General features: G+C 72.1%; 51 protein-coding genes and 3 tRNA genes (2 of these 54 only partly in view). 46 read left to right on the top strand and 8 right to left on the bottom strand.

The window, feature by feature from the left end; all coding sequences use genetic code 11:
* The 20 genes from mreC to M1P99_RS04095 all read left to right on the top strand — a co-directional run.
* Positions 1 to 695, top strand: partial view of a rod shape-determining protein MreC gene (gene mreC / locus M1P99_RS04190; RefSeq protein ID WP_304451352.1) — the 3' portion only. Its footprint begins 205 nt before the window's first position; the window shows 695 of its 900 coding nt (coding positions 206–900); its start codon lies off the left edge, out of view; the stop codon is at positions 693 to 695.
* On the top strand, positions 692 to 1,252 hold the full coding sequence (gene mreD, locus M1P99_RS04185; RefSeq protein ID WP_304451351.1) for a rod shape-determining protein MreD: 561 nt from the start codon (positions 692 to 694) through the stop codon (positions 1,250 to 1,252). Before mreC ends, mreD begins: the two co-directional genes overlap by 4 nt.
* Before the next feature lie 2 nt (positions 1,253 to 1,254).
* A complete protein-coding gene (gene mrdA / locus M1P99_RS04180; protein ID WP_304451350.1) occupies positions 1,255 to 3,360 on the top strand; it encodes a penicillin-binding protein 2 in 2,106 nt (701 codons plus the stop codon).
* A 3-nt stretch (positions 3,361 to 3,363) separates the two neighbouring features.
* Entirely contained in the window at positions 3,364 to 4,545 is a 1,182-nt protein-coding gene (gene rodA / locus M1P99_RS04175; RefSeq protein WP_304451349.1) for a rod shape-determining protein RodA, read from the top strand.
* A 102-nt stretch (positions 4,546 to 4,647) separates the two neighbouring features.
* Positions 4,648 to 6,585 carry a TIGR03960 family B12-binding radical SAM protein gene (locus tag M1P99_RS04170; RefSeq protein WP_304451348.1) on the top strand — a complete coding sequence of 646 codons (1,938 nt, stop codon included), beginning with the start codon at positions 4,648 to 4,650 and terminating at the stop codon, positions 6,583 to 6,585.
* A 491-nt stretch (positions 6,586 to 7,076) separates the two neighbouring features.
* A complete protein-coding gene (locus tag M1P99_RS04165; RefSeq protein ID WP_304451347.1) occupies positions 7,077 to 7,958 on the top strand; it encodes a TIGR03936 family radical SAM-associated protein in 882 nt (293 codons plus the stop codon).
* Between the two features lie 161 nt (positions 7,959 to 8,119).
* On the top strand, positions 8,120 to 11,299 hold the full coding sequence (locus M1P99_RS04160) for a ribonuclease E/G (RefSeq protein WP_304451346.1): 3,180 nt from the start codon (positions 8,120 to 8,122) through the stop codon (positions 11,297 to 11,299).
* A 393-nt stretch (positions 11,300 to 11,692) separates the two neighbouring features.
* On the top strand, positions 11,693 to 12,004 hold the full coding sequence (rplU, locus tag M1P99_RS04155; protein ID WP_304455572.1) for a 50S ribosomal protein L21: 312 nt from the start codon (positions 11,693 to 11,695) through the stop codon (positions 12,002 to 12,004).
* Positions 12,005 to 12,017: 13 nt separating this feature from the next.
* Positions 12,018 to 12,278, top strand: a complete 261-nt coding sequence (gene rpmA / locus M1P99_RS04150; RefSeq protein ID WP_053618626.1) for a 50S ribosomal protein L27 — start codon at positions 12,018 to 12,020, stop codon at positions 12,276 to 12,278.
* A 132-nt stretch (positions 12,279 to 12,410) separates the two neighbouring features.
* Entirely contained in the window at positions 12,411 to 13,775 is a 1,365-nt protein-coding gene (gene obgE / locus M1P99_RS04145; protein ID WP_304451345.1) for a GTPase ObgE, read from the top strand.
* Between the two features lie 103 nt (positions 13,776 to 13,878).
* On the top strand, positions 13,879 to 15,036 hold the full coding sequence (gene proB / locus M1P99_RS04140; RefSeq protein ID WP_304451344.1) for a glutamate 5-kinase: 1,158 nt from the start codon (positions 13,879 to 13,881) through the stop codon (positions 15,034 to 15,036).
* A gap of 136 nt (positions 15,037 to 15,172) precedes the next feature.
* Positions 15,173 to 15,982 carry an endo alpha-1,4 polygalactosaminidase gene (locus M1P99_RS04135; RefSeq protein WP_304451343.1) on the top strand — a complete coding sequence of 270 codons (810 nt, stop codon included), beginning with the start codon at positions 15,173 to 15,175 and terminating at the stop codon, positions 15,980 to 15,982.
* A gap of 37 nt (positions 15,983 to 16,019) precedes the next feature.
* Positions 16,020 to 17,096, top strand: a complete 1,077-nt coding sequence (locus tag M1P99_RS04130) for a suppressor of fused domain protein (protein WP_304451342.1) — start codon at positions 16,020 to 16,022, stop codon at positions 17,094 to 17,096.
* 136 nt (positions 17,097 to 17,232) lie between these two features.
* Positions 17,233 to 18,117 (top strand): alpha/beta hydrolase fold domain-containing protein, encoded by an 885-nt coding sequence (locus tag M1P99_RS04125; protein ID WP_304451341.1) that lies wholly within the window; start codon positions 17,233 to 17,235, stop codon positions 18,115 to 18,117.
* Positions 18,118 to 18,185: 68 nt separating this feature from the next.
* Entirely contained in the window at positions 18,186 to 18,632 is a 447-nt protein-coding gene (locus M1P99_RS04120) for a type II toxin-antitoxin system PemK/MazF family toxin (protein ID WP_304451340.1), read from the top strand.
* 275 nt (positions 18,633 to 18,907) lie between these two features.
* Positions 18,908 to 20,182 (top strand): glutamate-5-semialdehyde dehydrogenase, encoded by a 1,275-nt coding sequence (locus tag M1P99_RS04115; RefSeq protein ID WP_304451339.1) that lies wholly within the window; start codon positions 18,908 to 18,910, stop codon positions 20,180 to 20,182.
* 303 nt (positions 20,183 to 20,485) lie between these two features.
* A complete protein-coding gene (locus tag M1P99_RS04110) occupies positions 20,486 to 21,457 on the top strand; it encodes a hypothetical protein (RefSeq protein ID WP_304451338.1) in 972 nt (323 codons plus the stop codon).
* Positions 21,458 to 21,647: 190 nt separating this feature from the next.
* Positions 21,648 to 22,412, top strand: coding sequence for an SDR family NAD(P)-dependent oxidoreductase (locus M1P99_RS04105; RefSeq protein ID WP_304451337.1), 765 nt, complete (start codon positions 21,648 to 21,650; stop codon positions 22,410 to 22,412).
* A complete protein-coding gene (locus tag M1P99_RS04100; protein WP_304451336.1) occupies positions 22,409 to 23,236 on the top strand; it encodes an enoyl-CoA hydratase family protein in 828 nt (275 codons plus the stop codon). Before M1P99_RS04105 ends, M1P99_RS04100 begins: the two co-directional genes overlap by 4 nt.
* Positions 23,236 to 23,697, top strand: a complete 462-nt coding sequence (locus M1P99_RS04095) for a RidA family protein (RefSeq protein ID WP_304451335.1) — start codon at positions 23,236 to 23,238, stop codon at positions 23,695 to 23,697. Before M1P99_RS04100 ends, M1P99_RS04095 begins: the two co-directional genes overlap by 1 nt.
* Here the strand turns inward: M1P99_RS04095 and M1P99_RS04090 are convergent.
* A complete protein-coding gene (locus M1P99_RS04090; RefSeq protein ID WP_304451334.1) occupies positions 23,684 to 24,580 on the bottom strand; it encodes a PaaX family transcriptional regulator C-terminal domain-containing protein in 897 nt (298 codons plus the stop codon). The genes M1P99_RS04095 and M1P99_RS04090 overlap by 14 nt on opposite strands.
* A 162-nt stretch (positions 24,581 to 24,742) precedes the next feature.
* Here M1P99_RS04090 and M1P99_RS04085 point away from each other — a divergent pair, with 162 nt between their 5' ends.
* The 4 genes from M1P99_RS04085 to M1P99_RS04070 all read left to right on the top strand — a co-directional run bounded on the left by M1P99_RS04085 (position 24,743) and on the right by M1P99_RS04070 (position 30,935).
* Positions 24,743 to 25,924: an acyl-CoA dehydrogenase family protein gene (locus M1P99_RS04085; protein WP_304451333.1), complete on the top strand. Its 1,182-nt coding sequence runs from the start codon at positions 24,743 to 24,745 to the stop codon at positions 25,922 to 25,924.
* Positions 25,925 to 25,954: 30 nt separating this feature from the next.
* Positions 25,955 to 27,601 carry an AMP-binding protein gene (locus tag M1P99_RS04080; protein ID WP_304451332.1) on the top strand — a complete coding sequence of 549 codons (1,647 nt, stop codon included), beginning with the start codon at positions 25,955 to 25,957 and terminating at the stop codon, positions 27,599 to 27,601.
* 57 nt (positions 27,602 to 27,658) lie between these two features.
* Positions 27,659 to 30,058 carry a bifunctional salicylyl-CoA 5-hydroxylase/oxidoreductase gene (locus M1P99_RS04075; protein ID WP_304451331.1) on the top strand — a complete coding sequence of 800 codons (2,400 nt, stop codon included), beginning with the start codon at positions 27,659 to 27,661 and terminating at the stop codon, positions 30,056 to 30,058.
* Positions 30,059 to 30,200: 142 nt separating this feature from the next.
* Positions 30,201 to 30,935 carry an alpha/beta hydrolase gene (locus M1P99_RS04070; protein WP_304451330.1) on the top strand — a complete coding sequence of 245 codons (735 nt, stop codon included), beginning with the start codon at positions 30,201 to 30,203 and terminating at the stop codon, positions 30,933 to 30,935.
* Positions 30,936 to 31,046: 111 nt separating this feature from the next.
* Here the strand turns inward: M1P99_RS04070 and M1P99_RS04065 are convergent, their stop codons facing one another.
* Positions 31,047 to 32,099 (bottom strand): M48 family metallopeptidase, encoded by a 1,053-nt coding sequence (locus tag M1P99_RS04065; RefSeq protein WP_304451329.1) that lies wholly within the window; start codon positions 32,097 to 32,099, stop codon positions 31,047 to 31,049.
* Between the two features lie 178 nt (positions 32,100 to 32,277).
* Here M1P99_RS04065 and nadD point away from each other — a divergent pair, with 178 nt between their 5' ends.
* The 6 genes from nadD (at position 32,278) to M1P99_RS04035 (ending at position 37,080) form a co-directional block, all read left to right on the top strand.
* Complete coding sequence (gene nadD / locus M1P99_RS04060; protein ID WP_304455571.1) at positions 32,278 to 32,973, top strand: nicotinate-nucleotide adenylyltransferase; 696 nt, start codon at positions 32,278 to 32,280, stop codon at positions 32,971 to 32,973.
* A 17-nt stretch (positions 32,974 to 32,990) separates the two neighbouring features.
* Positions 32,991 to 33,389, top strand: a complete 399-nt coding sequence (gene rsfS / locus M1P99_RS04055; RefSeq protein ID WP_304451328.1) for a ribosome silencing factor — start codon at positions 32,991 to 32,993, stop codon at positions 33,387 to 33,389.
* Between the two features lie 20 nt (positions 33,390 to 33,409).
* Positions 33,410 to 34,033, top strand: coding sequence for a histidine phosphatase family protein (locus M1P99_RS04050; RefSeq protein WP_304451327.1), 624 nt, complete (start codon positions 33,410 to 33,412; stop codon positions 34,031 to 34,033).
* Between the two features lie 79 nt (positions 34,034 to 34,112).
* Positions 34,113 to 34,185 (top strand) — tRNA-Ala (locus M1P99_RS04045).
* Positions 34,186 to 34,666: 481 nt separating this feature from the next.
* A complete protein-coding gene (locus tag M1P99_RS04040) occupies positions 34,667 to 36,151 on the top strand; it encodes a polysaccharide lyase family 1 protein (RefSeq protein ID WP_304455570.1) in 1,485 nt (494 codons plus the stop codon).
* A gap of 272 nt (positions 36,152 to 36,423) precedes the next feature.
* On the top strand, positions 36,424 to 37,080 hold the full coding sequence (locus M1P99_RS04035) for a dihydrofolate reductase family protein (protein WP_304451326.1): 657 nt from the start codon (positions 36,424 to 36,426) through the stop codon (positions 37,078 to 37,080).
* 17 nt (positions 37,081 to 37,097) lie between these two features.
* Here the strand turns inward: M1P99_RS04035 and M1P99_RS04030 are convergent, their stop codons facing one another.
* From M1P99_RS04030 to M1P99_RS04020, 3 genes are all read right to left on the bottom strand, one after another.
* Positions 37,098 to 37,643, bottom strand: a complete 546-nt coding sequence (locus tag M1P99_RS04030) for a hypothetical protein (RefSeq protein WP_304451325.1) — start codon at positions 37,641 to 37,643, stop codon at positions 37,098 to 37,100.
* Positions 37,644 to 37,709: 66 nt separating this feature from the next.
* Positions 37,710 to 38,879: an alpha-hydroxy-acid oxidizing protein gene (locus M1P99_RS04025; protein ID WP_304451324.1), complete on the bottom strand. Its 1,170-nt coding sequence runs from the start codon at positions 38,877 to 38,879 to the stop codon at positions 37,710 to 37,712.
* Between the two features lie 437 nt (positions 38,880 to 39,316).
* Positions 39,317 to 39,610, bottom strand: coding sequence for a co-chaperone GroES (locus tag M1P99_RS04020; RefSeq protein ID WP_304455569.1), 294 nt, complete (start codon positions 39,608 to 39,610; stop codon positions 39,317 to 39,319).
* A 144-nt stretch (positions 39,611 to 39,754) separates the two neighbouring features.
* Here M1P99_RS04020 and M1P99_RS04015 point away from each other — a divergent pair.
* The 10 genes from M1P99_RS04015 to M1P99_RS03970 all read left to right on the top strand — a co-directional run bounded on the left by M1P99_RS04015 (position 39,755) and on the right by M1P99_RS03970 (position 47,977).
* Positions 39,755 to 39,827, top strand: a tRNA-Ala gene (locus tag M1P99_RS04015).
* Between the two features lie 483 nt (positions 39,828 to 40,310).
* On the top strand, positions 40,311 to 40,730 hold the full coding sequence (locus M1P99_RS04010) for a CBS domain-containing protein (RefSeq protein ID WP_304451323.1): 420 nt from the start codon (positions 40,311 to 40,313) through the stop codon (positions 40,728 to 40,730).
* A gap of 164 nt (positions 40,731 to 40,894) precedes the next feature.
* A tRNA-Ala gene (locus tag M1P99_RS04005) sits at positions 40,895 to 40,967 on the top strand.
* Between the two features lie 548 nt (positions 40,968 to 41,515).
* Positions 41,516 to 42,298, top strand: coding sequence for a hypothetical protein (locus M1P99_RS04000; protein ID WP_304451322.1), 783 nt, complete (start codon positions 41,516 to 41,518; stop codon positions 42,296 to 42,298).
* 398 nt (positions 42,299 to 42,696) lie between these two features.
* Positions 42,697 to 43,260, top strand: coding sequence for a dihydrofolate reductase family protein (locus M1P99_RS03995; protein ID WP_304451321.1), 564 nt, complete (start codon positions 42,697 to 42,699; stop codon positions 43,258 to 43,260).
* 149 nt (positions 43,261 to 43,409) lie between these two features.
* Positions 43,410 to 43,859, top strand: a complete 450-nt coding sequence (locus M1P99_RS03990) for a hypothetical protein (protein ID WP_304451320.1) — start codon at positions 43,410 to 43,412, stop codon at positions 43,857 to 43,859.
* Positions 43,860 to 43,997: 138 nt separating this feature from the next.
* Positions 43,998 to 44,837 carry a class I SAM-dependent methyltransferase gene (locus tag M1P99_RS03985; RefSeq protein WP_304451319.1) on the top strand — a complete coding sequence of 280 codons (840 nt, stop codon included), beginning with the start codon at positions 43,998 to 44,000 and terminating at the stop codon, positions 44,835 to 44,837.
* Positions 44,838 to 45,006: 169 nt separating this feature from the next.
* A complete protein-coding gene (locus M1P99_RS03980) occupies positions 45,007 to 45,357 on the top strand; it encodes a metalloregulator ArsR/SmtB family transcription factor (RefSeq protein ID WP_304451318.1) in 351 nt (116 codons plus the stop codon).
* Complete coding sequence (locus M1P99_RS03975) at positions 45,350 to 45,823, top strand: SRPBCC family protein (RefSeq protein ID WP_304451317.1); 474 nt, start codon at positions 45,350 to 45,352, stop codon at positions 45,821 to 45,823. Before M1P99_RS03980 ends, M1P99_RS03975 begins: the two co-directional genes overlap by 8 nt.
* A 75-nt stretch (positions 45,824 to 45,898) precedes the next feature.
* Complete coding sequence (locus tag M1P99_RS03970) at positions 45,899 to 47,977, top strand: ATP-dependent DNA helicase (protein ID WP_304451316.1); 2,079 nt, start codon at positions 45,899 to 45,901, stop codon at positions 47,975 to 47,977.
* A gap of 88 nt (positions 47,978 to 48,065) precedes the next feature.
* Here M1P99_RS03970 and M1P99_RS03965 read toward each other — a convergent pair whose 3' ends face one another.
* Positions 48,066 to 48,593 carry a DUF6315 family protein gene (locus tag M1P99_RS03965; RefSeq protein WP_304451315.1) on the bottom strand — a complete coding sequence of 176 codons (528 nt, stop codon included), beginning with the start codon at positions 48,591 to 48,593 and terminating at the stop codon, positions 48,066 to 48,068.
* Between the two features lie 155 nt (positions 48,594 to 48,748).
* On the bottom strand, positions 48,749 to 49,096 hold the full coding sequence (locus tag M1P99_RS03960) for a hypothetical protein (protein ID WP_304451314.1): 348 nt from the start codon (positions 49,094 to 49,096) through the stop codon (positions 48,749 to 48,751).
* A 197-nt stretch (positions 49,097 to 49,293) separates the two neighbouring features.
* Between M1P99_RS03960 and M1P99_RS03955 the strand changes: the two genes are divergently transcribed.
* Positions 49,294 to 50,811 carry a hypothetical protein gene (locus M1P99_RS03955; protein WP_304451313.1) on the top strand — a complete coding sequence of 506 codons (1,518 nt, stop codon included), beginning with the start codon at positions 49,294 to 49,296 and terminating at the stop codon, positions 50,809 to 50,811.
* On the opposite strand, the gene M1P99_RS03950 is transcribed toward M1P99_RS03955, so the two are convergent.
* Entirely contained in the window at positions 50,763 to 51,527 is a 765-nt protein-coding gene (locus tag M1P99_RS03950; RefSeq protein WP_304451312.1) for a glutamate racemase, read from the bottom strand. The two genes, M1P99_RS03955 and M1P99_RS03950, sit on opposite strands and share 49 nt — an antisense overlap.
* A gap of 326 nt (positions 51,528 to 51,853) precedes the next feature.
* On the opposite strand from M1P99_RS03950, the gene M1P99_RS03945 reads away from it, so the two are divergent.
* The 5 genes from M1P99_RS03945 to M1P99_RS03925 all read left to right on the top strand — a co-directional run.
* Positions 51,854 to 53,308 (top strand): FAD-binding oxidoreductase, encoded by a 1,455-nt coding sequence (locus M1P99_RS03945; protein ID WP_304451311.1) that lies wholly within the window; start codon positions 51,854 to 51,856, stop codon positions 53,306 to 53,308.
* Between the two features lie 214 nt (positions 53,309 to 53,522).
* Positions 53,523 to 54,821, top strand: coding sequence for a cyclopropane-fatty-acyl-phospholipid synthase family protein (locus M1P99_RS03940; RefSeq protein ID WP_304451310.1), 1,299 nt, complete (start codon positions 53,523 to 53,525; stop codon positions 54,819 to 54,821).
* Between the two features lie 165 nt (positions 54,822 to 54,986).
* The gene (locus M1P99_RS03935) at positions 54,987 to 55,478 is read left to right on the top strand and encodes a hypothetical protein (RefSeq protein ID WP_304451309.1); all 492 of its coding nucleotides are present in this window, start codon (positions 54,987 to 54,989) and stop codon (positions 55,476 to 55,478) included.
* Between the two features lie 153 nt (positions 55,479 to 55,631).
* On the top strand, positions 55,632 to 56,906 hold the full coding sequence (locus M1P99_RS03930; protein ID WP_304451308.1) for a sugar ABC transporter substrate-binding protein: 1,275 nt from the start codon (positions 55,632 to 55,634) through the stop codon (positions 56,904 to 56,906).
* Positions 56,907 to 57,010: 104 nt separating this feature from the next.
* Positions 57,011 to 57,128 carry the start of a carbohydrate ABC transporter permease gene (locus tag M1P99_RS03925; RefSeq protein ID WP_304455568.1) on the top strand. 782 nt of this gene lie beyond the right edge of the window, so 118 of the gene's 900 nt are visible here — the first part of the coding sequence; it begins with the start codon at positions 57,011 to 57,013; the stop codon falls past the right edge of the window.

Raw genomic sequence — 57,128 nt, 5'->3', positions numbered from 1 at the left:
ACGGGCCCGAGGCCGTCGAGCGCGTCGCCGAACTGGAGGCGGCCAACGCCGAACTGGAGTCCGAGCTCCAGGCCGCCCGCCTCGACGAGGCCCGCGCCGACCAGCTGGACGACCTGCTCCACCTGTCCGGGCTCGGCGGCTACGAGATCGTCCCGGCCCAGGCCGTCACCCGCACGACGTCCCGGGGGTACGCGCACGCGGTCACCCTCGACGTCGGCACCAGCTCCGGGGTGCGCACCGACATGACCGTCGTCAACGGCGACGGGCTCGTCGGACGGGTGGTGGAGGCCGGTCCGCGCACCAGCACCGTCCTGCTCGCCACGGACGCCACCTCGGCCGTGGGCGCCCGGCTGGCCGAGACCCGCAAGATCGGCGTGGTCAACGGCGGCTCCGTGCCCGGCGGCGCCGAGTCCGACCTCTCGCTGGAGCTCTTCGACATGGAGGCGCCCGTGGAGTCCGGGGACCGGGTGGTCACGCTCGGATCCCACGAGGGCGCGCCCTTCGTTCCGGGCGTGCCCGTCGGCACCGTCCAGGACGTCCAGGTCTCGCCCGGGGCGCTCAGCCGCATCGCGCGCATCACGCCCGCCGTGGACTTCGCGGCCCTGGACGTGGTGGGCGTGGTCGTCGCCGGACCGGCCGAGGACCCGCGCGACTCCGTCCTGCCACCCGAACCCGACTCCGAGGAGGACCGATGAGGGTCGCAGCCACCGTCGCACTCGTGGCGGTCGCGGTACTGCTGCAGGCCGTCGTGGTCCAGCGCCTGCCGCTGCCCTGGGGCCCCGGCCCCGACCTGGTCGTGGCGGCGGTGGCCGCGGTGGCCCTGACCGGCAGGCCCGCGGTCGCGGCCGGATACGGGTTCGCCGCCGGTCTGGCCATGGACCTGCTGCCGCCCGCCGAGCACGCCGTCGGACGCTATGCCCTGGTGCTGTGCCTGGCCGCCTACGCCGCGGCCCTGCTGCGCACCAACACCGGAGCCCAGGGCGCCGTCGGCCTGCGCACCGGGCTTCCGGCCGTGGTCGGCGCCACCGCGCTGACCGCGCTGGGCACCGGTCTGGGCTACGCGGCGGTCGGCTTCGTCATGGGCGACCCGCGCCTGACCCTGGCCTCCGTGGCCGTCAACGCCGGAGCGGGCGCACTGCTGACCGCGCTCGTGGCGCCCGTGGTGACACTGCCGTTGGTGCGCCTGCGCGACGCACTGGCCGACAGCGACTTCGCCACCGTCCAGGGCCCGACGTCCCCGGTGGGGTGGTGACCATGCGCCGTCCGCCCGTCGACCCGACGCTGCCCGGCCGCAGGCTCGGCCGCGTGGGGCTCATCCTCGTCCAGCTGATGGTCGTGCTGCTCTTCGCCGTCCTGGGCGTGCGCCTGTGGTACCTGCAGGTGCCGATGTCCGACCACTACCGCGACCTGGCGGTCTCCAACCACCACCAGCGCCTCGTGGTCCCCGCGACCCGCGGCCAGATCCTCGACGCGGCGGGGCGGCCCCTGGTGAGCAACCGGACCGAGCTGGTCGTCTCCGCCGACTACCACGAGCTCCAGGGCATGGACGACGGCGGCGAGGCGGTCCTCGGCCGTCTCGCCGAGGTCCTGGACGTCCCGTCGGAGGACCTGCGGCAGCGCATGCGCCTGTGCGGTCCCACGGTGGAGCGCCCGTGCTGGCCCGGCTCGCCCTACCAGCCCGTCACCCTCGCCGACGACGTCGAACCCTCCGTGGCGCTGCAGATCATGGAGAGCGCCGACGACTACCCGGGCATCACCGCCCAGGCCCACGCCATCCGCGAGTACCCGCAGGGCGACCACGCGGGCCAGCTCCTCGGCTACCTGCAGCCCGTCACACAGGAGGAGCTCGACGCCCGCGAAGAGCTGCGGACCCAGTTCACCGGTATCGACCAGGTGGGCCGGGACGGCCTGGAACGGGTCTACGACGCCGAGCTGCGCGGTACCGCGGGCCTGCGGACCCTGGGGGTCAACAACCACGGCGAGATCATGGACGTCATCTCCGACGAGCCGCCCGTGGCGGGGATGCACCTGATCACCCATCTGGACCTGGGGGTGCAGAAGATCGCGGAGAGGGCGCTGGCCGACGGCATCGCCGCCCGGCCGGGCGCCGACTCCGGGGCCGCCGTCGTGCTGGACGTGACCAACGGCGGTGTCGTGGCGATGGCGAGCCTGCCCACCTACGACCCGAGCGTGTGGCAGGGCGGCATCGACCAGGAGACCTTCGACGAGATGCTCAGCGAGGAGGCCGGCGAACCACTGGTCTCCCGCGCCTACCAGGGGCACTACCCGCCCGGTTCGACGTTCAAGGTGTCGTCGCTGTCGGCGGCGGCGGAGAACGGCTACTCGCTGCGCAGCACCTACGCGTGCCCCGGCTCGGTCAACCTCGCCGGGCAGAGCTACTCCAACTACGCCGGACAGGGCCACGGGTCGCTGTCGCTGCACCGGGCGATCGTCGTCTCCTGCAACACCATCTTCTACAACTTCGGCTACCAGATGTGGCGGAGCGACGGCGGACTCCACCCCGACGGCGAGCCCGAGGAGGCGATGGCGAAGATGGCGAAGGGTTTCGGCTTCGGCTCCCCGACGGGGATCGACCTGCCCTTCGAGAGCGGGGGCCGCATCCCCGACCGCGAGTGGAAGCGCACCTTCTGGGAGGAGACCCGGGAGGTCAACTGCCGACGCGCCGAGGAGGGTTACCCGAAGGTCGCCGAGACCAACCCCGGCCACGCCTCCTACCTCAAACGCCTGGCCCACGAGCACTGCGTCCAGGGCTTCGAGTGGCGAGCGGGGGAGGCGGTCAACTTCGCGATCGGCCAGGGCGACGTCCTCGTCAGCCCGCTGCAGTTGGCCAGGGCCTACGCGGCCATCGCCAACGGCGGCACGCTGTACGAGCCCCGCGTGGGCCGGGCCCTGGCCTCCGCCGACGGCAAGATCGTGCGGGAGATCGAGCCGACCGTGGCCGGTGAGCTCCCGGTGAGCGACGAGACCCTGCGGTACCTGCAGGGCGCGCTCACCGCCGTGCCCAAGGAGGGCACCGCCCGGGGCGCCTTCGGCGACTTCCCGCAGGACGAGGTGTCGGTGGCGGGCAAGACCGGTAGTGCCGACCAGCAGGCCAAGGAGACCTCGGCCTGGTTCGCCTCCTACGCGCCCGCCGACGACCCGCAGTTCGCGATCGCGGTGTTCGTGCACCAGGGCGGTACCGGAGGTGCGGCCGCGGCGCCCATCGCCCGCGAGATCTACGAGGGCATCTACGGCTTCTCCGGCAAGGACGGGTCGAAGCCGGCACTGCCCGGCGGGAAGCCCCGTGACGAGCTGCCTGTCGTGCGCTCGGACGGTTCCATCGACGTGCTGGAGCGGTAGGGCATGAGTACACACATGGGCGGTGCCCCGAGCAGGGGCGCCGGACTGCTCCGGAGCGCCTCCGAGGCCGCGGGGCTGGCCCGGCGGCTGGACTGGACGCTCATCCTCGCGGCTGCGGCGCTGTGCGCGGTCGGGTCGCTCCTGGTGTGGTCGGCCACGCTGCCCGGCGACGGGGGGAGTCCGTGGGACTCCACCGACCACCTCCGGCGCCACCTGGCGCACACGGCGGTGGCCTGGGCGGTGTGCCTGGTCGTGGCCTCGGTGGACTACAGGACCGTGCGCGCCTACGCGCCCCTGGTCTATCTGGCGACCGTCGTCGCCCTGCTGCTGGTGCTCACCCCGCTGGGCGCGGTGATCAACGGCTCGCGCGGGTGGATCGTCGTCGGCGGCTTCCAGTTCCAGCCGAGCGAACTGGCCAAGGTCGGCCTGCTCCTGATGCTGGCCTCGATCCTGGGGGAGCCGCGCGACGGCGAGACCAAGCCGATGACCAGGGACGTGCTGTTCTGCCTGGCCCTGCTGGCGGCGCCGCTGGTGCTGGTCATGCTCCAGCCCGACCTGGGGACGGGGCTGGTCCTGGGCGCGATCTTCCTGGGCATGCTGACCCTGTCGGGCGCTCCGGTGGTGTGGGTCGCGGGCATGCTCGCCAGCGGCGCGGCCGCCGCCTTCTGCGTGTGGTGGTTCGACATGCTGGAGCCCTACCAGCTGGACCGGATCACCACCCTCATCGACCCGTCCGCGGATCCGCAGGGAGCGGGGTACAACTCCGCCCAGGCGCTCATCGCCGTGGGGTCGGGCGGATTCGACGGCACCGGGCTCTTCCAGGGCGAGCAGACACACGGCCGGTTCGTGCCCGAGCAGCACACGGACTTCATCTTCACCGTGGCGGGGGAGGAGCTCGGGTTCGTGGGCGCCGGGGCGATCCTGGTGCTCTTCACCCTGGTCGTGTGGCGGATCCTGCGCATCGCCCAGGGCTGCGACCAGCCCTATCCGCGCCTGGTGTGCGTGGGCGTGGCCGCCTGGTTCGCCTTCCAGGCCTTCATCAACATCGGGATGGGGCTGGGCATCATGCCGGTGACCGGGCTGCCGCTGCCGTTCGTGTCCTACGGCGGTACGGCGATCGTGGCCAACCTGCTCGCCCTGGGCCTGGTGCTCGGCGTCAACTCCCGGGACCGCGGCTTCGAGTAGCGTCGGCGCGGCGGGGCGCCGCGCCCCGCCGCGCTCCCGGACCGAGCGCGGAGTCGAATAGCCTGGTGGCAGCCACGTCGCCGACGACCGAAGGTGCACACCATGCCCGTCGAAAGCCTCTTCCCGCGACTGGAGCCGCTGCTCTCGCAGGTGGGCAAGCCCATCCAGTATGTCGGGGGCGAACTGAACTCCGTCGTCAAGGACTGGGACACGGCACAGGTGCGCTGGGCACTCATGTACCCGGACGCCTACGAGGTCGGTGTGCCCAACCAGGGCGTCCAGATCCTGTACGAGGTCCTCAACGAGCGCGAGGGCGTGCTGGCCGAGCGCTGCTACGCGGTGTGGCCGGACATGGAGAAGCTCATGCGCGAGCACGGGGTGCCGCACTTCACCGTGGACGCGCACCGCCCGCTCGCCGCCTTCGACGTGCTCGGGCTGAGCTTCGCCAGCGAGATGGGCTACACGAACATGCTCACGGCGCTGGACCTGGCGGGCATCCCGCTGCGCTCGGCCGACCGCACGGACGAGCACCCGATCGTGCTGGCCGGCGGGCACTCGGCCTTCAACCCCGAGCCGATCGCCGACTTCCTGGACGCGGTCGTGCTGGGCGACGGCGAGGAGATCACCCTCGCGATCACCGAGATCATCCGCGAGTTCAAGGACGAGGGCGAGCCCGGCGGCCGCGACGGGCTGCTCCTGCGCCTGGCCGCGACCGGCGGGGTCTACGTGCCCCGCTTCTTCGACGTGGACTACCACGAGGACGGCCGGATCGCCGCCTACCGGCCCAACCGGCCCGGAGTGCCCCCGGTGGTGCAGAAGCACACCGTGATGGACCTCGACCAGTGGCCCTATCCCAAGAAGCCGATCGTGCCCACCGCCGAGTCGGTGCACGAGCGCTACAGCGTGGAGATCTTCCGCGGGTGCACCCGCGGCTGCCGGTTCTGCCAGGCGGGCATGATCACGCGGCCGGTGCGCGAGCGCAACCAGGAGACCGTCACCAGGATGGTCGAGGAGGGCGTCAAGGCCTCGGGGTTCCAGGAGGTGGGGCTGCTCTCGCTCTCCAGCGCCGACCACAGCGAGATCGGCGACATCGCCAAGGGCCTCGCCGACCGCTACGAGGGCACCAACACGGGCCTGTCGCTGCCCTCCACCCGTGTGGACGCCTTCAACATCGACCTGGCCAACGAGCTGACCCGCAACGGGCGCCGATCCGGGCTGACCTTCGCGCCCGAGGGCGGCAGCGAGCGGATGCGGCGCGTGATCAACAAGATGGTCACCGAGGAGGACCTCATCCGCACCGTCACCGCCGCCTACGCGGCCGGGTGGCGCCAGGTGAAGCTGTACTTCATGTGCGGGCTGCCCACCGAGGAGGACGAGGACGTCCTGGCCATCGCCGACCTGGCCACGGAGGTCATCCGGACCGGACGCGAGGTGACCGGGCGCAAGGACATCCGGTGCACCGTGTCCATCGGCGGGTTCGTGCCCAAGCCGCAGACACCGTTCCAGTGGGCGGGGCAGACCTCGCACGAGGACGTCGACGCCCGCCTGCGCAAGCTCCGCGACCGACTGCGGGGGGACCGCAAGTACGGCAAGTCCATCGGTCTGCGCTACCACGAGGGGCGGCCCTCGATCATCGAGGGCCTGCTGTCCCGCGGGGACCGCAGGGTCGGCCGGGTCGTGGAGGAGGCCTGGCGCGCCGGCGGCCGCTTCGACGGCTGGAGTGAGCACTTCTCCTACGACCGCTGGGCCGGGGCCGCCGAGGCCGCTCTGGGCGAGACGGCCGTGGACCTGGACTGGTACACCACACGCGACCGGGACGAGGACGAGGTCCTGCCCTGGGACCACCTCGACGCCGGGCTCGACCGCTCGTGGCTGTGGCAGGACTGGCAGGACTCGCTGCACGGCGAGGAGTCGCTGGAGGTCGACGACTGCCGGTGGAACCCCTGCTACGACTGCGGCGTGTGCCCGAGCATGGGCACCGAGATCCAGATCAACGCCCCGGCCGAGGGCCGACCGAGCCTGCCCCTGACCGTGCTGTGATCTCGAGGGGAGGGCGCGGCGCGCCCTCCCGCTCCCGGTCCGTCCGCAACCTGCGTGGCCGCGGCGGCGTCCGGGTGGACGGCACGGACCCGCTTCGAGGGCGGTGGCGATAGGATGCGCGGCCTCGGGTGCTCCGCGCCGGGTGTCTCGACCCGGTCCCGCTCGACCCTGTGTGGGGAGCCCGGGGAGGAAAGGTACGGCCCGGCGCCCCGCTCGCGCCGGGCCGTACGTGTAATAGGACTCGTGGGGTTCGCGGGGGGTTGCCATGAGTTCAGGATTTTCTTCGGATTTTTTTCCGGACCCCTCGTGTTCTGGTGGTCGAAGCCGGTGCGGGATCCGTTCGGACTCCTCAAGGACTTTTCGATCGCAGGTCAGTGGGGGAGATACCGGTCAACGTCGCTCTGCTGGCGCATCCGCACCGCAGTGCACCGTACGCTGATCACGACGAGGAACAGCCCCTTCAGGTCGCTCCGCGGCCGCTCACAGGGGGCATGAGGAAAGGAGCTGAGCTGCCCCCCGCATCCGAGGGCACCACCTCACCCTCCACCGCCCGACCCGGACAACGGCTCCGAGTCCGCTACGCCAAGCGCGGACGCATGAGATTCGCCAGCCACCGTGACATCGCCCGGGTGCTGGAACGCGCCCTGCGAAGGGCGGATGTGCCGATGGCGTTCTCCGCGGGCTTCTCACCGCATCCGAAGGTCTCCTACACCGGCGCGGCCCCCACGGGAGTCGCCAGCGAGGCGGAGTACCTGGAACTGACGCTGGCCGAGAGGCGCTCACCCGAGCGGGTCCGAACCGAGATCGACTCCGCCATGCCGGACGGTATCGACATCATCGAGGTCGTCGAGGCGCGCGGGCCGGGACTGGCCGACCGCCTCCAGGCCTCGCAGTGGCTGGTGGAGCTCCCCGGCGTCGGCCACGACGAAGCGGCCGAGGCGGTGGCGGCCTTCCTGGCCGCCGAGAGCGTCGAGGTGGAACGCCTGACGAAGAAGGGCCGTCGCCGGTTCGACGCGCGACAGGCCGTGGTCCGCGCCGACGTGGGTGGCGCGACCGACGGGCGCGCCCCAGGGGAACAACCCGCGACATATGCCATACTTCGATTGGTCGTCCGGCACACGACACCTGCCGTGCGGCCAGACGACGTGCTGACGGGTCTCCGCCACGTGGCTGACCTGGCGCCGCCGTCATCTCCGATGATGACCAGGCTGGCGCAGGGACCACTGGACGAGACGACAGGTGCGATCGCTGACCCGCTCACCGCGGACCGGCCCACGGCTCACATGATGAGCACAGGGTCCGCGGAGAACCACGCTGACGAGCGGAGCGAGAACGCACCACAGCCGTCATCGCCCATGACGGGACCGCACTGATGGGCGGCCCCAAGGCGGGGACCATGGGCGAAACCACAGAACTTCGGCCCGGAGGCGCACACGTGCCCCCGGCGCCGACACAGCGACGACAGTTCTCGTGAGCCGTGCCGCCGACCGAGAGGTCGCGCCGCGCCCGAGAACTCTGACGGGAGACCGCCCGGATGCTCGACCACGAGCCCAACGACGGTGCCGAAGGCACCACGGGTACAACTGAAACAACCGAAACCACGGCGGCGACGCCTCCCCGGGGGGAGGACGGAGTGCGCGTGACCACCGGCGCGCCCGCCAAGGGCGCTCGCCGCGCCGCGGGACCACCCCCCGAACCCGACGACACCCCATCCGCGACCGCCCCCGCCCAGCCCGTCACGACCCTCGCGGGCTCCGGTGAGGTGGGCACGGTCAAGACGTCCGTGAGCACGTCCGCCGCGCGTCGGCGGACCGTGCGCCCCGCGGGCCGACCCGACGAGGCGCCGGCCCCCGCGCCGGCGGCCGCCCGCCCGGTGGAGCCCGAGCCCCAGGAGGCCCCCGCGGCCGAGCGGGCCGAGGAGCGCCCCGCCCGGACCCGTGCCCGTTCCAGGACCCGCGCCAAGGCCGCGGAGGAGACCCGGACCGAGGCGCCGCGGACCGAAGCCCCTCGAACCGAGGCGTCCCGGACCGAGGCGCCGCGCGCCGCGCGCCGCAGCGCCGGGGAGCCCTCCGCCGAGCAGAGCGAGGACCGCGCGGACGAGACCGGTGGCGGTTCGCTCTTCCAGCCGCCCGGCATGCTCTTCCAGCCGCCCGTCGCCTCCCGGACCGCGCCCGCCGTAGAGCCGGTCCAGGACGAGGACGAGACTGACGAGGAGGCCGAGGCCGAGGAGACCGGTGCCGAGCAGGCGGGCACCGAGAACGCCGACTCCGCCGCCGAGGAGCGCTCCAGCCGTCGGCGCCGCCGTCGCGGCGGCCGTGGCCGCGGCCGCTCGCGCGGGGGCGACGAGGGCGAGGACGAGGCACCCGAGCCCGCGTCCTCCGGCGTCGAGCGCAAGCCCAAGGCCCAGGACAAGCAGCCCGCCGAACCCGCCGCCGAGACCGGGGGCGAGGAGGAGCGGTTCGTCGAGGGCGAGTCCGACTCCGAGCGGGGCAGCCGCCGTCGGCGCCGTCGGCGCCGCCGGGCGGGCACCGGTGGCGAGGGCACCCAGGACGACCCGCCGAACACCGTGGTCAAGGTGCGCGAGCCGCGCCAGGAGAAGCCGATCGAGGACGAGGTCCAGGCGGTCCGCGGCTCCACGCGCCTGGAGGCCAAGAAGCAGCGCCGCCGCGAGGGCCGCGAGCAGGGCCGCCGCCGCGCCCCCATCGTCACCGAGTCGGAGTTCCTGGCCCGCCGCGAGGCGGTCAAGCGCGACCTGGTCATCCGCCGCAACGGCGACCGCACCCAGATCGCGGTGCTGGAGGACGACGTCCTCGTCGAGCACTACGTCGACCGCGCCACCCACCGCTCCTACGTCGGCAACGTCTACCTGGGCCGGGTCCAGAACGTCCTGCCGTCGATGGAGGCGGCCTTCGTCGACATCGGCAAGGGCCGCAACGCGGTCCTGTACGCGGGCGAGGTCAACTGGGACTCCTTCGGCCTGGACGGCCAGCCCAAGCGCATCGAGTCCGTGCTCAAGTCCGGCCAGTCGGTCCTGGTGCAGGTCACCAAGGACCCGGTCGGCCACAAGGGCGCCCGTCTGACCAGCCAGGTCAGCCTGCCGGGCCGCTACCTCGTGTACGTGCCCGGCGGTTCCATGACCGGCATCAGCCGCAAGCTCCCCGACAAGGAGCGCGCGCGCCTGAAGCAGATCCTCAAGAAGGTGATGCCCTCCGGTGCCGGCGTGATCGTGCGCACGGCCGCCGAGGGAGCCAGCGAGGAGGAGCTGGAGCGCGACATCACGCGCCTGGCCAAGCAGTGGGACTCCATCAAGCGCAAGTCGAAGTCGGCGAGCGCGCCGTCGCTGCTCAACAGCGAGCCCGACCTGACGGTGCGGGTCGTGCGCGACGTCTTCAACGAGGACTTCTCCAGCCTGGTCGTGGCCGGTGAGGAGGCCTGGACCACCGTTCACGAGTACGTGGACTACGTGGCGCCCAACCTCGCCGAGCGCCTGTCCCACTGGGACGAGGACCGCGACGTCTTCGCCGCTTACCGGATCGACGAGCAGATCAACAAGGCCCTCGAGCGCAAGGTGTGGCTGCCCAGCGGCGGGTCGCTGATCATCGACCGCACCGAGGCGATGACGGTGGTCGACGTCAACACCGGCAAGTTCACCGGTCAGGGCGGCAACCTCGAGGAGACCGTCACCAAGAACAACCTCGAGGCGGCCGAGGAGATCGTGCGCCAGCTCCGGCTGCGCGACATCGGCGGCATCATCGTCATCGACTTCATCGACATGGTGCTGGAGTCCAACCGCGACCTCGTGCTGCGCCGCATGCTGGAGTGCCTCTCCCGCGACCGCACCAAGCACCAGGTGGCGGAGGTCACCTCGCTGGGCCTGGTGCAGATGACCCGCAAGCGGGTCGGCCAGGGTCTGCTGGAGGCCTTCTCCCACAACTGCGACCACTGCAACGGCCGCGGCCTCGTCCTCGATCTGGACGAGGGCAAGAACGGCAACGGCGGCGGCCGCAAGAAGAAGAAGGACAAGGGCGACAAGGGCAAGGCCGAGGTGGAGCAGCAGCCCGCCGAGAAGCCCGAGCAGTCCGAGCCCGTCACCGCCGAGCCCTCGGAGGCCGCCGACCGCCCCGAGAAGTCGGAGAAGTCCGGCCGGGCCGAGAAGGCGGGCAAGGGCTCGCGGCGCGCGGCCAAGGCGGAGGCCGCGGCCGAGAGCACGGAGGAGCCCGACACCCGGTCGGCGACCGCCGAGCCGGCCGCCGAGACCGAGCAGGCCGCGCCCGCCAAGAAGACGCGCAAGCGCGCCTCCCGGTCCCGCAAGAGCGCCGACACGGCGGCCGAGCGGCCCCAGGAGGCCGCGGAGCAGGTCGCGGAGGAGCCCGGCGCCGAGACGGTGGCGGCCGAGTCCGCGCCCGCCACGGAGGCCCCTGAGGCCCCCGCCGAGGCCGCGGAGCAGGCCCCGGCCAAGGACGAGGCCCCGGCCAAGGACGAGGCCCCGGCCAAGCGGACCCGCACCAGGCGTGCCAGCCGTCGGACGGCGACCACGACGGCCGAGGCCGGCGAGGGCGAGTCGGCCCAGGGCGGTGGAGCGGCAGCCGACACGGCCGCCGAGGCTCCCGCGGCCGAGGGCGGCGACGAGGAGGCCGCCGAGCGGCCCAAGCGCCGCCGTACCCGTCGGACCAAGGCCGCGTCGACCCCGCCCACCGCGGTCGACGCCTCCTAGGGCGGGTAGCCGCCGAACAGGCCCCAGCCCCCGGGGCTCCCGGGGGTGAACGGGCGGCAGTCCGGGTCCGGACCAGGTGCCTTCTGGTCCGGACCCGGACACACGTGCCGGTCCGTGGCCGGGCGATGGTAATCTGGTGGACGGTGCGTTGGCGTGCCATGATCGCGCGCCCCGAGACCGAAGTGCTCTCCACGCAGGGTTTGTTTCCCTCAGATCCCCGCGCCCCGCTACAGGCGATCAGTGGATCGTGGAATGAGGCTTCACTCCACCTCGGTGGTGATGATCCTCCCGGCCATGCCTGGTACGGGCACGGCCGGACCTCGGACCCCGCGTACGCGGACAACGGTCCGGTCCCGCATTTTTTCGTTGAGCGAGCAGGAAGAGAGTGACCCGGTGTACGCGATCGTGCGAGCGGGCGGCCGACAGGAGAAGGTGTCTGTCGATGACGTTCTGAACATCGACAAGGTCTCCCAGGAGACCGGTGCCACCATTACTTGGCAGCCCATCCTCGTCGTTGAGGACGGAAACGTCGTCAGCGACGCCGACAAGCTGAGTGGCTACACGGTCACCGCCGAGGTTCTCGGCGAGACCAAGGGCCCCAAGATCAACATCATGAAGTACAAGAACAAGACCGGTTACAAGAAGCGCCAGGGGCACCGCCAGAAGCACACCCAGGTGCGCGTCACCGGCATCGCGGCGAAGTAGGAGGCCTTGGGAAATGGCACACAAGAAGGGCGCTTCGTCCAGCCGTAACGGTCGTGACTCCAACGCCAAGCGCCTCGGCGTGAAGCGCTTCGGCGGTCAGGCCGTGTCGGCCGGCGAGATCCTGATCCGTCAGCGTGGAACCAAGTTCCACCCCGGCGTGAACGTCGGCCGTGGTGGCGACGACACGCTGTTCGCACTGGTCGCGGGCGAGGTCAAGTTCGCCAACCACCGTGGCCGCAAGGCCGTCAACATCGTTCCGGCCGCCGCCGAGTAGGTTCGCGCACGGACGTTGAAGTGTCGAGGCGGGCCAGGGAACACTGGCCCGCCTCTCGCGTTGTCACTGGGTGACACGCGTGTGAGTGCGGGTGCCGCCGTCGGGCGGGGCCCAGAGCAACCGGGGAGAGCTATGCCTGACTTCGTCGACGAGGCGGTCTTGCACGTCAAGGCCGGGAACGGCGGGCATGGCTGCGCCTCCGTGCACCGTGAGAAGTTCAAACCGCTGGGCGGGCCCGACGGCGGCAACGGCGGCCGGGGCGGCGACGTCGTCCTGGAGGTCGACACCCAGACCGCGACGCTGCTGGAGTACCAGCGGCGCCCGCACCGCAGCGCCCCGAACGGCACACCCGGCCAGGGCGGCCACCGCGCCGGTGCCAACGGCCGGGACCTGGTGCTCACCGTGCCCGACGGCACCGTGGTCACGCGTGCCGACGGCGAGGTCGTCGCCGACCTGGTCGGCCACGGCACCCGCCTGGTGCTGGCCCAGGGCGGTCACGGCGGGCTCGGCAACGCCGCACTGGCCTCCAAGAAGCGCAAGGCCCCGGGATTCGCGCTCAAGGGCGAGGAGGGCGAGGCCTTCGACATCCGCCTGGAGATGAAGACCATCGCCGACGTCGGACTCGTCGGCTTCCCCAGCGCGGGCAAGTCCTCGCTCATCGCCGCGATGTCCGCGGCCCGCCCCAAGATCGCCGACTACCCCTTCACGACCCTCGTGCCCAACCTGGGTGTGGTGGAGGCGGGCTCGGTCCAGTACGTCATCGCCGACGTGCCCGGGCTCATCCCCGGCGCCAGCGACGGCAAGGGCCTGGGTCTGGAGTTCCTGCGCCACATCGAGCGCTGCTCCACCCTGCTGCACGTGCTCGACTGCGCCACCTACGAGCCCGGCCGCGACCCGGTCAGCGACCTGGAGGCCCTGGAGGCCGAGCTGGCCGCCTACGGGGAGAAGGCCGGTATCGACCTGTCGGACCGGCCGCGCCTGGTCGCGCTCAACAAGGTGGACGTCCCCGAGGCCCGTGAGCTCGCCGACCTCGTCACCCCCATGCTGACCGAGCGCGGCTACCGTGTGATGGAGGTCTCCGCGGCTTCCCGCGAGGGCCTGCGCGAACTGTCCTTCGCCTTGGGCGAGCAGGTCGCCGCGGCCCGCAGCGCCGCGCCGGTCGCCGAGCCCACGCGGATCGTGATCCGGCCCAAGATGATCGGTGAGACGCCCTTCCAGGTCGTGCCGCTGGGCGGCAACGCCTTCCAGGTGCGCGGCGACAAGCCCGCCCGCTGGGTGAACCAGACCGACTTCTCCAACGACGAGGCCGTGGGCTACCTGGCCGAGCGCCTCAACCGCCTGGGGATCGAGGAGGAGCTGGCCAAGGCCGGCGCCACCCCGGGCGCCGAGGTGCACATCGGAACGGAGGAGGACTCCGTGGTCTTCGACTGGGACCCGTCCACCGACGCCGAGGTCGTCCCGTCCGGCCCGCGCGGAACCGACGCCCGGCTGGGCTGATCCGCGCGGGGACCGAAGCCGCCACCCAGCCGACCCCTCTCTCAGGCACGCGCGCGGCGCCCGACCCCCGGGCGCCGCGCCACTGGACGGAAAGCCGCAGACGGTGCACAGCGCGAAGATCGAACAGCCCGACACACTGGAGACCGCCGGACGGATGGCGGTGGCGGGCGCACGCCGGATCGTGGTCAAGGTCGGATCGTCGTCCCTGACCACCCCCGACGGCCTCATCGACACGGGGCGGATCCGCGACCTGGTCCAGGTCCTGGCGGACCGGCGCGCCCAGGGACAGGAGGTGATCGTCGTCTCCTCCGGCGCGGTCGCCGCCGGGATGACACCCCTGGGCCTGACACGCCGCCCGCGCGACCTGGCCTCCCAACAGGCCGCGGCGAGCGTCGGCCAGGGCCTGCTCCTGGCCGCCTACACCGCAGAGCTGGCCGAGCGGGGGCTGACCGCCGCCCAGGTCCTGCTCACGGTCGAGGACATGATGCGCCGGGTCCAGCACCGCAACGCCCAGCGCACGCTGCGCCGCCTGCTGGACATCGGCGCCGTGCCGATCGTCAACGAGAACGACACCGTCGCCACCCACGAGCTGCGCTTCGGCGACAACGACCGCCTGGCCGCCCTGGTCGCCCACCTGATGCGCGCCGACGCCCTCGTCCTGCTCTCCGACGTCGACGCCCTCTACGACGGCAACCCCGCCGCGCCCGGGACCAGCGTGGTCCACCTGGTGCGCGGGGCATTGGACCTGGACGGCATCGACATCGGCAGCGCGGGCAAGCGCGGGGTCGGCACCGGCGGAATGGTCACCAAGGTGGACTCGGCGCGCATCGCGACGCAGGCCGGGATCCACACCGTGCTCACCTCCGCCGCCAACGCCCGTGCCGCCCTGACCGGGGATCGCGTGGGCACGCTGTTCGCGCCCGCCGGGGGCCGTCGGCCCTCCGCGCGCCAGCTGTGGCTGGCCCACGCCACCGCGGGCCGGGGCAGCCTCGTCCTGGACCCCGGCGCGGTCACCGCGGTGGTCAAGGAGAAGGCCTCGCTGCTTCCCGCCGGGGTGGTGCGGGTGATGGGCGACTTCAGCGCGGGCGACCCCGTCGACCTGCGCGACGAGCAGGGCACCGTGGTGGCGCGCGGCCTGGTCAACTACGACGCCGCCGAGGTGCCCGACCTGATGGGCCGCTCCACGCGCTGGCTGGCCCGCGAGATGGGCCCCTCCTACGAGCGCGAACTCGTCCACCGCGACGACCTGGTCGTCCTGTAGCGGCGGAGGAACCACTCGGCCCTCACGTGCGGGCCGGTCGGCATCGGGGCGTGCCCCGGATCAGTCCGGGTGTTCCCCCGGCGCGGGGCTCCGGGTACACCCGGAGCCCCGCGCCGGGCGGCGATAGGCTCCGGCCATGGTCGACACGACGCGGCGCGCGGCGGCGCTCCTGGCTCTGCTCCTGTGCGCAGGATGCGCCGTCACGCGTGCCGCGGCGGAGCCCGCACCGCCCCCGGACGGGCCGTTCGACTACCAGCTCGGCGGAGCCTACGAGCCGGCGGCGGACGTGGAGACCGTGGTGCGCGACGCCACCGGGGCGCCGGCCGACGGCCGCTACTCCGTCTGCTACGTCAACGGCTTCCAGACGCAGCCGCAGGAGAGCGCGCGATGGCGGGCCGAGCACCCGGACCTGCTTCTGCGCGACGGCGACGGCGAGCCCGTCGCCGACCCCGGGTGGCCGGACGAGCTACTGCTGGACACCTCGACCGCCGAGGCCAGGGCGGAGATCGCCCGGGTGGTGGGGGAGACCGTCGCCGCCTGCGCCGAGCGCGGCTTCGACGCCGTGGAGTTCGACAACCTGGACTCCCACACCCGCTCCCACGGGCGCCTGACGGCCGACGACAACCTGGCGCTGGCGTCCGTACTCGTCGCCGGAGCCCATGACCTGGGTCTGGCCGCCGCCCAGAAGAACGCCGCCGAACTGACCGGGCGGGCACGGGACGAGGCCGGATTCGACTTCGCGGTCGCCGAGGAGTGCGCGGCCTTCGACGAGTGCCCCGCCTACACCGACGCCTACGACACCGTCCTGGTCATCGAGTACCCCGACACCCTGGACGCCCCGTTCGACCAGGTCTGCGCCGACCCGGACACGCCCGCGACCACGATCCTGCGCGACCGGGACCTGGTGGTGCCCGGCGACCCCGGACACCTGCGCGAGAACTGCTGACCGGGAACCGGATCCGGGGCGGGTCCGTTGATCGGCCATGGACAACGACGACATCGGCCGTATCGACGAGGACGACTCCGCTCCCGGTTGGGAGGCGATCGACGGCGCCCTGGCCGACCTGTACCCGGGCGTGGACCCCAGGCACCTGGCGACCATGCTCCCGTGGGCGCTGGGCGGCCAGGACCCGCTCGACGGGATCAGCGCCTACCCGCGCACCGAACCGCTCCCGCACTGGCACATGGTGGGCTACGGCCTGACCGAGCTGTACAGCAAGGAGTCGGACCACGCCGAGGAGTCCGGCTGGGGCTTCGAGCTGACCTTCCGGCCGGTCCGGGACCCGGACGAGGACGCGCCCCCCATGTGGGCGGCCGCGCTGATGCAGAACCTCGCCCGGTACGTGTGCACCTCGGGGAACCGGTTCGAGCCCGGCCACCGGATGAACGCCAACGGCCCCATCGCGGCCGACCGCGAGGACTCGGCGATGCGCGCGCTGGGCTTCGTCCAGGACCCCGAACTCGGCCCGATCGACACCCCGCACGGCCGGGTGAGCTTCCTGCAGGTGGTCGGGCTGGCCGTGGACGAGTACGAGGCCGCCGGGCAGTGGAGCACCACGGGCGTCCTCGACCTCCTGGAGCCGACCGCCCCTCTGTACGTGACCGACGTCGACCGCCCTTCGCGGATGGTCGACCCCGGGTTCGCCGCCGCCGTTCGCGAGGGGGTGGAGCGCGACGGCTCCACCACCGGCGCGCTGTACGTGGGCAGCGTCTCGTGGGAACTCGACGGCGCCGGCGCCCTGGTCCGGGTCGGGGCCCTCCAGGCCCCCGCCGTCGCCCAGACCCTGCGCGGCCGTCTGCCGTTCGGCCACGGGCTGCTGCTGGAAGCGGACGGCGCCAGCGTGGGCTTCTTGCCGGGCGAGGAGTACGCCGTCCACGACGAGGGCGAGGGCGCCCTGACCGTCGTGGTCCCGCGGGTGGCGCTGGACGAGCTCACGGCGGCCCTGCGGCCCGAGCGCGGTGCCGCCTCGTTCCCCGCGATGCCGGGTCTGCGGCTGGAGGTCGTGCCCACGGCCATCCTCGACGAGTACGGCAAGGAGACGGGGGAGGTCGTGGGCTGACCCGGGAGCCGGCCCCGCCCGACCCGCGGCCGGACCCGGCGCGGACGCGCGATCGGGGGTGCCTGGCCCGTCCCGCGCATCGGACGTGAAAAGGTTCCTCTCAGGACGAGTCAGTTCTCAGGGGGAGGAACGACGCATGTCGAGTCTGGCGATGCGGCTGCTCGCGGCGGGGCTGCGCCGGACGCGCAAGCGTCCGGTGGAGAGCGTGGACGGGGCGCGCAAACGCCTCCACGCGCCCAAGGACGACCCCGCGCCGCCCCTCTGGTTCACGCGTCGCCACCGGGTCGAGCGGCGCGGCGTCGGCGGATTCGACAGCTACACCGTGCTGCCCGCGCACGGGGAGCCCGCCCGGTCGGTGCTCTACGTCCACGGCGGCTCCTACGTCTCCGAGATCTCGCCGTGGCACTGGGTCATGGTCGCCCACATCGTCGACGAGGGCTTCCGGGTGGAGGTCCCGATCTACGGGCTGGCGCCGGAGCACACCCACCGCGAGGCGTTCGGGTTCCTGGTGGCGGTGTACCGCGAGCTGCTGGCCTACACCCCGCCCGAGCGCACGGTGTTCGCCGGCGACTCCGCGGGCGCCGGGCTGGTCCTGGCCCTCACGCAGGGCCTGGAGGAGCAGGGCCTGCCCCGGCCCGCCCGGCTCCTCCTGGTCTCCCCGTGGGTGGACCTGACGATGTCCCACCCGGACATCCCGCTGATCGAGGTCCGTGATCCCTGGCTCAGCCCGGTGTGGCTCAGTGAGGCCGCCCGGGCCTGGGCCGGGGGCGACGACCTCGCCCTGCCCTCCCTGAGCCCGATCAACGGGTCCCTGGCGGACCTGCCGCCCGTGGACCTGTACATCGGCACCGCCGACGTGTTCCACCCCGACACCCGGCGCCTGAACGACCTGATCGCCCTGGCGGGCGGGAACTCGGAACTGTACGAGGAGGAGGGCGCGATCCACGTCTTCCCGCTGGTGCCCTCTCCGGAGGGCCGCAAGGCCCGAGCGAGGATCCTGCGTACGCTCCGGACGGTCTGAGGAGCGGACCGCGCCAGAGAAACGCGGTCGCGCTCCGGACGGGCCCGCCCCGGTCTAGGATGCGTGGCGTGAACCGACCTGTGACGAACGCGGCCGACGCCCATCCCCACCGGGGCGCGGTGCGCGAGATCCCCACCGAAAGTAACGCGACCAGGCTCGTCTACGCCCCCGAACGCGACGGCCTCGCCGACGCGGGCGAGGTCGTGTGGACCTGGGTCCCCTTCGAGGAGGACCCGGACCAGGGCAAGGACCGGCCGATGCTGGTGGTCGGCCGCCGCGCCGCCCGGCTGCACGGCCTGATGCTGTCCTCCCAGAGCCCCGACCACCATGAGCGCGAGGACTGGCTCCCGATCGGCTCCGGTCCCTGGGACCGCGAACGGCGCGACTCGTTCGTTCGCGTGGACCGCCTCTTCGAGTTCGACGAGGACGCCATCCGCCGTGAGGCCGCCGTCATGGACGAGGAGCTGTTCTGGCTGGTCGCCGACGTCCTGCGCAGCAGGTACGGCTGGAAGTGAGCCCGGGTCCGCGCCGCCCGGCGGCGACCGGGCGGCGCGGACCACCCGGGGCGGCCAGACGGCGGACACGGCCGACCCCGGCAGCCCGTCCGAGCGCGCGCTCCAGGGCCTGGTGGGCGCCGGTGTCCACACTGTGGACGGCGCCGCCCACTGACCGGCCCGGCCCGATACGCTGGAAGCGACCACCGGAGCGCCAGTGCGAAGAACCCCGGCCTCCGGGCGCCCCGAGCCCCGTCGCGAGCTCACGAGCGCGTAGAAGACACGGAGAGAACGCCATGAGTGACATCGAGCGCGAGGTCCACGCGGTAGCCGCACGTGCCAAGGACGCGGCGGCCGACCTCGCCCCGCTCAGCAGGGCCGTGAAGGACGCCGCACTGCTGGCCGTCGCCGACAACCTGGTCAAGCGCGCCGACGAGATCACGGCCGCCAACGCCGAGGACGTCGAGCGCGCGCGAGCGGACGGCACCACGCCGGCGATGATCGACCGGCTCACCCTCACCCCGCAGCGCGTCGAGGCCATCGCCGACGCCGTGCGCGAGATCGTCGAGCTCCCGGACCCGGTGGGCGAGTCGGTGCGCGGCGGCGTCCTGCCCAACGGCCTGGACCTGCGCCAGATCCGCGTGCCGCTCGGTGTCATCGGCATCATCTACGAGGGCCGCCCCAACGTCACCGTGGACGCCGCGGCCCTGTGCCTCAAGAGCGGCAACGCGGTCCTGCTGCGCGGCTCCTCCTCCGCCTACGCCTCCAACAGCGCGATCGTGGCGGTCCTACGCGAGGCCCTGGAGGGCAGCGGTGTCCCGGTCGACGCCGTCCAGTTGGTGCCCGGCCGCACCCGCGAGTCCGCCACCGCCCTGATGCGGGCCCGCGGGCTGGTCGACGTCCTCATCCCGCGCGGCGGCAAGACGCTCATCCAGTCGGTCGTGCGCGACTCCACCGTCCCGGTCATCGAGACCGGCGAGGGGCTGTGCCACGTCTACGTGGACGCCGACGCCGACCTGGACAAGGCGGTGGCCATCGCCACCAACGCCAAGGCCCAGCGCTGCTCGGTGTGCAACTCCGCCGAGACCCTCCTGGTCCACGCGGACGTCGCCGACGCCTTCCTGCCGCGGGTCCTGGACTCCCTCGCCGAGGCGGGGGTCACGGTGCACGGGGACGACCGCGTCCGGTCGGTCGCCGCCGCCCACGGCTCCCCGGCGACCGTGGTCGAGGCCACCGAGGAGGACTGGGCCACCGAGTACCTGTCCATGGACCTGGCCGTGCGCGTGGTGCCCACCATCGACGACGCGCTCGCCCACATCCGGCGCTACTCCACCCAGCACACCGAGGCCATCGTCACCGACTCCCTGCAGGCGTCCCGGTACTTCGTGTCGCGGGTGGACTCCGCCGCGGTCATGGTCAACGCCTCCACGCGGTTCACCGACGGCGGCGAGTTCGGCTTCGGCGCGGAGATCGGCATCTCCACGCAGAAGCTGCACGCCCGTGGGCCGATGGGACTCACCGAGATGACCTCCACGAAGTACGTGGTCACGGGTGAGGGCCACCTGAAGTAGCCGCACGCGTGCGCGGCCGCCGACGGCAGTGCGCACGACTCTTCCCGAAGGGGACGTCCGGAGTTCCGGGCGGCCCCTTCCGTGCGTTCGGGCCCCCTCCCGCGCCGGTGCGGCCCCGGCGCGCCTTGGCACCCGGCGCATTCTCGAGTTGGAAACCTGGACGGAAGCGGATATTCGTCCAAAGAGGATTCCCAAAGCGACCATGAGTCGGTAGCTTCGCTCAGGTGTCATGGCGCTCTTCCCGCTCTCGGTCCCCGAGGAGCGCCTGTTCCCCCGCAGTCACGACGAGAGGAACCCCCTCGCATGAAGTTCCGGAAGAAGGCCGCGACCGTGGCCGTGGCGGCGCTCGCCGTCGGCGGATCCACTCTGATGGCCTCCCCGGCCCAGGCCGACCTGGTCACCCTGTGCTCGGGACACGGCGGTGCCGTCACCCTGCCCACGGACCTGGCGGTCCCGGCGGGTGAGAGCTGCTTCCTGGACGGCACGGTCGTCCAGGGCGACGTGATCGTCCGACAGGGCGCCAACCTCCACGTCGTCGGCGGTGAGATCGAGGGCGAGGTGATCGTCCGCAAGAACGGCTACTTCGACGCCTCGGAGAGCTCGGTCGGCGACCGAGTCGTCAACCGCGGTTCGTACGGCACCTACCTGGAGGACAGCTCCGCCGGCGCCGCGCTGCGCACGGTCGCCGTCGACGGGGCCGACAACGACGGCTTCGCCTACGTCGTCGACTCCACCGTCCGCAACATCAACGCCTCCACCGGCACGGTCTACGTGACCGGGTCGCGCATCGGCGGTGCGGTCAAGGCCGAAGGGGTGGAGTTCGCCGACGTCTACGACTCCGCCGTGCGCGGCGACCTCACCGTCACCGGCGCCACCAGCGGTGGCATCCTGTGCGACAGCGAGGTGATCGGCGACGCCGCGTTCACCGGCGGCACCGGCCCCATCGCGGTCGGCGCCGGCGAGGTGGAGGACTTCTGCTCCTCGGTCAACTACGTGGACGGTGACCTGACCGTCAGCGACGTCACCGGCGGCGCCTACGTCGACAACAACATCGTCGGCGGCGACCTGGTCACCTCCGGCAACCAGCCGACCGCCCAGGTCGGCGACGCCAACCGCGTGCGCGGCGAGATCCTCACCGAGGAGGTCGCCCTGCGCGCCCTGGCCGCCGCCGTGACCGAGGAGTTCGCCGAGCACGAGGACGGACTGCAGGACGAGGTCGAGGAAGCGCGCGCCGAGACCATCGACGAGGCGATGGAGGCCGGTCCCGCCTTCTAGGGACACGTAGCACTCCCGGTCCCCACAGCCGGGCGGACACGAACATCGATGCAGCGCCGACGGCCCCACACCGTCGGCGCTGTCGTGTGTCCAGCGGCCGTGCGCGTCAGGGGCGCGGACCTGCGGGCGACGCCGATGGTTCTATGTTGGAACCATGACGACGGTCATGGTCGAGTGATACAGTCCCCACATGGCTGACTCCGTGCGGCGTGTCGTGGTCTCGGGAGGATCCGGCGGTATCGGACGGGCGATCGTGGTCGCGCTCGCCTCCGAGGGGTACGAGGTCGTGGCCCTCGGGCGCGACTCCGCGCGCCTGGCCGCCCTGGAACGGGAGGCCGCCGCCTACGGCCTGTCCGTGCGCACCCAGGTGTGCGACCTGCGCGACGAACAGCAGGTGGTCCCCGTCGCCGAGGGGCTCGAACCGGTGTCGGTCCTGGTCAACAATGCCGGGACCGCGCGGACGGCGCCCCTGCGCGGGACCGGTCTGGATCTGTGGGAGGACCAGATCCGCGTCAACGCGACCTCCGCCTTCCTGCTCACCCGCACCCTGCTCACCGGCATGCTCGAACGCGACCACGGGCGGGTGGTGTTCATCGCCTCCACCGCCGCGCTGGTCGGCGCCCGCTACACGGCCGCCTACACCGCCTCCAAACACGCCATGCTCGGGCTGGCCCGCGCCGTGGCGGCCGAGGTGTCCGGTACCGGTGTCACCAGCAACGCCGTGTGCCCCACGTTCGTCCGCAGTCCCATGACCGACCGCTCGGTGGCCCACATCGTCGAACGCACCGGCCGCGACGCCGAACAGGCCGAGGCCGCCCTGGCCGAGGCCTCCCCCCTGGGCCGCCTCGTCGAACCGGAGGAGGTGGCCGCCGCCGTCTCCTACTTCGTGAGCCCGGCGGCGCGCGCGGTCAACGGTCAGACCCTGACCATCGACGGAGGAGGCGTCCACTCGTGAGCCCGTTCCGGGGATCCGTGCCCCTGACCGACCGCTGGGACCACTTCGAGCTCCACCGCGCCGACGGTGTGGCGACGGTGACCCTCGACCGCCCCGACAAACTCAACGCCCTGACCTTCCAGGCCTACGCCGACCTGCGGGACCTGCTGCTCGAACTCCCGCACCGCGGCGACACCAGGGTCCTGGTCCTGCGGGGGAGGGGGCGCGGGTTCTGCTCCGGCGGCGACGTCGACGAGATCATCGGCGCGACCCTGGAGATGGAGCCCGACGACCTCCTCGCCTTCACCCGGATGACCGGCGAGGTGGTCAAGGCCATGCGCGAGTGCCCGGTCCCGGTGATCGCGGGCGTGCACGGTATCGCGGCCGGAGCCGGGTCCGTCCTCGCCCTGGCCGCCGACTTCCGGGTGGTGGCCCGGTCGGCCCGGTTCGCTTTCCTCTTCACCAAGGTGGGGCTCTCCGGCGCCGACATGGGCGCCGCCTACCTGCTGCCGCGCGTGGTCGGGCTCGGCCACGCCACCAGGCTGCTCATGCTCGGCGACACCATCGGCGCCGAGGAGGCCGACCGCTGCGGACTGGTGAGCGAACTCGTCGACGACGACGCGCTGGACTCCGCGGTCGCCGCCCTGGCCGAGCGCCTGTCGGGCGGACCCGCGTTCGGCTACGCCCAGACCAAGGCCCTGCTCTCCCGCGAACTGGACATGAACCTGTCCGGCTCGATCGAGCTGGAGGCCATGACCCAGGCACTGCTGATGAAGAGCGCCGACTACGCCGAGTTCCACGCCGCCTTCACCGGCAAGCGCCGACCCGAATGGAAGGGACGCTGATGGAACAGGAACCGAACACCTTCCCGCCGGACGACCTTCCGCCGAACCCCATGCTGCCGACACCGCACACCCTCATCAACCCGCCCGAACTCGGGCCTCCGGTCGGCTTCTCCCACGCCGTCGTGACGGCGCCGGGGACGACGGTCCACCTGGCCGGTCAGATCGCCTCGGGGGTGGACGGGCGCCTGGACGCGGAAGGGCTCACCGCCCAGTTCGACCTGGCACTGGCCAACGTGGTCACCGCGGTGCGGGCCGCGGGCGCCGCACCCGAGCACCTCGTGAACCTGACCGTCTACACGACCGACGTTCCCGGCTACCGGGCCGCCGCCAGGGAGATCGGCCGGGTCTACCGCCGCCACCTGGGACGGCACTACCCGGCGATGGCCCTGTTCGGGGTCACGGAACTGTACGACCCCGACGCCCTGGTCGAGCTCGTCGGTCTGGCCGTCATCCCCGACTGACCACCGAGCGCACGTGCGCCAGGCCCGGTTCGCGCAGCCGGGCGTGCAGGTCGAAGAACACCCGGGAGGCCCGGCTGCCCGCCCACGGTCCGGGCAGCAGCTCGGGTGGCAGACCCGGGTCGAGGAAGGGCATCCGCCGCCAGGCGTCGACGGTCCGCAGATGGTCGGCGAAGGCCGCCGCGCGCGGGTCGGTCGCCCCGCTGGGGACGGTGCGCCCCGCGGGTCCGGTGCGGCGCCAGGAGCCCAGCACGGGCTCGTGCTCGGACAGGAAATCCTGGTACATCGCCTGGAGGGCGGGCAGGTCCCACCAGCGGGCCACCGCCTCGCTCAGGTCCCGGAAACCCAGGTGGGTGGCCTGGAACAGCTCCGCGTAGCCGTCCAGGCCGAGATCGCGCAGGGCCTGGCGGGCCTGCTCGGTCATGTGCGCGGGCGCGATCCACACCCCGGCGGCGGTCGTGCCGAACCCGAGCCTGGTCAGACGGGCGCGCAGCGCGTGGCGGCGCCGGCGCTCGGACTCGGGGACGGAGAACACCACGAGCACCCAGCCGTCGTCGACCCTGGCCACCCGGTGGCCGAAGATGCGGCTGTCGCCCTCGGCGAGGATGCGCCGCCCCTCGTCGGAGAGCCGGTATCCGGCCACGCCGCCGAGGCGCTCGGGGGCCAGCAGTCCGCGTCGTTTGAGCCGGGAGACGGCCGACCGGACCGAGGGCGCGTCCACGCCGAGTTCGGCCATGAGCGCGATGAGGTCGGCGACGCTGATCCATCCGCCGATGTCGCGGGCGTAGGTGCCGAAGAAGGAGACGATCAGCGAGCGCGGGCGGCGGTTGACTCGCTCGGGGTCCCCGGCCGGGGTCGGGGGTGCCTGTTCGCTGTTTGACGTCACGGGCACACGATAGCGCGGCCTGTCGGCGGTCCCACTGGTACGTCGGGCGCCGGGTCGCGAGGGTGGAGTCGATCGCCATCTCATGTTGCTCTCTTGACGGTCGTCATACTTCCTGTAGATTCGGGAATGTGGGGTGGATCACTACGAGAGTCGAGGTCGCCCATGGGGTTCTCCCTGACCGCCGCTGATCGCGCGTTCGCCGACTGGGTGGACGCGCGCGCCGCCGAGCTCGCGAGCTCCGGAGGCCCGGAAGCGCCGCCGGGGCGGGTCGACCGCGGGCTGCTGCGCCGCCTGGCCGGGGCCGGACTCCTCCCGGCGCTCTTCCCCGGAGTCGACGGCCCCGGTACCGGGGGTGGTGGAGGCGGTGCCGAGGGTGGTACCGACCGGGCCGAGGCCCCTTCGCGGGAGGCACCCGCCACCCGGATCTGCCTGCTCCGCGAACGACTGGCCCGCGTCGACACCCACGTCGAGACCGCGCTGGCCCTCCAGGGCCTGGGCGCCTACCCCGTCCTGCAGTCCGGCACCGACGACCAGCGCCGCCGGTGGATCCCCGCCGCGGCCTCCGGTGCGGCCGTGGCCGCCTTCGCCCTCACCGAGCCGGGCGCAGGATCCGACGCCGCCGCCCTCGCCCTGGCCGCGCGCCCCGACGGTGACGGCTGGCGCCTGCACGGCGAGAAGACGTGGATCTCCAACGCGCCCGACGCCGACTTCTACACGGTCTTCGCCCGCACCACCCCGGGCACCCGGTCCCGTGGCGTGACCGCGTTCCTCGTGCCCGCCGACCGGCCCGGCCTGTCGGGCACGCCACTGGAGATGCTCTCCCCGCACGCGCTGGGCCACCTGGTCCTGGACGGGGTCCCCGTCGGTCCGGAGGACGTCATAGGTACCCCCGACCAGGGCTTTCCCGTCGCCATGCGCACGCTCGACCTCTTCCGCCCCAGCGTCGGCGCGTTCGCCGTGGGCATGGCCGACGCCGCCCTGGCCGCCGCCCGCGCGCACACCCGCGACCGGGAGGCCTTCGGCGGCCCGCTGGACCGGCTCCAGACCGTGGCCCACACCCTGGCGGAGATGGCCACCCGCACCGAGGCGGCCCGCCTGCTCGTCTACTCCGCCGCGCAGGAGTACGACTCCGGCGGCGACGCCGTCACCGTCCGTTCGGCCATGGCCAAGCTCTTCGCCACCGAGACCGCCCAGTACGTCGTCGACGCCGCCGTCCAGCTGCACGGAGCCCGCGCGCTGCAACGCGGCCACCTGCTCGAACACCTCTACCGCGAGGTCCGCGCCCCCCGCGTCTACGAAGGCGCCTCGGAGGTGCAGCGCCAGATCATCGCCCGGCACTCGTAGCCCCGCACCAGGCCCCGACCGGAGGCATCCATGTCGTCCCTGTCACCCACCGGCCACATCGACACCTTCACCCGCGACCACCTCCCGCCGCCGGACCAGTGGCCCGTCCTCTCCTTCGACCGCGAGCCCGCCTACCCCGACCGCCTCAACTGCGCCGAGGACCTCCTGGACGGCACCATCGCCGCCCACGGTGCCGATCGCGCGTGCCTGACCGGCGAGAACGAATCCTGGACCTACGGCGAGCTGCGCGACCGCGTCGACCGGATCGCGCACGTGCTGGCCGAGGAGACCGGCCTGGTCCCCGGACAGCGCGTTCTGCTGCGCGGCCCCAACTCCCCGTGGACCGCCGCCTGCTGGCTCGCCGTCCTCAAGGCCGGGGGCGTGGTGGTCACCGTCCTGCCCGTCCTGCGGGCCGCCGAACTGGCCACCGTCCTGCGCTCCGCCCGCGTCACCCACGCCCTGTGCGACGCCCGCTTCCTCGACGACCTGACCACCGCGTGCGCCGACAGCGCGGCCGACCTGGACGCCGCGCCCGCGGTCCTGGCCTACGGGGGCACGGGCGCCGACGACCTCACGGTGCGCACCCAGCGCCACCCCGGGCCGTTCACCCCCGTCCGCGTCGCCGCGGACGACGCCTGCATGATCGCCTACACCTCCGGCACCACCGGCGCCCCCAAGGGCTGTGTGCACTTCCACCGCGACGTCCTGGCGATCGCCGACACCTACTCCGAGCACGTGCTCCGGCCCACCCCGGACGACGTCTTCACCGGAAGCCCGCCCCTCGGATTCACGTTCGGACTCGGCGGGCTGCTGATCTTCCCCCTGCGGGCGGGCGCCTCCTCGATCCTGTTGGAGCGGCCCCGACCCGAAGCCCTCCTGGACGCGATCTCCGAACGGGGCGCCACGATCGTGTTCACCGCGCCCACGGCCTACCGGGCCATGCTCGCGCGCCTGGACCGCGGCGACCGGGACGGCTACGACCTGTCCGGCCTGCGCCGGTGCGTCTCCGCCGGGGAACACCTGCCCGCCGCCACCTGGCGGGCCTGGTACGAGGCGACCGGCGTGCGCATGCTCGACGGCATCGGGGCCACCGAGATGCTGCACATCTTCGTGTCCTCCTCGGACGACCACCTGCGACCCGGATCCACCGGAGTGCCCGTCCCCGGGTTCACCGCCGCCGTTCTGGACGACGACGGCCGACCCGTGCCCGACGGCGAGCCCGGCCACCTGGCGATCCGGGGCCCGGTCGGCTGCCGGTACCTCGCCGACGAGCGCCAGACCGCCTACGTCCGACACGGCTGGAACTTCACCGGCGACACGTACGTCCGCGACGAGGACGGCTACCTGTGGTACCGGGCGCGCAGCGACGACATGATCGTCTCCGCCGGCTACAACATCTCCCCCTCGGAAGTGGAGGAGGCACTGATCACCGCCCCGGAGGTGGAGGAGACCGCCGTCGTGGGCGTGCCCGACCCCGAGCGCGGCCAGATCGCGCGCGCCTACGTGGTCCTGCGCGAGGGCACCTCACCCGGGGACGACACGGCGGCCCGGCTCAAGGAGCACGTCCGCGAGCGGATCAGCCCCTACAAGACGCCGCGTTCCATCGAGTTCCTGGCCGCGCTGCCGCGCACCGCCACGGGCAAGCTCCAGCGGTTCAAGCTCCGGGAGGCACCCTGAGCCGGCGCGGCCAGGGCACGGGACACGGCCAGGAACCGATTCGGAAAGGCGGGCGGCATGCGCATCGCATGCGTCGGAGGCGGCCCCGGCGGCCTCTACTTCGCTGCACTGACCAAGCGGCTCGACCCCACGCACGAGATCACCGTGTACGAGCGCAACGCGCCCGACGACACGTTCGGGTTCGGGGTCGTGCTGTCCGACGAGACCCTCGGCGGCATCGAGCACGCCGACCCCGACGTGTACGCCGCGCTGGCGGCGGAGTTCGCGCGGTGGGACGACATCGACATCCACTACCGGGACACGGTCGTCACCTCCGGCGGCCACGGGTTCGCGGCCATCGGCCGCCGACGCCTCCTGCAGATCCTGCGCGCCCGCTGCGCCGAACTCGGCGTGGCGGTACGCACCCGGACCGAGGCACCGCCGGCGGCCGACCTGGCCGGCACCCACGACCTCGTCGTGGCGGCGGACGGTGCCCACAGCGCGACCCGGGCCGCGCACGCCGACGCCTTCGGCACCACCCTCGACCGCCGCGGCAACCGGTTCATGTGGCTGGGCACGGACCTGGTCTTCGACGCCTTCACGTTCCACGTGCTGGAGACGCCGCACGGGGTGATGCAGCTGCACTGCTACCCCTACGCCCCGGACACCAGCACGTTCCTGGTGGAGATGCACGAGGAGGTGTGGCGCGCGGCCGGCTTCGCCGACCTCGACCGGGGGCACGACCCTGAGCCGGGGGCGAGTGACACCGCGAGCATCGCCCGCTGCGAGAAGCTCTTCGCCGACGTCCTGGACGGACACCGCCTGCGGCCCAACCACTCGCGCTGGCAGAGCTTCACGACCGTGCGCAACGCCACCTGGCGGCACGGCAACACCGTGCTGCTGGGCGACGCCGCCCACACCGCCCACTTCTCCATCGGCTCGGGCACCAAGCTCGCCATGGAGGACGCCCTGGCCCTGGCCGCCTGCCTGCACGAGCACGAGACCCTCGGCTCCGCCCTGGACGCCTACGAGGACGAGCGCGCGCCGGTCGTGGCCAGCACCCAACGCGCCGCCCAGGCCAGCCTGGAGTGGTTCGAGGACATCGGCCGCCAGGTGGGGCAGGAACCCGTACAGTTCGCGTTCAACCTGCTCACCCGCAGCCGCCGGGTCACCTACGACAACCTGCGCCTGCGGGACCCCGAGTTCGTCGCCGCCGTCGACGACTGGTTCGCCGGCCAGGTCGGGAACGGCGCCGGTGCCGGCGCCGCGGCCGGCCCCGCGCCCGCCGGGCGGCGGCCCCCGATGTTCCATCCCTTCCGGCTCGGGGAGACCGAACTCGCCAACCGGGTCGTGGTCTCGGCCATGGACATGTACTCGGCCGTGGACGGCACACCCCAGGACTTCCACCTGGTCCACCTGGGCGGAAAGGCGCTGGGCGGGGCCGGGCTGGTCATGACCGAGATGGTGTGCGTGTCGGCCGAGGGGCGCATCACGCCCGGCTGCACCGGCCTGTACCGGCCCGAGCACGAGACCGCCTGGCGCCGCGTCACCGACTTCGTCCACGAGCACTCCGAGGCCCGGATCGGCGTCCAGCTGGGCCACTCCGGGCGCAAGGGCTCCACCCGTGTGATGTGGGAGGGCATCGACCAGCCCCTGCCGGAGGGCAACTGGCCGGTCGTGGCGCCCTCGCCGCTGCCCTACCGGCCGGGCGTGAACCAGGTCCCGCGCGAACTCGACGCCGCGGGACTGGCGGCGATCCGCGACGACTTCACGGAAGCCGCGCGAGCCGCCGACCGCGCCGGGTTCGACGTCCTCGAACTGCACTGCGCCCACGGCTACCTGCTCTCCGGCTTCCTGTCGCCGGTCACCAACCACCGCGCCGACCGCTACGGCGGCGACCTGCGGGGTCGGCTGCGCTACCCGCTGGAGGTCATGGCCGCCGTCCGTGCCGTCTGGCCCGGCCACAAACCCCTCACCGTGCGCATCTCCGCCACCGACTGGGTCGAGGACGGCACCACGGCGGAGGACGCCGTGGCCATCGCACGCGCCTTCGCCGACGCCGGGGCCGACGCCATCGACGTCTCCACCGGCCAGGTCACCCCGGACGAGCGGCCCGCCTTCGGGCGCAGCTACCAGGTGCCCTTCGCCGAACGGATCCGCCGGGAGGCGGGGGTGCCCGTGATCGCGGTCGGGGCGATCTCGTCCTACGATGACGTCAACTCGACCGTCCTGGCCGGTCGCGCCGACCTGTGCGCGCTCGCCCGTCCCCACCTGTACGACCCGCACTGGACACTGCACGCGGCGGCCGAGCAGGGGTACGAGGGGCCGGGGGCCACCTGGCCGGTTCCGTTCCGCGCGGGCAGCCGCAAGCCGCCCACCGGGCGCACGGACGGGCCCCGTCCGCGGCTGGCGCTGCTGGAGGGGCGGGGTGGCGCCGGGGCCGGGACACGGCACCGGCGCTGGCGTCCGGGCGGGTGACGCGGCGCCGGGCGGCGGGGTCCGGGGACCCGCGGCCGCCGGCGGCACGGACGCGTGCCCGGCGCGCCGCACCCCGGCCGCGGCCCACCGACCCCCTGACCACGCCCCCGACCCACCGACATCCGCATCGCGAGGAGCACCCGTGCCGACCACCACGTCCTACGGCGACCACCCCAGCCAGACCGTGCACCGATGGGACGCACGGGGGACCGGCGGCGCGCCCGCGCCGGTCGCGGTCCTGCTGCACGGCGGCTGGTGGCGCGACAAGCACGACGCCCGCCTCATGGACCCCCTGGCCCGTGACCTGTCCGGCGCCGGGTGGGCGGTGTGGAACGTGGAGTACCGGCGGACCGGCGCCGACGGCGGGGGCTGGCCCCGGACCCTCGACGACGTCGGTGACGCCCTGGCGATGATCGGCGACGCCGCCGACCGCGCACCGGACCGGTTCGACACGTCCCGGGTGGTGGCCGTCGGCCACTCCGCCGGAGGGCATCTGGCCCTGCTCAACGCCGGGACCGCGGGAAAGTCCCCGGTGACCTCGGTGGTCGCCCTCGCGCCCGTCACCGATCTGGAGCGCAGTGATCGTGAGGGGCTGGGGGAGGGGGCGGTCACCCCGTTCCTGGGCGCCGGCCCCTCGGACGAGCTGTACGCCTCCAGCTCCCCGGCGCGGCGCGTGCCGGTCGGGGTGCCGCTGCTGGTCGTGCACGGCGGCGCCGACCAGCGCGTCCCGGTGGAGCACAGCCGCGACTACGTGGCCGCGGCCCGTGCCGCCGGGGACGCCGTGACCTACCACGAGGTGGCCGGAGCCGACCACTTCGCCGTCATCGATCCGGGCCACGCGGCCTGGCGGGGCGTCCGAGACCACCTGGAGGGATGACTCCGCTCCGTGCGCGGCGCACGGGTGCCCGTCCCCTCGGGGCGGGCGGGGACCGGGGATGGGAGCGGCCGAGGGGCGGCCCGTGCGAGCCGCCCGCTCGGTGCCGACCGGTCAGGAGGAGCCGTTGGCGCCCTCGTCGCGGCGCGGGCCGCCGCGCCAGCGGTCGGCGACGGTGTCGAAGATCTTCCCCCCGGCGCTGGCCGCGCTGCCCGCGACGTCGCGCAGGGTGCCCAGCAGCGGGTCCTCGGACCGCTCCCAGGACTCCTTGTAGGACTTGGCCGCGCTGCGCGCCTCCTCGCCGACGCTGGTGTCGCGGTCGCTGGCGCGGCGCGGGTAGTCGCCGTCGATGATGCGCTGGTAGGAGCCGTCCTCGATCCACCGGTGCAGCTGGGCCAGGCGCACCACGGCGAAGGGGTGCGTGGTGCCCATCAGGCTGACCAGCTTGAGGAAGCTGTCGCGCGCGTCACCGCCGGACTCGTACTCCCGGGCCTGCTCGAGGAAGGCGTCCGGGTTCATCTCCGCGAGCTTGGAACCGCCCGCGAGCTTCATCAGGGAGCGCTTGGCGGCGTCGGCGTCCTGGCAGGCCAGCAGGCCGGCCCGGTCGCAGGACAGCTCGGACTTGCGGTACCACTCCTCGAGGGCGGCGACGATGGCGCGCAGCCCGATGTAGCCGAGGGGGATCCACGCCACGCGCGCCGCGAGCTGGATCAGCGCCAGCAGCATGGTGCGGTAGACGGCGTGTCCGCTGAGGATGTGCCCGACCTCGTGGCCGATGACGAAGCGCTGCTCCTCGGCCTCCAACAGGTCGAACAGGCCCGTGGTCATGACGATGAACGGCTTCTGGCTGCCGATCGCCATGGCGTTGGGCTTGGGGTTCATCTGGACGTAGAGCTCGGGCACCTCGTCCAGGTCCAGGACGTAGGCGGCGTCGCGGACGTAGTCGTACAGGTGCGGGAACTGGGTGGGCCCCACGCGCACCGCGCCGGACAGGAACATCAGTCGGAGCGCGCGTTCGTTGAACAGGCCCGACATGCGCTTGAACACCTCGTCGAACCCGCGCAGCGATCGCAGCGCGACCAGCGCGCCGCGGTCGGCGGGGTGCTCGTAGGCACGGGGTGAGATCTCTGGAAGCCGGACGCGTACGCGGTCTGGAGTGTTGGCCATATCGGCATGCTATGCGCCGTGATGCCGCTTGGCCACGGTTTCGGGCCATCGAGATATGACGTGATTCGCGCGTCTCTCGTGATCGCTCCGGGAAGCTCTCGGAAGCACGACGTGTTGCGGGTCGTTGACGTACACAAGGGGCATGAGGGGATGCGAGGCCGGTGTCGGCTACCCTCGGTTGGCCGATCCCGGCAACGTCCACCGTGAAACGACTCAGGAGCGCACAGTGGCGCACGAACACGACGGCGCGACCGCGGGCGGCCAGCCCCGGCGCAGGGGAGCCGCTCCGGCCAAGGTCGGTATCATGGGCGGCACCTTCGATCCCATCCACCACGGACACCTCGTCGCGGCCAGTGAGGTCGCCCACCTGTTCGGGCTCGACGAGGTCGTCTTCGTCCCCACCGGACAGCCCTGGCAGAAGGACCTCGACAAGGTCACCCCCTCCGAGGACCGCTACCTCATGACGGTCATCGCCACAGCGGAGAACCCGCAGTTCCGGGTGGACCGGGTCGAGATCGACCGTGAAGGGCCCACCTACACCCTCGACACCCTGCGCCAGATGCGCGAGAACTACGGTCCCGACGTCGAGCTGTTCTTCATCACCGGAGCCGACGCCCTCGGCGCCATCCTGAGCTGGCACAACGTGGACGAACTTTTCGAGCTCGCGCATTTCGTAGGCTGTAACCGTCCCGGACACCATCTCAGCGACACCGGACTGCCCGAGGGCAAGGTCTCGCTGGTGGAGGTACCGGCCCTGGCCATCTCCTCGACGGAGTGCCGGGAGCGGGTCCGCAAGGGTGAACCCATCTGGTACCTGGTCCCCGACGGCATCGTCCGTTACATCAACAAGACCGGGCTCTACCTCGAGAGCTGAAAGGCAGCAAGCACAACGTGACAGTCACCGACAGGGCACTCGAACTGGTCAAGGTCGCGGCTCAGGCCGCATCCGACAAGCTCGCCCAGGAGATCATCGCCTACGACGTCAGCGAGCAGCTCGTCATCACCGAGGCCTTCGTGCTCTGCTCGGCGCCGAACGACCGACAGGTCCGTTCGATCGTCGACGAGATCGAGGACCAGCTCCGCATCAAGGGCGGAGCCAAGCCGGTGCGCCGCGAGGGTGAACGCGACGGCCGGTGGGTGCTGCTCGACTACGCCGACATCGTCGTGCACATCCAGCACGAGGAGGAGCGCGGCTTCTACGGCCTGGAGCGGCTGTGGAAGGACTGCCCCGAGATCGAGCTTCCGGAGGGGGCGCGGGGATCCGACCGCACCCCGCTGGACGAGCAGTAGCCGAAGCGGAGAGCGACCACGTGAGCGACACGCCTCGAGTCCTGTTCTGGCGGCACGGACGCACGGCTTGGAACGTCGAGAACCGTTTCCAGGGGCAGACCGACATCGAACTCGACCCGGTCGGCCACGCCCAGGCCGAGCGGGCGGGGCGGCTGCTCGCGACGATGGGGCCGTCCCTCATCGTCTCCTCCGACCTCAAGCGCACGGCGGACACCGCCGGGTACCTCAGCCGTGTCTGCGGGATCCCGGTGGAGTTCGACAAGGGCCTGCGTGAACGCTTCGGCGGGTCCTGGGAGGGCATGACCGGCGTCGAGCTGTCCGCCCGCTGGCCCATCGAGCACGCACGCATGGACATCCCGGACGGGGAGCACATCAGCGAGGTCGGCGACCGTATGAGCGCGGCCGTCGACCGCGCGCTGCGGCGCACCCCGGCGGGCGGTCTGCTCGTGGTCGTCAGCCACGGGGCGGCGCTGCGCGTGGCCATCGCCCGGATGCTGGGCGTGCCGGACGAGCAGCGCGAGATCCTCGGCCCGCTCAGCAACTGCAGCTGGACCGTGCTCCAGCGGCGCCGCCGACAGTGGCGCCTGATGGAGCACAACGCCGCCAGCCTGCCCGAACCGGTCGTCCTCAGCGACGACGCCTGAGAATCCGTTTCGACGTTCGCGCCGGATTCCGCTATGGTTCTGGGAGTCGGAAGGGGCTCGCCCCCGACGACTCCCACACGGGGCTATGGCGCAGTTGGTAGCGCGCCTCCATGGCATGGAGGAGGTCTGGGGTTCGAATCCCCATAGCTCCACGAGTAGGCCCGCATGGCCGGTTGCTGCGCAACCTCCCGTGCGGGCCTTCTGCCTTTCGGGGGACGGCCCCCGCTCCTCCGGGACGACCCTGCCGGCGCTGACGCGCTCGCCGGGTCGTTTCGTCGTTCCCGGTCCCGTCGCCGATCTGCGACCGCCCACCAGTACGCCGTTCGAGCGAGCCCGGGCGGTCGTGCCCGTCGATCCAATCGGTTGCATCTCTTGGCGGCCCAAACCCTGAGCTTTTTGTTGGATGTCGTGAAGGCGCAGGTAAAAGCCACTGGTGCCAGCGAGGATGTTCATTCCTCTTACAAACGTTTGCAGAACCCCCCTTGACACGGAAAGCGCTTTCTCTACTCTCGAGGGTGGGCACCCCCCCTGCCCACCCTCTACTAGGAGTCAACAGTGAGACGATCAACGACGCGTGGACTCGTGTCGACGCTGGCCGCCGCGGCCTTGGTGACGGCCGGTGTCGCCGTGCCGATGTCCATGGCATCGGCACAGACCGGTAGCGCCACGGGTTTCGCGACCCAGAACGGCGGGACCACCGGCGGCGAGGGCGGAGCGACCGTCCAGGCCTCGACCGGAACCGAGATCCACCGGGCCCTGTGCGAGCGGGCCAGCACCAGCACCCCGATCATCATCGAGGTCTCGGGAACCATCAACCACGGCAACACCTCCAAGGTGTCGGGCGACAGCTGCGACACCGCCGACGACGTGATCGAGCTGAAGAACATCAGCAACGTCTCCATCGTCGGTACCGGCAGTGGCGCCGTGTTCGACGAGCTGGGCATTCACATCCGTGGGTCCGAGAACATCGTCATCCAGAACGTGACCGTCCAGAACGTCAAGAAGTCGGGCTCTCCCACGTCCAACGGCGGCGACGCCATCGGGATGGAGGCCGACGTCCGCAACGTCTGGGTCGACCACGTCACCCTGCAGGCCTCCGGCGGGGAGTCGGAGGGCTACGACGCCCTCTTCGACATGAAGAACAACACCCGGTACGTCACCCTCTCCTACAGCATCCTGCGCGACTCCGGTCGTGGCGGACTGGTCGGGTCCAGCGAGAGCGACCGTTCGAACGGCTACGTCACGTACCACCACAACCTGTACGAGAACATCGACTCGCGCACGCCGCTCCTGCGCGGCGGCGTCGGGCACACGTACAACAACCACTTCGCGGGGATCCAGAAGTCCGGGATCAACTCCCGGGCCGGGGCCAGCGTGAAGGTGGACAACAACTACTTCGAGGACTCCAAGGACGTCCTGGGCACCTTCTACACCAATGAGAGGGGTACCTGGGAGGTCGACGGCAACATCTACGACAACGTGACCTGGTCCAGCGAGGGCGACAAGAACTACCCCGCCGGACCGAACCCGCAGTCCACCACCTCGGTGAGCATTCCGTACTCCTACGAGCTCGACGACGCCGGCTGCGTGCCGGAGGTCGTGGCCCAGACCGCGGGCGCGGGCAAGGGCAACCGCGTCTCGGACGGCGACTGCGAGGCGTCGGACCCGGATCCGGTCGACCCGGACCCGACCGACCCGGACCCGACCGACCCGGACCCGACCGACCCGGACCCGACCGACCCCCCGAGCGGAACCAACCTGAGCATCGGGGCCGGTGCCGACGGTTCGAGCAAGGCGAGCGGGACCAGCTACGGGAACGTCGTCGACGGTGACATGGGCTCCTACTGGTCGCCGACCGGCTCGACCGGCCGCATCTCGGTCAAGTGGGGTTCCGACACCACGGTGTCCTCGATCAACATCCGTGAGGCGGCCGGGGCCGAGGGCAACATCGGTTCCTGGCGGGTCGTCGACCACGATTCCGGGGACGTCCTGACCAGCGGCAGCGGAGCGGGTGTCATCACCTTCGCCCCGACGTCGCTGCGCAAGATCGACTTCGAGGTCACCAGCTCGAACGGCACGCCCCGCGTCGCCGAGTTCGAGACCTACGCCGGCTCCTGAGCGGAGCTCGGACTCGAAGAGTCGCCGTGACCATCGGCGGTGACGACAGCGTGTCACCGCTCCGGCCGGTCCGTCCGCACCACTGGGCGGGCCGGCCGTTCGGTCATGGCGGACCGGCGCCGAAGGCGAACAGGGCCCCGATCCCGGGGCACGGGCGTGGGCGGGGTCCCAACGCTCGGGAAAGCCCGGCGAGGGTCGATGACCCCGAGCGGCCTTCGTGGTCTGTAGGGGGAGAAGCGGCCTGGGGGCCGCACGAGACCCGGGAGATCGATATGCAGCTCAGCGTCAACACCTTCCTCAGCCTCGACGGCGTCATGCAGGGCCCCGGAGGGCGGGAGGAGGACACCAACGGCGGCTTCACACGCGGCGGCTGGGTCATGCCGTTCGGCGAGGACGAGGTCTTCGAGCGCGTGGTGGGCGGGGAGTGGTTCGCGATGGCGGGGGAGATCCTGCTCGGCCGCACCACCTTCGAGATGATGCGCGACTACTGGCCCGAGGTCACCGACCCCGACAACCCGGTCGCCACGGTGCTCAACACCCATCGCAAGCACGTGGTGAGCACCACGCTCGACGAGGCGGACGCCGGATGGGGCGACACGACCGTCATCTCCGCGGACGTCGAAGGCCGCGTCCGCGCCCTCAAGGAGCGCCCCGGCGAGGAGCTCCAGGTCCACGGCAGTTGGCGGCTGGCCCAAACCCTGCACCGCGCCGGGCTGGTGGACGTGTTCCGGCTGCTGGTCTTCCCCGCCGTGGTCGGCCAGGGCAAGCGACTCTTCGACGAGTCCTCGCTTCCGGGCGGCTTCCGGGTCGAGTCCGGCTTCGTCAGCGCCGGGGGCGTGGTCGCTCTGACGCTGGTCCCGGACCCGGCCATCGACCTCGGGACGCACGACGAGTTCCGGGTCGTCGAGGGCAGGGAGACCATCGCCTGATCCGGTGCACGGGGGTGTCACCGGCGCGGCTGCACCTCGGTGACCTGCTGCAACAGTCCCCAGGTGAAGTCCGCGACGTGGCGCCCGCCCTCCGGGGCGGTGAGCAGCAGCCGCCAGCGCGACGGTGCGGTGCCCTCCAGCGGGGTCGAGGGGAGCGCGCGGGCGACGTCGTCGATGACACAGGACCACGGCCGCAGGTCGCCGATGCCGCGCAGCACGGGCGCGGGCGAGTCCGAGGGCCGGACCAGCCACTCCTGGACCACGGCCCCGCCCGGCGCGGTGACCACCTCGAAGCGCAGGTCGGGCCAGAGGGAGAGCGGCCACCGGTGCGCCTCGCAGGACAGGTCGCCCACCGGGACGTGCCGCCGCCACGGGGCGGGGCCGAGCACCGCCGAGTGGCGGGCGGGACCCCGCCTGCCCCTGACCGCGGCCTGCCACCGGCGGTTGGCCTCGCGCATCTCGGTGCGAGTGGCCCCCAGCCGGCGGACGGCCTCCTCGACCAGCTCCGGTCGGACGTCGGCCATCCTGCGCAGCAGCACCAGCTGGAATTCGCGTTCCCCCATGCACCGAACCCTAGACCCGTGTCCGAAGCGGGGTCCGGGCGCCACGGGCCGAGGTTGAGCGACAGGCTAGCCCCGGCGCCTCGCCACGTCGGTGCCGTCCAGGTCGGCGATGTCGCGGCCCAGCAGCTCCGCGGTGATCTGCAGCTCGGCCAGGAACGAGCGCAGGACGTGTTCCACCCCGGCCGCGCCGTCCACGGCCAGGCCGTAGACCCACGGGCGCCCCAGCAGTACGGCCCGGGCGCCCAGCGCCATCGCCACCGCCACGTCCGCGCCGGAGCGCACACCCGAGTCGAAGAGCACGGTCATCCGTTCGCCCACGGCCTCGACCACCTCGGGCAGGGCGTCGAGGGCCGCCACGGAGTTGTCGATCTGGCGGCCGCCGTGGTTGCTCACCACGACTCCGTCCACTCCGACCTCGGCCAGCTCGACCGCCTCGTCGGCCCGCAGCACACCCTTGACCAGGATCGGAAGATCCGTCCACGCGCGGATACGGGCGATGTTGTCCGTGCTCAGGCCCTTGTCGGCGAACGATCCCAGGAAGTGGAACACGGCCTCGGTGAACACCCCGCCGGGCTCGGGGGCGGTCTTGAGCCGGGACCGGAAGACCGGGTCGGAGAAGTAGACGGCGGTTCCCTGGCTGCGCAGGAAGGGCAGATGGCCCTGGGCGAGGTCGCGTGGGCGCCATCCGAGGCGCTTGGTGTCGGTCGTGACGACGATCGCCTTGGCGCCCGCCGCCGTCGCGCGCCGCACGAACGACTCTGCCAGTTCGTCGTCACCCGGCCAGTACAGCTGGTACCACCAGGAGTCCACGGCCTCGGCGACCTCCTCGATGGGCGTGGAGGAGGCGGTGGACAGCACCATCGGTACCCCGACGGTGTTGACGCCCTCGGCCAGGGCGAGTTCGGCCCGGTCGTGGACCTGTTCCAGCACGCCCACGGGCGCGGTGAGCAGAGGGGTCGGGTAGGACTCGCCGAACAGGGTCACGCCGAGGCCGCCCTTGTCGCCCGCCCCGGGCCGCAGGCTGCGCGGTCGCAGGGCGTAGCGGGAGAAGGCCTCGACGTTGGCGCACGCGGTGCGTTCGCGGCCCGCGCCGCCCTCGACGTAGCCGAAGGGGCCGGGTTCCATGACCTGCTCGGCCAGGTCGCGCAGGCGTTCGTGGTCGTAGGGAAGCCGGGGGAGGGTGCCGTTGGTCGCGTCGGCGTAGACGAGGTCCTGGTACTGGGCGAAGTCGCTCATGGTGGCCTCACAGGCGCGGTGCGCCGGGGACGGGAGCGCCCTGGTCGGCGCTCGGGAGGGTCGACGGACCGGGGGCGGGGCGTCGCCCCGCGACCCGTGGTCCTGGAGCCGTTCGCGCCGGCCGGCCCCGGCGGGATCGTACCCTGTCCTCGTCCGCCGGCGGGGCGGACAGCCTGTGGGACCGCGGCCCCGGCCTGGCCCGATCCGGTGGAGCGGGGCCACGGGGAGGGCGGCCCCGACCCGAGGGCCACGTCGCTGCGGGCGCGGCGGCTCCTGTGCGCGGGGCCGTGCGCTGGAGGGTCCACGCGGCCGTGGCCGGGGTGGCCGCCTACGAGGCGCTCAACATGTGCCTGCTGTCCCTGGCCAGGGCCGTGTCGACGGAGCAGGCCGACCGAACCGGGAGCGAGGGGTGCCCCGCGTGCCCCGGGGCACGCGGATCACAGGTAGAGGCCGGTACCCCGCTCGGGGGACTCGTTGGCCACGGCGTGTACGTCGCGCTCGCGCAGGATGACGTAGCGCTCGCCGTTGAGTTCGACCTCTCCCTGCTCCTCGGGGTCGAAGAGCACGCGGTCGCCGGTCTTGACGTGCCGGGCGCCGGTACCGGCACCGCAGACCTCGCCCCAGGCGAGCCTGGTGGCGAGCTTCACCGTGTCGGGGATGACCAGTCCGGCACTGCTGCGCCGCTCGCTCTTGTCCGGGACCGCTCTCACCAGCAGGCGGTCGTGGAGCATCTGGATTTCAAGCTTGGATTCTGGCACCACTCCAGGGTATTCGGACCGGAAACCGACTATCGACCGGCGGGCGATGGACCGACCCACTCCCGGACTCCGGTAGAGTGTTGCCATCGCCGAGCGGGGAAACCGCCCGGCACACCAGGGGCTATGGCGCAGTTGGTAGCGCGCCTCCATGGCATGGAGGAGGTCTGGGGTTCGAATCCCCATAGCTCCACTCGACTCCGAGACGATCCTGCTCGCGCTGAGGCGCCCGCACGGGTCGTCTCGTCGTTTCTCCCGGGGCGACCCGACCGAGGACCACCCTCGGAACCGCCACGGCGTCCTGGGTGTGGGCCGCACAGCCTCCACGCCCCGGGCAAGGCCGGAGCCCCCGGTGAGCAGCCGAACGCCCCCTCTTCCCGCCGTCCGTACAGCGTGGTGGGCGGTGCCCGTGTGCGCCCTGCTCGCCGCCCCGACCGGATGCTCCCTGTGGGACGCACCGGAGGAGGTACCGCCGGAGGCGCGAGTGAGGTCCCGCCCCCTCCCCGGCGGAGGAGGCCGAGGCGAGACGCCGTGCGACCTCACCTGGAGCTGACACAGGAACCCCGGCGGTCCTGCCGCCCCGGCAGGACGGGGAGGGCCCTCGGGGCCATGTTTCAGCGGGTGGGGATCGGCTAGGGGACGCAGTGGGACCGCAGCCGAGAGAAGGGGGAAGGACATGGCCAGGACCGTTGCCGACGTGATGACGAGCCCTGTCCGCACGGTGGCCCCGGAGGCGACACTGCGCGAGGTCGCCGAGGTGATGCGTGAGTCCGACGTGGGCGATGTGGTCATCACCGAGGGAGATCACCCCGTGGGCATCCTGACGGACCGCGACATCGTGGTGCGCTGTCTGGCCGCCGGGGGTGACCCGGAGACCCAGAGCGCCCGTTCGATCTGCAGTTCGGTGGTGGTGAGCGTGCCGCCGCAGAGCGACGTCTCCGACGCGGTGCGCACGATGCGAGGCGACGCCGTGCGCCGCCTGCCGGTGGTGGAGAACGACCACCTCGTGGGGATCGTGACGATGGGCGACCTCGCCGTCGAGACCGATCGCAGGTCCGCGCTGGCCGACGTCAGCGCCGCCGAACCCAACCACTGACCGGACCGCTTCCGCGCACGACACCACCCGTGCGCGGGAGCACCCGCGCGGTCGGTCGGGCAGGTCGGCCCCACTGCGGGGTCGCGCAGCTCACACGATCTCGACCCACCGATCTGGTCAGCCCGACGCTTCCCGTCCGGTAGACTTTTCCCGTTGCTTCACACGGGGCTATGGCGCAGTTGGTAGCGCGCCTCCATGGCATGGAGGAGGTCTGGGGTTCGAATCCCCATAGCTCCACTCGACTCCGAGACGACCCTGCTCGCGCTGAGGCGCCCGCACGGGTCGTCTCGTCGTTTCTTCTGGGGGCGACCCCCAGACCCCCGACGCGGGGCTTCGCCCCGCGGGTCCGAGTGAGGTCCCGTCGGGTCCACTCGACGCCGAGACGACCTCGCTCGGCGGCCTTCGCCCGCCTTGCCGGGTCGTCTCTTCGTTTCTCCCGGGTGCGCTCCCCGACCTTGCCGCTGGACGGTGCTGGTCGTCGTCGGAGTGCGGGCGGAGCCCCACGTTCCCCACGTTCCCCACGAACCGTCTGATCGGTGAGTGGCTGCTCAAGGGCGCCGAGTGTCACAAGATGAAGTGATTTGATCCCTTTCGTCTTATTTTGGCAGGTAAACGAACTTCCAAATATTCCATCCTGCTTGGATCTCCGGGTTTCACTGCATTTGGGTGGAGGGTTTCGGTCCTAGGGTGATCAACTCAAGGGCTCCGTGTCGCGCTCTGTCCCGCGTGCCATGGCTCCGCCCCGTTTATCGATGTGGGAACGAAGTCCATCCAGGAGAGAATTCATGGGAATCGCCAAGCGTCTTACTTGCGTCCTGTCCGGCGCAGCCATGGTGGCCACCGCCCTCGTGGCGGCGGGCGCGCCCGCGTCGGCCGGGGAAGAGGACAAGGGGCAGAGCGCCTCGTCCTATCCCCATTCCCGGCCGTCCACGTGGGGTGTCATCGGCCGAAACACGCTGGGCTCGCCGAATGCCGTGTTCCGGGACGGGCCCCTCGGGCGCCCGGACGGCAACCCCTCGGCGACCCAGTCTCCGCCCTTCGGCAACGGCAGTCTGGGGATCATCGTCGCCGACGGCACGGAGAAGATCGATTTCGGAAACGAAACGGACTTCGCCGGACTGCGGCTCGAGGACATCAATCTCCTGCATTACTGGATATACGTCGGAATGGACAGCCTGTCGGGTGTCTCATTGCCGGGCGCCCTGTTGGAGGTCGATCCCGGATTGGACCCGAACGTGACCTACTCGAGCCTGGTCTATCTGCCCGAGGATTCGGAGAGCCCGTCGGCCCCCGAGACTCCGGCCAACAACGTCTGGCAGAAATATCGCGCCAACAATGGCGGCAGTGCCTGGTTCGCCACCGGGGCGACGGGAGCCGCGATCGGTTGTACCGGGTCCGACCCGTGCTCGTTCGCCGAACTCAAGGAGAAGCTGCCGGACGCGGAGATCACCTACAGCCTGGCCATCAGCAAGGGCAGGGACAACGCCTTCGTCGGTGCGGTCGACGGGCTCCGGATCAATGAACAGCTCTACGACTTCGAGTTCTCCGGCGTCCGACAGCTCGACTGACCGGGAGCGATCAGGGACCTCCCCGGTCCGAGGTGCGTCCCACGATCGACGGCTTGGCGACCAGCGTCGTATCGAGGCCACTCAGGGTCCGCACGCAGGCCCGCACGGTCGGTTTCCGCGCGACCTCTCGCGCAGGCATCCTTGGGGGGCGATCCCCTGGCCTCGCTGCTCCGATACGACCCTGCTCGGGTACGTCGTCCGCCTCGCGGGGTCGCCTCACCGTTTCTTCGGGGCCATCCACGCTGTGGGTGGCCTCAGTGCCGCCCCGGGGCGGGTCGTGGGGGCCGGCGGGGCGGCCGTCGACGATCCGCACGAAGAAAATTCTTCCGACGTGTCGAATGCGGGGCGGCCCGATCGACGATGGGGTGTCAGCGGGGAACAAGACCAAGGAGAACACCATGCGCACCCTGATCATCACCTCGTTCGTGTCCGTCGACGGCGTCATGGAGGCACCCGGCGGCGAACCCGGCTACCGCAACTCCGGGTGGACCTTCAACGCCCTGGAGATGGACGAGAAGGCGTTCGAGATCAAGGAGCGCGAGCAGCAGGAGGCCGGTGCCCTGCTGCTCGGACGCCGCAGCTACGAGGCGTTCGCTCCCGTGTGGCCCTCGATGGAGGAGTTCGCCGGGTACAACGCCATGCCGCGGTACGTCGTGTCCACCACGCTCGCCGAGGAGGACTCCCGCTGGCCCGCCACGGTCCTGAGGTCGCTCGACGACGTCGCCGAGCTCAAGCGGACCGAGGGCGGCCCGATCATCGTCCACGGCAGTGCCGAGCTGGGCGCCGCCCTGGCCGACGCCGGGCTGGTCGACCGCTACCACCTCCTCGTCCACCCCCTGCTCCTGGGCGCGGGCAAGCGCCTGTTCAGCGGGACCGACAAGGACCTCACCAAGCTGAACCTGGTCGAGCACGCGGTGTACTCCAACGGCGTGCAGAAGCAGGTCTTCGACGTGGTCCGCTGAGGCACGCGGGTCGGACGGGAATCCCCTTCCCCGGGCGCCGGTCGGACGAGTTCCGAGCGGCGCCCGGCCCACGCGGGGCGGGGGAACCGGACCCACGGTGGGATCGTCAAAGCAGACATAACCCCAAACACGAGACATCCGGGGGCGCTATGCGCAGTCTGTGGAACCTGATCTCCCTCCAGCTCTTCCCGCGTCGCGACGAACCGGCGACCTCGCTCACCTGTCGGCACTGCCGGGAGTGTCGGAACACGGACCCCGCTCCAGCACCCGCTCCCGCCGCTCCGCGACCGGTCGCGGAGCCCTTCTCGGACGAGGAATGGGACCGGGTGGTCCGGGCCGCCGCGCTCGAGAAGATCGAGCAGGTACTGGCCGACAGCTACACGCTCCTGGCCGAGCACACCCCCCGCCGGCCCGCCGACTCGCCCGGCCTGGCGCACGTGCGCCGGATCCGCGCGGTGCTGACCGCGCTCGCCGAGGACCTGGTGCGGCGCGGGCGCGGCGCCCGGCCCGAACAGCGCGACCGGATCGACTCCGAGCTGCTGCCGACCGTTCTGCGTGCCGAGGCCGAGATCGGCCGCGCGTTCGCAGACCTGCGCTGACCAGCGGTGACACCTCCCGTTGCATGGACGGGCGGCGTTCGGTTCCCCATAATGGAGGGGTGTCCGATGGTCCACTCGCGGTCGCTCGCCGGGCGTAGGTGCGGGCGCCGCGACCCTCGCTCCGTGGAGGAGGACGTCATGACCACACCCACACCGGCCATGGGCCAGGTCCGGGACCAGTGGGAGGCGCTCGCCCCGGGCTTCGACGAATACGTCACTCCGAACACCCTCCGGCTGGGCGAGCAGGCGCTGGAGCGGATCGACATCGGCCCGGGGACCCGCTTTCTGGACGTGGCCGCCGGGACCGGGGCACTCGCCCTTCCGGCGGCCCGTCGCGGGGCGGAGGTGGTGGCCGTCGACATCGCCCCGGGGATGGTCGACCGCCTCGCCTCGCGGGCGAGGGCCGAGGGTCTGCGCTCGGTCGAGGCCCGGGTGATGGACTGCGGCTCCCTGGACTTCGGCGACGGCGCCTTCGACGTGGCCGCCTCGCAGAACGGCGTGACCATGTCACCCGGCCCGCGCCCCGCGCTGTCCGAGATGGCCCGTGTCACCAGACGGGGCGGGACCGTCCTCGTCGTCGCTTTCGGAGCCCTGTCAGGGGCCGAGTTCCTCGGACTCTTCGTCGGCGCCGTCGGTGCCGTCGTGCACGGGTTCGCCGGCCTGCCCAAGGACCCGCCCCCGCCGCCGTTCCAGTTCGCCGACCCGGAGGTGTTCCGTCGCGCGCTGGACGGGGCCGGTCTGACCGGTACGGCGGTCGACACCGTCGAGTGGGACATGCGTTTCGGCTCCGGGGCGGAGCTGTGGAACGAGGTGACCTCCAGCCACCCGATCGGGGCGCGACTGGTGTCCGGGCTGGACGCGCGCCAGCGCGCCGCCGTGCTGGACGTCCTGGACGGCCTCCTCCGCGAGCGCTCGGGCGGGCGGGACGGGGCTGTGCTGCACGCCGAGGTCAACATCGGCCGGGGGACGAAGGTCTGACACGCGGTGGTGAGGACGGGCCGGGCCGCCTTCGGGCGCCCGGCCCGTCGGACGCGCGGCCCGGTCCGCGAGGACGTCCCCCGACACCCCTCCGAGAGCCCTTGACCCGGGGATGCCCACGGGCAGATAATCAACACATCGGTTGATCAACCTAGCGATTGAATAAGATATGGCGAACGACCCGTTGAGTCTGACGTTCGCGGCGTTGGCGGACCCGACCCGCAGGGCCCTGCTGGCGCGGCTGGCGGAGGGCGAGGCGACCGTCAACGAGTTGGCCGAGCCGTTCCCGATCAGCCTCCAGGCGGTCTCCCGGCACCTGAAGGTGCTGGAGCGCGCGGGGCTGATCAGCCGTGGGCGCGAGGCGCAGTGGCGGCCGTGCCGACTGGAGGCGGAGCCGCTGGAGCAGGCCTCGGTCTGGATCGGGCGGTACCGCGAACAGTGGGAGGACCGATTCGCCCGGCTCGACTCGGTCATCCGGACCATCCAGGACGACAGGAAGAAGGAGACGGACCATGAGTGACCTCGAAGTGGTCGCCGAGCCCGGTCGGCAGGACATCGTCGTCCGGCGCGGCTTCGACGCCCCGCGCGACGTGGTGTTCGAGGCGATGACCGATCCGCGGTACCTGGCGCAGTGGTGGGGAAGGAAGGAGAGCGAGCTCCACATCGACCGGTTCGAGCCCCGGTCCGGGGGCTCCTGGCGCGTCGTGGAGAAGGACGCCGACGGCGGGGAGTACGCCTTCCACGGGGTCTTCCACGAGGTCACCGCGCCCGAGCGCTACGTCCAGACCTTCGAGTTCGAGGGGCAGCCCGGACACGTCCTCCTGGAGACGCACTCCCTGGAGGACGAGGGGGAGCGCACCGTCTACACCGCCTACTCGGTCTTCCAGTCCGTCGAGGACCGCGACGGCATGGTCGACTCGGGCATGGAGACCGGGCTGACGGAGTCGATGGACGCCCTGGAGGCGCTGCTCCGCACGATGACCTGAGCGGATCGCGACGATCCCCTGAGCCGGCCTGTGGACGGCGCCGATGCTGTCGTCCCGGGCCGGTACTGTCGATGCGTGGCAGATCTTCCCGACGTTCCCACCCTGCTCGACGCGGCCGTCCGCTCCCTGGGCGGCACCCGCCGCGAGGGCCAGACGGAGATGGCCGGCGCCGTGGCCGAGGCGGTCGACCGGCGCGAGCACCTGGTGGTCCAGGCCGGCACCGGCACCGGCAAGTCCCTGGCCTACCTCGTGCCCGCCGTCAGACACGCGCTGGCCCACGAGACCACCGTCGTGGTCTCCACCGCCACCATCGCGCTGCAGAACCAGCTCATCAGCCGCGACCTGCCGCGACTGGCCACCGCGCTCGCGCCGCTGCTGCCCCGCGAACCCGCGTTCGCCGTGCTCAAGGGCCGCCGCAACTACCTCTGCCGCAACCGACTGCAGACCGCCGACGAGGAGGCCGAGGACAGCGAGCTGTTCGACCCGCGCCAGCTCTCCTCCCTGGGCCGGCAGGTCGCCCGGCTGCACGAGTGGTCCGAGGAGACCGGGACCGGCGACCGCGACGAACTCGTACCCGGCGTCAGCGACCTGGCCTGGCGGCAGGTGTCGGTGGGCGCCAACGAGTGCGTCGGCGCGCGTGTGTGCGCCTTCGGCCAGGAATGCTTCGCCGAGTTCGCCCGCGAGGCGACCCAGGGCGTGGACATCGTGGTCACCAACCACGCCATGCTCGCCATCGACATGTCCCAGGGCAACCACATCCTGCCCGAGCACAGCACCATCATGATCGACGAGGCGCACGAACTCGTCGACCGCGCCACCTCCGTGGCCACCGGGACGCTCACCGAGCGTTCCGTCGGCACGGCCGCCAAACGGGCCGCGCGGCTGGTCGAGCCGGGCATCAGCGAGCGCCTCACGGAATGCGCCGACGGGCTCGCCCTGATGTTCACCGAAGCCCCCGAAGGGCGCCTCGACCACATCGACGACGGCCTCGCCGGCGCCGTCGCGGCGGTCCGCGACGCCGCCTCGGCCTGTGTCACCGCCATCGGTCCCTCGCCCGGTGAGCAGGACCCGGACTCCGCCACGGACCGCAAGCTCGCCCTGGCCGCACTCGGCGAGGTCCACGACACCGCCGTGCGCGTCCTGGAGTCCTTCGAGCCCGCGCTGCGCGACCGCACCGACATCGTCTGGCTCACCAAGGCGCCGGCCCGGCCCCCCTCGCTCAGCGTCGCCCCGCTCGCCGTGGGCGGGTTGCTCCGGGAGAAGCTCTTCGGGGACCGCACCGTCGTGCTCACCTCCGCCACGCTCACCCTCGGCGGCTCCTTCTCGGCCCTGGCCCACCAGTGGGGTCTGGGCCGCGAGGTCGCCGAGGAGGAGGCCGCGTCCGCCCGGACCCCGCGGCCGGAGCCCGCCGACGAGCCCGGATCCGGGGCTGACTCCGACGACGGACCGCACCGCGCCGCCGGAGAGCCGCGCTGGCGCTCCCTGGACGTGGGCTCGCCGTTCGAACACGCCCGCAGCGGCATCCTCTACGTGGCCAAGCACCTCCCCCCGCCGGGCCGGGACGGGCTCGCCGACGCCTACCTCGACGAGATCGCCGAGCTCATCGAGGCGGCCGACGGGCGCACACTCGGGCTGTTCTCCTCGATGCGGGCGGCCCAACAGGCCACCGACGCGCTCCGGGAGCGCCTGGAGCACCCGATCCTGTGCCAGGGGGACGATTCCACCGGCCAGCTGGTCAGCCGCTTCTCCGACGACGAGCGCGCCTGCCTGTTCGGTACGCTCTCGCTCTGGCAGGGCGTCGACGTCCCCGGGCCCTCACTGTCCCTGGTGGTCGTCGACCGCATCCCGTTCCCGCGCCCGGACGACCCGCTGGCCTCGGCCCGCCAGCGGGCGGTGGGCGCGCACGGGGGCAACGGCTTCCTGGCGGTCGCCGCCACCCACGCCGCGCTGCTCCTGGCCCAGGGCACCGGGCGGCTGCTGCGTTCCACCGACGACCGCGGCGTCATCGCGGTCCTGGATCCGCGCCTGGCCACGGCGCGGTACGGGGGGTTCCTGCGCGCGTCGCTGCCGCCCTACTGGGGCACCACGGACCCGTCCGTGGCCCGGTCCGCGCTGCGCCGGCTCTCCGGCCGGGTCACACCCGAACCGGCTTAGCAAAGCAGAAAGGTCTGCGCCACAGGCGTCCGTTGAGGGTGGAGGCGGGCGACGACGAAGGCCCCGGCATGAAGCGCCCCCGAACCGCCTAGCCGCGGGTGCGGTAGCCGAAGAGGCGCACCGCGTACCCGGGGGTCCTCTCGTCCTCGGACTCCTGGATGTACCAGCGGTCGTCGTGCTCGCCCACCAGAAGCTCGTTCCACATCATGTCGATGAGTTTGAGCCGGGAGACCACCGAGGCCTCGGGGTCCAGCACGATCGAGTAGGCGCGGTCGGTCAGCCGCTGGGTCACCATGCCCACGGACTGGCCGTCCCAGATCGCCGGGACCGGGGCGTGGCCGATATCGACCCCGCACAGCCGCAGCTGCTCCACCTCTTCATCCAGCGCCTCGACGGCCAGGGCGCCGTCCAACCGGAGGGCGTCCTCCAGCTCGTCGCGCTCCTCGTCGGCTCGCAGGTAGGCGTGGTAGGTGCGGTAACCGCACGCACGGCACTTGCGCCACACGACACAGCGGGCCAGGCCGTAGGCGGACTGTGCCTCGCCTACGCTCTGGTAGTCGCTCACCACGCGCTTCATGCCGCATTCGCAGCACAGGGCTGTGAGATCCTGCTTCATCAGCGTCCCCCCTCCCAGGCGAGTATGCGACGGAATGCCCCCGTGAGGGAACCCGTTCGGAGAGGAAGTCGCGGCAAGGTGTCGTCATCAATGCCCAAAATGACGCGGTCGCGGGTTTCGGGCGGCACGCGCGCGCGGGGCCGACGTGTCCGGACTCACTCGTCCAGGGACAGCCCCCGCTTGTTGCGCGCGCTCCAGTCGCGCATCCGCTGGGGGTACCCGACGATCTGGACGTCGTAGGCCGGAGTGGCCAGATTCCGGGCCACCTTGCGGATGACGTCCGGGGAGCCGCACCTGCGGCGGATCCACTCGCCGTCCGTGGCCACCGCCACGGCGGTGGTCGCCGTGGCGAAGGTTTCGGGCTCGACGTAGAACTCCACGCCCACCCGGCTCTTGGCGAACTCCATCAGCGCCTTGATGTCCGAATCCTCGGACGCCCGGTCGAAACGGGCCTTGCCCTTCCGGTTGGCCTTACGGAGTCCGAAGCGGTCTCGCCATCCCATCGGCGTTCCAGTCCCTTGGTCGTCTGCTCTCGGAAACCCCGCCGGGGCACCCTCGGTGGAACCGAGTCTATCGGTCCGCGTCCACTCCGGACCGACCCCGCAAACCCCTCAGCGCACCGGGTTCCCGCGTTCTCCGGACAGCCCGGTCACCGCGCTGCTACGTTCTGTTGCCACACGGTTGTACAGGGGGAGTGAACATGCCGATGTGGACATGGGCGGGAGAGACCGGACGCCGTTTGCGGGCCGCGGGCCAGGAGGAACTGGCCGAGGCGGTGACGAGCCTGCCCGTCCTCGCCGAGGCCGGGGAGACGGTACGGGTGGAGGCGGTGGCCCGGTCGGCGCTGCGCAGGGCGCGGCGCCTGACCGCCGAGGCCGGGCAGTCCGGGGTCCCGGGGGTCCTCGGTCCGGCGACACTGCACTACCTCGCGCACTGGCCGCTGGCCGTGCGCACCGGGGCCCTCGCCGAGGGGAGCCGGGCGCTCGACCAGGCCGCGGCGGCGGCCGCCGAGGAGCCCGAACCGCTGGCACACGGGCCGTTGCCGGTCTCGGCCCTGCACACCCTGGTCGCCTGCCACGCCAACGTCGACGCCCGGGGGACGACCGACCTGCGCCGTGAGCTGCTCTCGAACCGACGGCTGGCCGGCTGGGAGCGCACACCGGCCTGGCCCGCGCTCACTCTCGCGCGGGTGAACCTGCTCGTCGACGAGGACGCGCCCGACCGGGCCGAGGCCGAGCTGCGCCGCTACGAGCACACCGCCACGGGCCCGGCCCTGTTCGGCGCCGAGGGAGTGCTCACCCTGGTGCGTGCGCTGCGCTACCAGGACAAGCACACCGACGCCCTGGAGGCGCTCGACCGCATGGAGGCCGAGCTCTCGCTCGGCGAACCGGCCGACCCGCGCCGCACGGCCCTGCGCCGCACCATCCGCTTCGAGCGGGCCCGCCTGCTGTCCTGGCTGGCCCGCATCGGCGCGTGCGACCCTCGTGAGGCCATCACGGTCCTGCCCACCGTCGAGGAGGCCGAGGCGTTCCCGCGCCTGCGCCCCGCGTGGACGGAGGCCGTGGAGAACCTGGTGTCCCTGGGGTCGGTTCGCAACGACTGGCGGCTGGGCGTGCGCGTCACCACCTGGTCGCGCTACTTCGAACGGGTCGGGGCGCCCCGCCGCGGCGCCGAACTCGCCCTGGCCGCCACCCGGCTCGCCACCGGCCGCGGCGCGCACTGGGTGGCCTCCTGCTCCGCGCAGCGGGCCGAACGGCTCATCGGGGAGCTGACCCGGACCGACGAGATCTTCGGCGACCTCGCGGAGGCGCGCGCCCTGGTCGGCGGTATGCCCCCGGTCCAACCGCTGGCCCGCGCCGACCGGATCCTGGAGTTCCTCCGCGAGCAGCCCGTCGAGGAGATCAACCCCGAGCAGCAGGCCGAACAGGTCAACGCGGCCCTGGCCGCGATGCCCCACGACACCCCGCTGCTGTCCGCGCTCGGCCAGGTCGGCCGCACGCTCATGCTCTCCGACGCGGCCACCGCACCCCAGTGGCGGCACGTGCGGGAGCAGCCCGGCGACCAGCGCGCGGCGCTGTCCCTGTTGGAGACCCTGCTGCACGACAACGACACCGCGGGTGTGCGCACCCTCGTGCGCACGCTCGCCGCGGGCGCACTGACCGGTGAGCCCTACAGCGCGGAGGTCGGCGCGGGGGCCAGCGCGCGACCGGCCGGATAGGCCAGGGCGGCGGCGGGCATCGGCGTGGGACGGCCACTGGCCAGGACCCGCACGGTGCCCGCCGCGTCGCCGGGAGGAACGTCGCCGATCCGGCGCAGCGTCTGCGCCGCGACCGCCTCGGCGGCGCTGTACAGGGTCACGTCGCCCAGCGCCTCGACGATCCGCGCGCCGACCAGGTCGTAGTGCGTGCAGCCGAGCACCACGCCGCGCACGTCCGGCGTCAGGGCGGCGGCCTCGTCCACGGCCTCCGCGATCGTGCGCGGATCGGCCGACTCCACGGCTTCGGCCAGCCCGACGCAGGCCACAGCGGTGACCTCCACCCCTGCGGCGAACGTCTCGACGAGACGGCGCTGGTACCGGCTGCGGGTGGTGGCGACGGTGGACCACACGGCGATCGGTCCTCCCGCCGCGGCCGCGGGCTTGATCGCGGGCACCGTGCCGATCACGGGCACCCGCGGCTCGAACTCGGCGCGCAGAGCGTCCAGCGCGTGGACCGACGCGGTGTTGCACGGCACCACCACCGCGTCCGCCGCCGAGCCCTCCGCGGCACGCGCCCCGGCCAGGAGCCGGCTGACCACCTCGTCCGGCGTCCGCAGCCCCCAGGGCATGTGGTCGGGGTCCATGGACAGGACCAGGTCGGCGTCGGGCCGCGCGGCGCGCAGGGCCGCGGCGGTGGAGAGCATGCCGATTCCGGAATCAACGAGAACGATGCGCACGAACCCTGATCCTAGTCGGACCGCTCACCGGCCCCGCTGAGGCCGTCGTCCCGTCACCACGCGCGTCGTGGTCCACGGCACACTCGCCACCGGTTCTCTGTCGCCCCGGGAGAAACACCAGGCCCCGGCGTCGCCTCTGTCCCAGGCTCTCCTGTCTTTGGTCAAGACACGTCACAAATGGGGTGGCACAAGGCCGTTACCGATAGGTAGAACTGAGGGGATCGGCCCGTTCCGGCACGCAGTGCCGGACCGGCAGCGCCGGATCCGGGCCCGGGTCCGGCTGATCCACCTCGTGCGTCACTCGTGCCGACACTGGAAGAGCTGGGATGACACCTCACCAACAGGGAACGAGCAGGGGCGCCCCCGCCGGAGCGAGGGCCGGCTTCGCCGAGCACATCGCGGCGGTCCAACGCCTGCGCCGCGACTTCCGGGCCCTCCCCGAGGGCGCGCCCGTCCGGCTCGCCAAACCCACGTCCAACCTCTTCCGCTTCCGGGAACCCTCCTCGGCCCCCTCTCTCGACGTGTCCGCCTTCTCCGGGGTCATCTCCATCGACCCCGTGGAGCGACTCGCCGACGTCGGCGGCATGACCACCTACGAGGACCTCGTCGCCGCCACGCTCCCGCACGGGCTGATGCCCACCGTCGTGCCGCAGCTGCGCACCATCACCCTGGGCGGAGCGGTCACCGGGCTCGGCATCGAGTCCTCCTCCTTCCGCAACGGCCTGCCCCACGAGGCGGTCCAGGAGATGGAGATCCTCACGGGCTCGGGCGACGTCGTGACCGCCACGCGCGACAACGAGCACAGCGACCTCTTCTACGGGTTCCCCAACTCCTACGGCACCCTCGGCTACAGCCTGCGGCTGCGCATCGAGCTGGAACCGGTCGCCGCCTACGTGAACCTGCGCCACCTGCGCTTCTCCGACTCCGCCGAGTGCATGGACGCCCTCGCGCGGATCTGCGCCGACGCCGAGCACGACGGACAGCCGGTCGACTTCGTGGACGGGGTGGCCTTCGGCCGCGACGAGCTCTACCTCACCCTCGCCCGGTTCACCGACCAGGCGCCCTGGGTGAGCGACTACACGGGCAACGACGTCTACTACAAGTCGATCCCGCGCTACTCCGGCAACGGTCCGGGCGACTACCTCACCACCCACGACTACCTGTGGCGGTGGGACACCGACTGGTTCTGGTGCTCGCGCGCCTTCGGCACCCAGCACCCCCTCGTGCGGCCGCTGTGGCCCCGCGCCCTCAAGCGCTCGGACGTCTACCGCAGGCTCGTCGCCTGGGACCGGCGCACCGACTTCTTCCGGCTCCTCACCCACTACCGCGGGAAGCGGCCCCAGGAGCCCCTCATCCAGGACATCGAGGTCGGCGTCGAGCGCGGTGCGGAGTTCCTGGACTTCTTCCACTCCGAGATCGGCATGACACCGGTCTGGATGTGCCCGCTCAAGCTCAGCGAGCCGCGCCGGCCCGGCCACGGCGCGGGCGGTGAGCACGTCTGGCCGCTCTATCCCCTGGAGAACGACCGCCTGTACGTGAACTTCGGTTTCTGGGGGCTGGTCGACATGCTTCCCGGCCAGCGCCGGGCCCACCACAACCGCCGGGTGGAGGAGGAGGTCGCCCGTCTGGGCGGCCACAAGTCCCTGTACTCGGACGCCTTCTACACCGAGGACGAGTTCTGGAGCCTCTACAACGGGACGGCCTACTCCGGCCTCAAACGGGCCTACGACCCCGGAGGACGGCTCCTGGACCTGTACGCCAAGTGCGTGGGCAACCGCTAGGGCTGGTTCCCCCGCCCACCGACGACAACACAGCGAAGTGCCTCCGGGGCGCGCAGCAGGGCACGTATCCGCCACACACGCCCTGGGACACGACCGCAGGTCCGGGTCCGCAGTCGGGACATCCCGGGCCGGGCGGCCGAGAACACCGCAGTAGACCAGCAGCGGGAGGCGACCCGACGGGATGGGCCGCGTCCACGAGAGGAAGGACGAGAGCATGCGGCTTGCGGAGATCTTCGAGAGGGTCGTCGGCCCGGACGCCCCCATCCGGTTCACCGCCTACGACGGCAGCAGCGCGGGGGACCCGAACAGTGACACCGCCCTGCACGTGCGGACGCCGGTGGCGGTGAACTACCTGGCCCAGTCGCCCAACGCCGTCGGTCTGACGCGCGCGTACGTGTCCGGCCACCTCGATCTCGAGGGGGACATGTACACCGCCCTTCGCAGGATGTCGGACTTCGCCTTCGCGGAGGGCGTCAACCTCTCCGCCCGCGACATCGCCGGGATCGTGCGATCGGTGGGCTGGGTCAAGTTCGTCAACCGGGTGGCCCCTCCGCCGCAGGAGGTGACCAGGGGCAGGCTCGCGGGCCTGGGGTGGCGCCACTCCAAGCGTCGCGACGCCGAGGCCATCCACCACCACTACGACGTGGGCAACGACTTCTACGAGCTGGTCCTGGGCCCGTCGATGACCTACACCTGTGCCGTCTTCGACGAGGCCGACGCCGCCCTGGAGCGCGTGGGCGAGTCGGCGGCCGGGACGGGCGGCGCCCTGGAGAGCGCCCAGTACCGCAAGTACGAGCTGGTCTCACGCAAGCTCGGCCTGCGCAAGGGCATGCGCCTGCTGGACGTGGGGTGCGGCTGGGGCGGCATGGTCATGCACGCCGCCCGCGAGCACGGCGTGCGGGCCCTCGGCGTCACCCTGTCCAAGGAGCAGGCGGAGTGGGCGGGCAAGCGGATCGCCCAGGAGGGGCTGTCGGAGCTGGCGGAGGTCCGACACATGGACTACCGGGACGTGGCCGACGCCAGCTACGACCGCATCAGCTCCATCGGCCTGACCGAGCACGTCGGTGCCCGCAACCTCGGCTCCTACTTCGACTCGCTGCACACCAAGCTCGTCCCCGGCGGACGGTTGCTCAACCACTGCATCACGCGCCCGCGCAACGACCTCAAGCCGATGGACACCAAGGGCTTCATCAACCGGTACGTCTTCCCCGACGGTGAGCTCGAGGGGCCCGCGCGGATCCAGCTCGCGATGAACGACGCCGGGTTCGAGATCCGCCACCAGGAGAACCTGCGTGAGCACTACGCCCTGACCCTGCGCCACTGGAGCGCGAACCTGGACCGGAACTGGGACGAGGCCGTGGCACTGGTCGGTGAGGGCACGGCCCGCGTGTGGCGGCTCTACATGGCCGGCTGCGTCCTGGGCTTCGAGAAGGACGTCGTGCAGCTGCACCAGATCCTCGGTGTGAAGCTCGACGGGACCGAGGCCCACATGCCCCTGCGGCCGGAGTTCTGACACTGCCGGAGGGGTGCCGATCCGGGGGCCGTCGGGGGTGCCCGCTCGACCCGGAGCGCCCGCGGGCGACGGGCGGGGGGTCGGCTCGTCGTGCCCCCACGACCCCCGGCTTGGCGGCATGATGGAATCGCACCGCTCCGCACAGCCACGTGAAGGGACTCGTTCGTGTCCTCTGACGACAACGCACCCCAGGGCGACCAGACACCGGCGCCCGACCTGCCCGACCACGTCAAGGAGACCGCGATCGCACTGGTCGGCGCCTACGCCGACCACAACCGCGACGAGCTCGACCGGGTCCTGCCCCGCGCGCAGGCCGACGCCGAGGCGCTCACCTCCGAGCTCAAGGTCGTCGCGGCCTTCCTCAGCCGCCGCGTACAGAAGACGGGTGTGGTCTGGAAGCCCGCCGACTCCCGTGAGGCCGTGGCCCGCACCGTCGCCGAGATGCTCCCGCCCGAACTCGAGTTCGCCGTCGCCACCGCGTGGGAGGCGCACTCGGTGGGCGAGGAGGAGACCGCCGAGCGCTTCACCCGGGGCGACCCCATGGTCTACGTGCACATGCTCGCCGCGTTCAGCGCGGCCATCGGCCTGGCGGTGTACAAGCGGGCCGAGCTCGTCTCCATCCTGCGCCAGGTCATGGGCCCGGGCGAAGGGGACTGATCTGGCGGTAGGCGGCGTCAGGGGCATCGCGGCTCGCCCGCGCTCTAACGGGTGAGACACAACGTGCAGTGGTTTACTTCACAAGAGCCGGTTCCTTGCGTAAGTTTCCTACCAATCCCCTGGGGACCCTCGAAAGGAACGGGAGGCGCGCCGATGGCCCGCAGCCGCACACACACGCACGTTCCCCTCCCCGCAGCCGCGGTGGCCCTGACGCTCGCCCTGACCTCCTGCGGATCCGGCGGCTCCGACACCGACACCCTCCAGGTGTGGATCATGCAGGGCACCAACCCCGACGAGACGGCCTTCTTCGACGCGGCCAACGCCGCGTTCACGGAGGAGACCGGTACCGAGGTCGAGGTCGAGTTCGTGCCCTGGCAGGACGCCCACGACAAGATCTCCACCTCGATCGCCGGCGGCACCATGCCCGACGTCGCCGAACTCGGCAACACCTTCACCCCCGGGTTCGCCGACGCCGGGGCCCTGCACGACCTGTCCGGGTACGTCGACGACACCTCCCGGTACATCCCGGGCCTGATGGAGATGGGCGAACTGGAGGAGGGCGTCTACGGCGTCCCCTGGTACGCCTCCATCAGGTCCGTCGTCTACCGGTCCGACCTGTTCGAGGAGCACGGCCTGCAGGTGCCCGAGAACTGGGCGGACCTGCGCGAGACCGCCCTGGCGCTGTCCGAGGCCGAGGAGGACATGACCGCCTTCCCGGTCCCCGGGGACGCCCAGTACTCCGTCATGCCGTGGATCTGGGGCGGGGGCGGCGAGATCGCCGTGCAGGGGGCCGACGGGGCCTGGGACTCCACGATCGACACCGACGAGGGCCGAGCGGGAGTCGAGTTCTTCACCGACCTGGCTTTGGAGGACGGCGTCTCCTCCACCGGTGCCGTGAACTGGAACGAGATCGACGTCATGGAGGCCGTGGCCGACGAGGAGGCCGCCATGGCCATCCTGGGCAGCGCGAACCCCCAGGCCATCGTGGAGGCCAACCCGGACCTGGAGGGCCGGATCGACTCCTTCACCCTCCCCGGCCAGGACGGCGGGTACATGCCCTCCTTCGCCGGCGGTTCGCTGCTGTCGGTGTTCGAGGGCACGGGCAACGAGGAAGCGGCCCAGCGCTACGTCGAGCACCTCACCGGAGAGGAGTTCTCCGCCCGCTGGGCCGAGGAGACCGGGTTCTTCCCGGGCACGGTCGAGGGCGTGGACGCCTTCTCCGCGTCGGCCGACCCCGTCCTGCAGCCCTTCGCGGTCCAGCTCAGAGAGGCCGGCCGGGGCCTGCCCGCGGCCCCGGAGTGGAGCCGGGTGGAGTCGGAGAAGGTCATCGTCGCCATGCAGCAGGACATCCTCAACGGCAACGCCACCGTGGACGAGGCCACGGAGGCCGCCGCCGCGGAGATCGAGCGCATCCTCAACGGGGGTTGAGAGTGGGTACGCCGCTCCGGCTGGGAACGCGGGACCGCGAACCGGGCACCCGCGGCCCGGCACCCCGGCCGCCGACCGCGGGAGGCCGCGGCGCGCTGCTGACCATGCGCCGGCGGCGCGCCCTGCTGCCCTGGACGCTGCTGACACCGGCGCTGGTGGTCATCGGGCTGCTTCTGCTGTTCCCCCTCGCCCGCATCGTCTGGCTGTCCTTCCGCGAGTACG

Source organism: Nocardiopsis sp. YSL2, assembly GCF_030555055.1.
Lineage (GTDB): Bacteria > Actinomycetota > Actinomycetes > Streptosporangiales > Streptosporangiaceae > Nocardiopsis.
This window is presented reverse-complemented; position numbering and strand designations above follow the sequence as displayed.

What these genes read in the sequence shown, in the direction of transcription:
- mreD (WP_304451351.1), top strand. Translation starts at nt 692, where the DNA reads ATGAGGGTCGCAGCCACCGTCGCACTCGTGGCGGTCGCGGTACTGCTG.
- mrdA (WP_304451350.1), top strand. Translation starts at nt 1,255, where the DNA reads ATGCGCCGTCCGCCCGTCGACCCGACGCTGCCCGGCCGCAGGCTCGGC.
- rodA (WP_304451349.1), top strand. Translation starts at nt 3,364, where the DNA reads ATGAGTACACACATGGGCGGTGCCCCGAGCAGGGGCGCCGGACTGCTC.
- M1P99_RS04170 (WP_304451348.1), top strand. Translation starts at nt 4,648, where the DNA reads ATGCCCGTCGAAAGCCTCTTCCCGCGACTGGAGCCGCTGCTCTCGCAG.
- M1P99_RS04165 (WP_304451347.1), top strand. Translation starts at nt 7,077, where the DNA reads ATGAGGAAAGGAGCTGAGCTGCCCCCCGCATCCGAGGGCACCACCTCA.
- M1P99_RS04160 (WP_304451346.1), top strand. Translation starts at nt 8,120, where the DNA reads ATGCTCGACCACGAGCCCAACGACGGTGCCGAAGGCACCACGGGTACA.
- rpmA (WP_053618626.1), top strand. Translation starts at nt 12,018, where the DNA reads ATGGCACACAAGAAGGGCGCTTCGTCCAGCCGTAACGGTCGTGACTCC.
- obgE (WP_304451345.1), top strand. Translation starts at nt 12,411, where the DNA reads ATGCCTGACTTCGTCGACGAGGCGGTCTTGCACGTCAAGGCCGGGAAC.
- M1P99_RS04135 (WP_304451343.1), top strand. Translation starts at nt 15,173, where the DNA reads ATGGTCGACACGACGCGGCGCGCGGCGGCGCTCCTGGCTCTGCTCCTG.
- M1P99_RS04130 (WP_304451342.1), top strand. Translation starts at nt 16,020, where the DNA reads ATGGACAACGACGACATCGGCCGTATCGACGAGGACGACTCCGCTCCC.
- M1P99_RS04125 (WP_304451341.1), top strand. Translation starts at nt 17,233, where the DNA reads ATGTCGAGTCTGGCGATGCGGCTGCTCGCGGCGGGGCTGCGCCGGACG.
- M1P99_RS04115 (WP_304451339.1), top strand. Translation starts at nt 18,908, where the DNA reads ATGAGTGACATCGAGCGCGAGGTCCACGCGGTAGCCGCACGTGCCAAG.
- M1P99_RS04110 (WP_304451338.1), top strand. Translation starts at nt 20,486, where the DNA reads ATGAAGTTCCGGAAGAAGGCCGCGACCGTGGCCGTGGCGGCGCTCGCC.
- M1P99_RS04105 (WP_304451337.1), top strand. Translation starts at nt 21,648, where the DNA reads ATGGCTGACTCCGTGCGGCGTGTCGTGGTCTCGGGAGGATCCGGCGGT.
- M1P99_RS04095 (WP_304451335.1), top strand. Translation starts at nt 23,236, where the DNA reads ATGGAACAGGAACCGAACACCTTCCCGCCGGACGACCTTCCGCCGAAC.
- M1P99_RS04085 (WP_304451333.1), top strand. Translation starts at nt 24,743, where the DNA reads ATGGGGTTCTCCCTGACCGCCGCTGATCGCGCGTTCGCCGACTGGGTG.
- M1P99_RS04080 (WP_304451332.1), top strand. Translation starts at nt 25,955, where the DNA reads ATGTCGTCCCTGTCACCCACCGGCCACATCGACACCTTCACCCGCGAC.
- M1P99_RS04075 (WP_304451331.1), top strand. Translation starts at nt 27,659, where the DNA reads ATGCGCATCGCATGCGTCGGAGGCGGCCCCGGCGGCCTCTACTTCGCT.
- M1P99_RS04065 (WP_304451329.1), bottom strand. Translation starts at nt 32,099, where the DNA reads ATGGCCAACACTCCAGACCGCGTACGCGTCCGGCTTCCAGAGATCTCA.
- M1P99_RS04040 (WP_304455570.1), top strand. Translation starts at nt 34,667, where the DNA reads ATGTCCATGGCATCGGCACAGACCGGTAGCGCCACGGGTTTCGCGACC.
- M1P99_RS04035 (WP_304451326.1), top strand. Translation starts at nt 36,424, where the DNA reads ATGCAGCTCAGCGTCAACACCTTCCTCAGCCTCGACGGCGTCATGCAG.
- M1P99_RS04030 (WP_304451325.1), bottom strand. Translation starts at nt 37,643, where the DNA reads ATGGGGGAACGCGAATTCCAGCTGGTGCTGCTGCGCAGGATGGCCGAC.
- M1P99_RS04025 (WP_304451324.1), bottom strand. Translation starts at nt 38,879, where the DNA reads ATGAGCGACTTCGCCCAGTACCAGGACCTCGTCTACGCCGACGCGACC.
- M1P99_RS04020 (WP_304455569.1), bottom strand. Translation starts at nt 39,610, where the DNA reads ATGCTCCACGACCGCCTGCTGGTGAGAGCGGTCCCGGACAAGAGCGAG.
- M1P99_RS04010 (WP_304451323.1), top strand. Translation starts at nt 40,311, where the DNA reads ATGGCCAGGACCGTTGCCGACGTGATGACGAGCCCTGTCCGCACGGTG.
- M1P99_RS04000 (WP_304451322.1), top strand. Translation starts at nt 41,516, where the DNA reads ATGGGAATCGCCAAGCGTCTTACTTGCGTCCTGTCCGGCGCAGCCATG.
- M1P99_RS03995 (WP_304451321.1), top strand. Translation starts at nt 42,697, where the DNA reads ATGCGCACCCTGATCATCACCTCGTTCGTGTCCGTCGACGGCGTCATG.
- M1P99_RS03990 (WP_304451320.1), top strand. Translation starts at nt 43,410, where the DNA reads ATGCGCAGTCTGTGGAACCTGATCTCCCTCCAGCTCTTCCCGCGTCGC.
- M1P99_RS03985 (WP_304451319.1), top strand. Translation starts at nt 43,998, where the DNA reads ATGACCACACCCACACCGGCCATGGGCCAGGTCCGGGACCAGTGGGAG.
- M1P99_RS03980 (WP_304451318.1), top strand. Translation starts at nt 45,007, where the DNA reads ATGGCGAACGACCCGTTGAGTCTGACGTTCGCGGCGTTGGCGGACCCG.
- M1P99_RS03975 (WP_304451317.1), top strand. Translation starts at nt 45,350, where the DNA reads ATGAGTGACCTCGAAGTGGTCGCCGAGCCCGGTCGGCAGGACATCGTC.
- M1P99_RS03965 (WP_304451315.1), bottom strand. Translation starts at nt 48,593, where the DNA reads ATGAAGCAGGATCTCACAGCCCTGTGCTGCGAATGCGGCATGAAGCGC.
- M1P99_RS03960 (WP_304451314.1), bottom strand. Translation starts at nt 49,096, where the DNA reads ATGGGATGGCGAGACCGCTTCGGACTCCGTAAGGCCAACCGGAAGGGC.
- M1P99_RS03955 (WP_304451313.1), top strand. Translation starts at nt 49,294, where the DNA reads ATGCCGATGTGGACATGGGCGGGAGAGACCGGACGCCGTTTGCGGGCC.
- M1P99_RS03945 (WP_304451311.1), top strand. Translation starts at nt 51,854, where the DNA reads ATGACACCTCACCAACAGGGAACGAGCAGGGGCGCCCCCGCCGGAGCG.
- M1P99_RS03940 (WP_304451310.1), top strand. Translation starts at nt 53,523, where the DNA reads ATGCGGCTTGCGGAGATCTTCGAGAGGGTCGTCGGCCCGGACGCCCCC.
- M1P99_RS03930 (WP_304451308.1), top strand. Translation starts at nt 55,632, where the DNA reads ATGGCCCGCAGCCGCACACACACGCACGTTCCCCTCCCCGCAGCCGCG.